Here is a 57,671-nt window from a genome sequence, read left to right on the forward strand (position 1 = left end):
CGTTTCGCTGAAACGGTCATAGACGGATGGATCGACTTTGAATGTTTCATCCGGGTCGAAGCCATAGTATTCGAAGGCTGCCCTGCGCTCTTCTTCACCGAGCGGCGCGCCATGGGAATCACTTTTGCCCTGCTTGTTCGGGGCACCGTAGCCGATGATCGTCTTCACTTCGATCATCGTCGGCTTGTCTGAAGACTTCGCCTCCTCTATCGCCTTGTCCACCGCTTCCACGTCATTACCGTCCGCCACTTTTATATAGTGCCAGTTGTAACCTTCAAAACGCTTCTTGATATCTTCCGAGAAACTCTTATCCAGGTCCCCGTCCAATGAAATGTCATTGGAGTCATACAGGACGATGAGTTTGTCGAGCGCAAGGTGGCCGGCGAGGGACGCCGCTTCATGGGAAATACCTTCCATCAGGTCGCCATCGCTTGCCACGACATACGTGTAGTGGTCCACAACGTTGTAGTTGTTGCGGTTGAAGCGTGCGGCCAGATGCTTTTCAGCCATGGCCATGCCGACGCTCATCGCGAAGCCTTGGCCAAGAGGGCCGGTAGTGATCTCGACACCCTCAGTGTGCTTGAATTCAGGATGTCCGGGTGTTTTTGATTCATACTGCCTGAAATTCTTCAGCTCCTCCATCTCCAGCGCACCGCTCAGGTGGAGCAGGCTGTAGACGAGCATTGAACCATGGCCGGCACTGAGTACGAAACGGTCCCGGTTGAACCAATCCATGGAATTCGGGTTGAAGTTCAAGTGACGGCTCCAAAGCGTGTACGCCATCGGTGCGGCCCCCATCGGGAGTCCCGGGTGCCCGGAATTCGCTTTTTCAACCGCATCGATTGAAAGTGTTCTGATTGTGTTGATCGCAAGCTGATCGGTTTTATCGAATGTCATAGTCATGCTCCTTTATTCTCTGATATTTTTTTCCTGTTGAATGCGTTTAAGTTTTTCAGGTGTTACATCATTGCCTTCTGGATCGACCACCTTGGTGTTCTCCACCTGTTTTCTGAAGGAGGATCGGAAATTCTCAAGATACTCTTCCCTGAGCCCCTTCAACTCTTCAAGTTCTTCCTTATTGATGCTGTCCGCCTTCTTTTTGGCGGCCAGTGCATTGATACGTTGCAGTTTTTCCTTTTCAAGCATTGCGAAACCTCCTGTCCACTCACATATAATTTAACACAAAAAAAAGTATGAGACCATTCCCATACTTGATAATCACTTTATAAAGCCGATCATTTCCATCAGCTGGTCCATATGCGTCCGTTCGGCGTACTGTTCGTCCGGAACAGGCGTTTCATCATCAGGCTCCATGATATCCATCTCCGTCACTACTTCATACTCATCTATATATACGATATCGGAATGTGCGTTCTCTGTATTATGGGAATCGAACATGAATATAAGACCGGCAACCAGGGCAAATGCAAAAATGGCACTCAACAGCTTGAATTCTTTCACTTTCATAGCGTCCCCCTCCAGAACATGTGTTTGTATCCACATGGTAACAGAACATCTGTTCCGGGTCAACAAGATTACGAACAAACGTTTGTAACACCACCATATATATGGTAAAATTGAATCAATAATGAGCCGGAGGTATATATATGAAGCCGCTAACAGATAGACAGAAGCAGATATATCAGTTTATAAAGACTACCGTACATGAGAAGGGCTATCCGCCAAGTGTCAGGGAAATAGGCAATGCGGTCGGCCTGCAGTCAAGCTCCACCGTCCATGGACACCTCGCCAAACTGCAGGAGAAGGGATATATAAAGCGGGATCCGACGAAGCCGCGGGCCATCGAAGTCATTACGGAGGAAAACGAACAGTATGGTCCCGTCATACATGTTCCTGTACTCGGCAAGGTCACTGCCGGTCTGCCGATCACTGCAGTCGAGAACATCGACGAATACTTCCCGCTGCCGGAACACTTCACGGCAAACCATAACAGTGAAATCTTCCTGCTGAATGTCGTCGGCGACAGCATGGTCGAAGCCGGCATACACGACGGTGACCGTGTCATCGTACGCAAGCAGAATATTGCGCATAACGGTGACATCATCGTTGCGATGACTGAAGAGGATGAAGCGACTGTCAAGCGCTTCTATAAGGAGAACGGCTACTACAGGCTCCAGCCTGAGAACTCCGCCATGGAACCGATCATACTGGACAGCGTGACCGTACTCGGCAAGGTCGTAGGACTCTTCCGGTCCTTCTGATGATTCCAGACAATAAAGGGCGCCTACCATTTTGGTAGGCGCCCTTTCTATTATCGCTTTTCCCATGCCACCCTGTCCATTCCAATCTCTTTCGATCGGCTATCTGCCAAGTATTATTCTTACCTGCTCCAAAATATCTTTCGCATCTTTCGTATCATTCTCATGTGTTTTACTGATCAACTGCATCCCCTCGTTCTACTTTTTCTATCAGGATGGGCCTTCAGGAAAAGATATAATCTTTAAAAAAGCATTTTAACGCTTTCTTTCCACTTCCCCTTGGAAACGTTTTCAAACACTTTTATTTGTATAATATTATACCATAAGAAAAATATTCCATCTACTTCTGGATATAATTTTCTGTGTAATATGGAATATCTTCATCATTGTATGCTGTACCTGTCCCAAGATGCGTGAATTCAGGCTTCAACGTGTTCACCCGGTGCTCCATCGAATTCATCAGGCTATGGTGCGAGAAGATCGGTGATGTATGGCCCATGGCGATGTTCTCGCCAGCCATGCGGTAATCCACTCCGGCTGCATCGACACGGTCCTTCAATGTTTCCCCATCGGGCGAATCATGGTTGAAGTAGTCGTTTTCCGCCATGTCCTCACTGTGTCCCTGTGCTGCCATGCCTGCTGCCTCATAGGCTTCGAGCGGCTGCACTCCATACTCGTGCCGGGTCGCATTCACAAGCAGATGGTTCATCCTTGAATTGTCCACGGCCTCCGGGTGGTTGTACAGTTCCTTGCCTGCTTCGACCTCCTCCTTCATCACTACAAGTGTTCCATTGACCTTGTCGTCTTCATGGAGGTCATAGAAAAAATAGACGTACCTGTCCTTCAGGTCATATACCGCATATTCGTTGCTGTCGACCCTGAGCCGCTTCCATCCCTTTTTGATCGATTCTTCAGGTTCACCGTAGGCCTCCCTGACACTTTCGCGGTCCATACCCTCGATGTTAATGTTGTCGATCGACACATCATCACTGTTGGTATAGGCCCCTGTGACCAATCCGTCATTGACGAGCACCATCCTGAACCTGCCGTAGTCTTCCTCGACGACGAAATCCCCTGCATATTCACTTCCGAGCACTTCCTGGCCATCGATATCATATTCACCCTCCATGGCCACTTCGATCTCTTGGGTCTGTGCACTATTGATCTCGTGTATGGTGCTCATATCATAGGTCGGATACACATACGTCTCCAGCCATTCCACAGCATATTCCCTGTTCAGACCATCCTTGAAATCGTAGGAATGGACTGCTGGGGCGAGGATCGTGGAAACGATATAGATGATGATGATGAAGAAGAGTTTCCCTGGCATGGCTGCACCTCCTTTTTTAAAGTTTAAAAAGAGTAATTAAACGGATGTCTAATTACTCATTGATGTGTATATTCGGTTTGTCTTTTTTCAATATACCCCGGGTCGACGATATTGTTGTCCTGATCGACGATTACCACTTTTGGCTCATAACCATCCAATTCACGCTCATCGACCTGGACATAGCTGATGATGATGATGACATCACCAACCTGCACCTTTCTTGCGGCGGCACCGTTCAGGCATATTTCACCAGAGCCGCGCTCCCCTTCGATGACATATGTTTCAAGGCGTTCGCCGTTATTGTTGTTGACGATCTGCACCAATTCATTCGGCAGGATGTTCGCCGCTTCAAGCAGTACCGGATCGATTGTAATGCTGCCTACATAGTTGAGGTTGGCCTCTGTGACGACCGCCCGGTGTATTTTACCGTTCATCATTGTCCTGATCATTTTTTATCACCATCATATTATCTATTAACCGTGTTCTTTCGAACTTAACAGCAATGAATATTATAACATCACCGTCAATGTTTTGAACAGGATTTAGATCGGGATGGGTGAATATCTGAAGGTCATCTATCATGCCGGAAGTGTGATCTTCTACATGAGCTTCGATGCGTTCCTTGACTTCCCCGGCATCAGAGACACCCTCCTGTATCATATCACGACCCATTTCAAGTGCCCGATTGATCTCCGGCGCCTCGGCACGTTCCGTCTCGGACAGGTTGACGTTCCTGCTGCTTTTGGCAAGCCCATCCGCTTCCCTTTCGGTCGGCACCCCCACGATGTCGATGTCGTGGTTGAAATCCGCCACCATTCTCCTGATGATCATCAGCTGCTGGCGGTCCTTTTCACCGAACACTGCAAAATCGGGCCGGATGATGTTGAACAGCTTGTTCACGACTGTCACGACACCTTCGAAATGACCCGGGCGCCTCACGCCGTCGAGGATTGAGGCCATCGTGCGGAGGTGGAGTTCAAGCTCCGGCGTCTTCGGATACATCTCCGCCTCTGAGGGGTGGAAAACGACATCCACCCCATGCGCCCTGCAGATTTCAAGATCGCGTTCAAGGTTCCTCGGGTAGCTGTCCAGATCCTCATCCGGGCCGAACTGGAGCGGGTTGACGAATATGCTCACCGCCACGATGTCCCCCTTTTTTTTGGCTGCCTCCACCAGTGCCATATGCCCTTCGTGGAGGGCGCCCATCGTCGGTACCAGTGCGACGCTTTTCCCGCGATGCCCATCCAGTATATTGCGTACTTCCTTTATTGTATCCGCTGTCTTCATCATTCCTCAAAAACCTTTCTCTTGTATGTTGTATCCTCATCCGGGAACCGGGCAGCCTTGACCGCTTCGGCGTATGCCCTGAGCCCGTCCACGCCGGCCGTATTGAAATCTGCGTACGGCTTGACGAATTTCGGCAGCCGATCGGTCCCGTACTGCAGCACATCATGGTAGACGAGCACCTGGCCGTCCACATCCACACCCGCACCGATTCCGATGGTCGGAATGGAGAGGGTGCTCGTGATTTTGCCGGCGAGGTCGGAAGGGATGGCTTCAAGCACCACCATGCATGCACCGGCCGTTTCCACTGCCTTGGCGTCCTCGATCAGCTGCATCGCGGCATCATGTGTGCCGGCCTGCATCCTGAAGCCCGTGACACCGACAGACTGCGGGGTGAGTCCAAGATGGCCGACGATCGGTACACCGGCAGCCACGGAGCGGCGGATGATATCGAGGCATCCTACGCCCTCCAGTTTGATGGCGTTTGCCCCTGTCTGCTGATAGAGCTTCAGTACATTGCCGACGCTGTCGTCATCATTTCCATGATAGGATCCGAATGGCATATCCACAACGACGTATGTATCCGGTGCTCCGCGTCTGACCGCCTTCGCATGATGGATCATATCATCCATCGTCACCTGCACCGTACTGTCGTAGCCGAGGACTGTCATCCCGAGCGAGTCGCCGACGAGCAGGGTGTCCAGTCCGGCCGCTTCACTCTGCTTCGCACTCGGATAGTCGTAGGCTGTGACCATCGTGATCCGCTCTCCCTCCATTTTCATCCGTTTCCAATCACTTGTAGCTTTCATGATGCTGCCCCTTTCCATTCGAAAGTAATATATTATAATCAGTTTACCATATATTTTATTAGTGCTACATCCAACCAGGAGGGAAATAAATGAAAGTTGCAGTCATCGGCATCGGTGCCGTCGGCAGCGTCATCGCACGTGAAATGATGATGTTGCCACATGATATTACACTCTTCGGCAGGTCACGAAAGGAAGGATTCACCATACAGGAAGACGGTGAACGCCGGCATTACCCCTACACCATCGAGGATATCTCAGCATATGAAGGGGACGCCTTCGACATCATCTTCATCGCCACGAAAGCTACAGCACTCAAGTCCATAAGCGGAATCATCCCTGCAATGGCCCACCGGGATACTGAAGTCATCCTTTGTGAAAATGGCATGGGATTCGACGAATACTTTGATGCACCGGTGCCCGCAGTCGTCTATATCAGCGGCCAGAAGCGTGAGGACCGGATCGAGCACTTCCAGGATGCACGCCTGCTCATCGGGGACAGACCCCTTCCATACACCGACCGCATCATAGATGATCTTGAAAACACGACCGGTGTGGAACTTGAAATCAAGAAGACTGAGGATTTCCGCCGCATCCGCTATGAGAAGCTGCTGATCAATCTCGGCATCAATTCCCTGACCGCCCTGTCGAGCAACACCGCTAAAATATTCGACCTCGAAAATGTTGCCGACCTTACCCGGCGCCTGCTCAGGGAAGGCCTCGACATCATCAACCGGAAGGGGGAGATCATCGATCCATCCTTCATCGACAAGGCGCTGTCGATCTACCAAAGCTACAACCGTGAGATGGGCACAAGCATGTACTATGACGTCATGGCCGAAGCCCGCACCGAATACATGTACATCCAGAAGTACTTCCAGCAGCATAAGGGCGACCTTGATACACCAGTCCTGGACATCATTGTGACCCTGCTCGATGCCTATCAGTATGAGAGGTAGGAATTTGAACGTATTGTGACACTTCTGAATCATCCGTACATCCGGACATGCCGGGTGTTACAATAAAAGAAAAATCAGGAGGTAATCATGAAGAGACTGCTGCTGCCCTTCATCCTTATAAGCATCATACTCGCTGGTTGCGGTTCAGAGGATGCGACCGGTGACATCAAAGCGCTCGTCGACGACTACAGCGCCAACAAGGAAGCGGAAGCCGCTTCGATCACGGGAACTGAACTCCTCATCGGCGAAGATCAGAGCGAGAGGCATTCGTTGCCGCAAGATGAATTCTTCGTCTCCATCGCCCCCTTCATCAACTATACACACCCTTGCGAGTTCCACAGCCTGACCGGCTGTCAGGGTGAACTCTCCTCAACGGAGATGGATGTCCGCATCACTGATGAAACAGGAAAGGTCCATGTCGACGAAACGATGACGACGCTTGAAAACGGCTTCCTTGATTTCTGGCTGCCGCGGGACAGGGAATACAACATCACCATCACCCATGAAGGCCTTTCAACTGAAGGGACGTTCACCACCTTTGAAGACGACTCCACATGCCTGACCGATTTCCAATTGAAATAGCACAGTAAAGAGAGCATACCGCCTGGTATGCTCTCTTCCTATTCAGTACCGTATCTCAGCCATCCCCATGCTTTCGGTACAAAAACGAACATCAAATGATTTTAAAATTCTTTTCACACTAAAATATGAACTTTAATTGAAAATGTTGTTGAATAGTTCGTTTATTATGTTATTATTATATCCATCTTAAATATTGAAGCACTCATATAATCGCAGGGATATGGCCTGCAAGTTTCTACCGGGATACCGTAAATGTCCCGACTATGAGTGGGTAACTTTCGTGGATTGCCGCGAAGCTGCTCATCTCATTGATGTGTGCTTCGGGCTTTTTTGTTTCAAAATAATATTTTGGGGTGTTATTCATGAAGTTGCTCAAAGAAAAGATTCTGGAGGAAGGTGTGGCGCTTTCCGATACGGTGCTCAAGGTCGACCACTTCCTGAACCATCAGATCGATCCGGTACTGATGGTCGAAATCGGCAAGGCATTCAAAGAAAGGTTTGCATCGGAAAAGATAACGAAGATACTGACGCTGGAGTCCTCAGGCATCGCTCCATCCGTCATGGCAGGCCTGGAATTCGGCGTACCGGTCGTATTCGCAAGAAAGAGGAAGTCCCTAACCCTGAGCGAGGGACTGCTCACTTCAAACGTCTACTCCTATACGAAACAGGAGACGAATACCATCGCAGTTGCCGACAAGTTCCTATCCGATGAGGATTCCGTGCTCATCATCGATGATTTCCTCGCCAACGGGGAAGCTGCAAATGCACTTGTCGACATCGTGCAGCAGGCAGGATCAGACATTGCCGGCATCGGCATCGTCATTGAGAAGTCCTTCCAGCCGGGTGGCGGAAAAATGCGCAATGCCGGACACCGTGTGGAATCGCTGGCAAGCATCTCCTCCCTCGAGGATGGAAAAATAGAATTCCTGTCCGAGGTGCAGGTGTGATGCAGATGTCCAAACCAAAACAGCTGTCACTCGGTTTTCAGCATGTACTTGCAATGTATGCGGGTGCCGTCGTCGTACCACTCATCGTCGGTGGCGCCATCGGCCTCACACCCGCGCAGCTCACCTACCTGATCGCCATCGACATCATGATGTGCGGCATCGCGACCATCCTCCAGGTCTGGAAAAACAAATTCACCGGCATCGGGCTTCCTGTAGTGCTCGGTTGCACGTTTACAGCCGTCGGCCCGATGATCGCCATCGGCAATACATATGGCATCCCGTCGATCTATGGCGCCATTCTTGTGACCGGATTGTTCGTACTCCTCATCGGCAAGTACTTCAGCAAGATGATCCGCTTCTTCCCGCCTGTCGTTACAGGTACTGTGGTCACCACGATAGGCATCACACTCGTTCCCGTGGCCATGCATGACATTTCCGGCGGACAGGGCAGCGCGGATTATGGTTCCGGCCTCAATCTGACACTCGGATTCGGTACGCTGGCTGTAATCTTGATCCTGTTCAGGTTCGGCAGGGGGTTCCTCAAATCCATCGCCATCCTGAGCGGCATCGTCATAGTCACACTGGTCAGTTCATTCTTCGGCATGGTCGACCTCACACCGGTAAGGGACGCTTCATGGTTCCACCTGCCGCGGCTCTTCTTCTTCGGCATGCCGGAATTCAACATCATTCCGATACTGACGATGATGCTCGTGGCCGTCGTCAGCCTTGTCGAAGCCACCGGCGTCTACTTCGCACTCGGTGATATATGCGAAGATGACCTCGATGACACGGACTTGAAGCGCGGCTACCGTGCCGAAGGCCTCGCCATCATACTGGGCGGCCTGTTCAACGCCTTCCCCTACACGACCTATTCACAGAATGTCGGCCTCGTCCAGCTGTCCGGCGTTAAGAGCAGGCAGATCATCTACATCGCCGGCGTCATGTTGATTCTGCTCGGCCTCGTTCCAAAGATCGGCGCCGTCACGATGGCCATCCCGACGCCCGTCCTTGGGGGCGCCATGCTTGCCATGTTCGGCATGGTCATATCGTATGGCATCAAGATGCTGTCACGTGTCGATTTCGAAAATCAGAACAACCTGATGATCGTCGCCATCTCCATCGGCATGGGGCTCGGTGTCACAGCCGTCCCGGACCTTTTCGCCATCGTACCCGGAAGTCTCGCCGTCATTGCGGAAAGCGGCATCGTCCTCGGCAGCCTGACGGCGATTGTCCTGAACTTGATATTGAACACCAGAATGGACAAGAGTAGACAGCAGGTTCTGAAGGAAGGTCATGCTGCGAACTGATAATCCAAAAAAATCTTTTTATGGTCTCCCCCCACCAGAACACTTTGCTGATGGGGGGCATTTCTTGAGTTTGTATATTTTTGCATGACACCGCTCCACAAAGATCACATTGTTGACCTTATCAAAATGAACGTGGTTTTTTCCATTCCAACAGGGTAATGTACTGTAAAAGTACTTAGGGGGGCTGCATGTGAGTGAGGATAAAGATAACAGGATCGACAGGAATGAAATGAAGGAGCGGAAGGATGGGTATCAGCGGGACCCTGAAGAAATGTCGGATCCCGCTGAAAGGAATGCCGTTGAGAGCCAGAAGGGGCCTGAGGAACAGCATGGTGAGGAAGTCGAAAACGCGGCTCCCGGCAAGGAGCGCGCAGAAGCGCTTCGGGAGGAACGCAGAAGTGAGGGCGCAGAACAGCAGTATGAAACGAATAAGAAAATCGGAATCAGCGGGTGTCTGGTATTGACCGTCACCTTCCTTGCACTGCTGATCATACTCGGTTCATGTACCGGCCTCTTCTTTGGGGATGAGCAGGATGAGGAGATTACAGAAGATGAAGCACCCGGAAATCCGGAAGAGGATGATGTCGGTGACGATTCATCAAGTATTACGCCGGAAATGGAACTTGAAAAGGAATTCGGAATCGTATTCCATAAAAAAAGCCACCCTTCGGGTGGCTTTTACAGTATACATATGTCTATCCTTCCAGACTGACGCCCACCCCCGGTCCGAATGGAATGCCGAATATGAAGAAGACGGCAAGCAGTACGATCCAGATGCCGAAGAAGGCGATGCTGTATGGCAGCATCAGGGAAATGAGGGTGCCAAGCCCGGCTTTCTTATCGTAATCCTTCATGACGGCAAGTACCAGCATGATATATGGATTCAGTGGTGTAATGATGTTTGTCGAAGAATCGGCGATACGGTAGGCGGCCTGGATAAAGGCGGGATGATAATCCAGCAGCATGAACATCGGTATGAACACCGGTGCCATCAGTGCCCATTGCGCAGAACCACTGAAGATGATCATATTGAGGAGTGCCGTCAATACTGAAAAACCGAGTATCAGTGGCAGGCCGGTCATATCGATGCTTGTGAAGAAGTCTGCGCTGTTTACAGCAAGCAATGTTCCAAGGTTGCTCCAGTTGAAGTATGCGATGAACTGGGCAGCGGCGAAAATCAGTACGATGTATCCAGCCATATCCTTCATCGCATCCGTCATGAACCTCGGGATATCATCCATTTTTTCTATTGTACCTACAGTTCTGCCATAGACGACACCGATCGTCACAAAGAAGAGCAGCACAATTGGAACGATATTGCCGAGGAGTGGTGAAGGCACCAATCCGCCCTCTTCATTCCGTAATGTAGACCCTGGGAAGAACACCAGTCCGGCAATCACCGCCAGAAAGATTACGCCGGCAATCACTGCATTCCTGAGCCCTTTCGTTTCAATATCACTCACTTCTTCCAGCTGCCTGTCTTCTTCCGTCTCATCCTTGTATGTACCAAGGCGCGGCTCTATGATCTTATCTGTAATCAGCCCACCTGCAACGGCAATGAAGATTACTGAAGTCAGCATGAAATAGTAGTTGTCCACCGGGGTTACTATGACGGCATCGTCAAGCATGGCAGCTGCTTCTGTCGTAATGCCGGCAAGTGTCGCGTCCGTACCTGCAATGATGAGGTTCGCGGTGAATCCTGCTCCCGTGCCGGCAAACCCGGCTGAAAGCCCGGCCAGGGGGTGTCTCCCTATGGTATAGAATACCATTGCCGCAAGCGGGGGAATGATGACGAATGCTGCATCCGCAGCCAGGTTGCCTGTAATGCCGACAACGATGATGGCATAGGTGACAACGGATTTCGGCGCCTTGAGTATCGACTTCCTGATGGCAGTGGAGAGCAGTCCCGTCTTTTCCGCTACACCGATACCCAGCATGATACCGAGCACAAGGCCCAAAGGTGCGAAGCCTGTAAAATTATCAAGCATGGAGGACAGCATGTAGGCAAGCCCTTCAAAGGAAATGAGGCTCCTGATTTCAAGCGTTTCCCCCGTTCCCGGGTGATCTACCGTCGCACCTGTGAGATTGAAGATCATGGAAAGAACCATGACGACCGCTGCAAGTATCACAAAGATGAAGAACGGATCGGGGAGCCTGTTTCCCAGCCGTTCGATTTTTCCCAGAATACCATTCTGACTCTCTTCTTTCGCTTCACTCATAGGGTATATCTCCTTTTCAAGATGAATATCTGCAATATGCAGTATGATGCATTTTAATTTTCTCCCATATTTTCCAAAGTATAGCTTCACATAAAAATAATGGATTTATCCTATAATAATATCAGAATTGTTTAAATATTCAATTACTGATGACTTTTAAACTTATGGTGGTGCAGATACCTTTTCTCCAATGAGCGGCCCCCTCCCTCAGGGGAGGACGCCGGTATAATAAATGGCGCAATCAGCTTCCCCATGCCCGAATGCACAAAAAATGGCACAGCTCATCTGAGCTGTGCCAACTGAAGCCTATTCTTCCCTGTCTGATTGACGGGAAGAGTCAAGGGCATCGGGGGTGCTTTTGTATACTTCTGCATCATATTTGATTTTGTAGAGGCAGATGCTTCATTGCGGACTGGAATGGCGTTTCACTTTCCTCGGCAGTTCGAAGAACGGCTGGATATCCTGGACGTACTCCAGAATCCCCATGAAATCACCTGTTTCATCAAAAACTGCCTTGTACGTGACGTGGACATACTTGTCCTTCTTCCTGAACCACATCGTCTCGGACTCCTTCTTCCTCTTCTTCAGGTCATGGATGATATGCATCACCTTCTTGGTGCTCTTCGGCGGATGGCAGTTGGCGACATTCCTGCCGATGGATAGTGGTGTACGTATGAACATCATCTCTTCGGCTCCCCCGATTTCATTGAAGTACTTGAACAGCCCATTACGATCGACGAATGTGATTTCCACAGGGAGATGGTTCAGGATCAGATTCGCTTCCTTAGCGGTCAGATAACCTCCGCCAAACTGCATATGTACTGTATCATCGAGCGGGGCAGGCTGCTTACCGGAGCAGCTGTTTCCTTTACGGTACTTGCCGACGTACTCTATCGCATAGCCGAAGGCACTGCTCTCGGCTGCAATCGCCGACCAATCCTCTTCTTTGAAGAGGGACTGGGTCAGCGGTATGAAGAGATAGGACTCCTCAAGCATCATTTCACCGCATGCATCCCTCAAATCTTCGAATGATTTCTGTACATGACGGAATTCGATGTCGCCGATCTTCTCCACCCGTTTCCTCAAGGCCCGGAGCAGAAGGCGTATCGTGTCATGCTGCGCCCACATCTTCCGTGGAAGCGTGTAGATGCCGCGGCGCTCGAGAATCGGGAAATAAAGCTTCTCCTTCCTGTTGAAGTGGCAGGTGATGTCTTCAAATCGCACCACTTCCGCGATGAGCGTCTCCACCATCGTCTCATCCCCCGCCTCATAACACTCGAGGAGATGTCCGATGATCTCGAGGGAACCGGAAAGCAGCCTGTTCTCCTTTTCCAGCACATGCAGTGGATGGCAGTCATCTTTTGATATATGGATATCAGTAATCGACTTATGATAGAGATGCTCATGAATGTCCAGAAACTCCTTGATGTCATGTATGGTGATATCCTTCTCGACATATTTCACTTCTATAATCGCACCAAACATTTCACCCGGCTTCATTTCCTTGAGTGCCGTATTGAAGTCCTCCATTAAACTCTCCACCGGCTCTCCTTCATTCATCCTTTGCAGCAGCGGCCTTACCTTGCTGACATCTGTTGCCATTATGGACATGCAAATCACCTCTTCGAATAATTTTCCCGTTAAACATGTATATCTAATACATCTATTATATGACAGTTTGCCCTCCGGGTACCGTACTCTGGACATCGTTAACAATTTTTTCGCTATTATGAGATATTTCGGACACAAAAAAAAGCCCTCCAAGGCAGGCACATCTACTGTGTCCACTTTGAAAGGCGTTCATCTATATTGCATCATACCTTCTACTACAGGGATGAAAGTACTGTCGTCGCTTGATTCTGGCTCTCAGCATATGCTCCATATGAGATGTCGACAAAAATGATAAAGTTCGGTTATCCTGTTCCCCTCAAAGTATATCCCTGTCCGCATCGAATTCTTCTATTTCTTTCTTCAACCGTGCGTACATTTTCTTAAATACATCCACCTTTTTGAGGGTTATATGGTGCAGGATGCCGACGACCAGATATTGGACGACCAACATCAACTTCATGGTGCTTCTTTCGACTATCTGCATCTTTCATCCCTCCTTTAAATGCATAGTAGAACGCAATGTCCATCCGGGTGCGCCTAAAGCATAATCATGCCCTTCTCCCGCATCTCGAGAAGTGCCATTTCGAGCGCATGGACGACATGCTCGAATACGAGGCCGCCCTGGACGAATACGGTATAGGGCGCCCTGACCGGTCCGTCTGCACTGAGTTCGAGGGATGCCCCCTGCACAAAAGTGCCGGCGGCCATGATGACCGGATCCTCGTATCCCGGTATATCGCTCGGCACGGGAAGGAACTGGGAATTGACGGGCGATGCCTTCTGTATCATCTGGGTGAAGGTGATCATCTCCGCCTCCGTATTGAACGACACACTCTGGATCAGATCTGTCCGTTCTGCATCAGGCGCCGGATCTGTTGCCAGTCCCGCCTTCGACAGCAGGTGGCTCGTCAGTACGGCTCCGTTCAGGCTCTCCACTACCGCATGGGGGGCCATGAAAAAGCCCTGGTACATGTCAGTGTTCGCATTCAGGCTTGCTCCCATCTCCTTGCCGATGCCGGGCACGGTGAGCCGGTAGCTGATCCGTGTGATCAGATCTGCATTTCCCGCAATATAGCCGCCCATTTTGGCAAGCCCGCCGCCTGGGTTCTTGATCAGGCTGCCGGCGATGACATCCGCACCGGCCTCAATCGGTTCACGGGTCTCCACAAACTCCCCGTAGCAGTTGTCTACGAAGACAATGATGTCCGGATACTCCGCTTTTATCCTGCTGATCATCTCCTCCATCTCCCTGATGGTCAGCGACTTGCGCATGCTGTAGCCACGGGAGCGCTGGATGGCGATCATCTTCGTCCGGTCTGTTATGGACTCCATGACCGCCGCTTCATCGAACCGGTCATCCACTAGGTCGATGGACCGGTAGTGGACGCCCTTCTCACGTAGGCTGCCGATATCCTTGTCGGAACTTCCGATGACCTTGGCGAGCGTATCATAGGGTTCCCCGCTGATATAGATGAGTTCATCCCCCGCCTCGAGCAGTGCGAGCAGCACCAGGCTGATCGCGTGGGTACCTGAGATGATCTGGCTTCGGACGAGGGCATCTTCACTCCTGAAGACCATGCGGTAGATCTCTTCAAGCTTGTCACGCCCGACATCATCATATCCATAGCCTGTGGTGCCCGAGAAGTCGCTTTCGGCCACCCCATTTTCATGGAATGCCTGCATGACCTTCCTGAAATTTCTCCTTGCAATCTTTTTGTTCTCCCTGATGGTCGGATCGATCTCCTCGATCGCCTCCTCGACCAGCTGGTTGATATCTGTTTCTGTATACTCCACGCAGTTATGCCTCGTTTCTTTCTGAAATTCTCCGGCTCCATGAGCCGGGTGGTTCGTAGCCTTTGAGCCTGTATGTCCCCGCCTCTTCATCGATTTCCTGCTCATCGACGATGGTATACCGCTTGAGGTCATAGATCTTCTGCGGTTCCGACATCGGCAGCTCGGCCTCATACTCCTCCATGTACGTCTTCATGAAGTCTTCCAGCACTTCGAGTATATCCTGGGGCAGCATATCCTTGTTGACGTACGCATGCGCCTCACCCGGTGTGTAGTAGCGCCCGTCATCGATATCCGTCTTGTTGAAGAAGACGATTGAAGGGATATGCTCCATATTGAGCTGGGAGATGAGCTGCTTCACAGTGTCGTAGTGGGTTTCCAGGTTGTCTGAACTATTGTCGATGACATGGATCAGGAAGTCACTGTCGGCCGCTTCCTCAAGGGTGGACTTGAAGCTTTCGACGAGTGTCGTCGGCAGATTCTGGATGAAGCCGACGGTGTCGGACAGGATGCATTCGAACCCGGATGGAAGCGTGACCTGCCTCGTCTTCGGATCGAGCGTGGCGAAGAGCGCGTTCTCTTCATAGGTATCACTTTTCGCCATCGTATTGAACAGCGAGGATTTCCCTGCATTCGTATAGCCGATCAGCGAAACCTTCACGACCTGGTTGCGGTTCCTCTTTTCCCGGTACCTCTCACGATGGGCCTCCACGACTTTGAGCTGCTTCTTTATCTCCTTTATCCGCTGGTTGATGTGCCTGCGGTCGGTTTCGAGCTTCGTTTCCCCAGGTCCCCGCGTCCCGATGCCGGCACCGAGACGGGACAGATTGATGCCCTGGCCCTTCAGCCTTGGAACAAGATACTGCAGCTGGGCCAGCTCGACCTGCAGCTGACCGGCCTTCGACTGTGCCCGCATGCTGAATATATCCAGTATGACCTGTGTGCGGTCAATGACCTTCGTGTCCATGACAGCCTCTATCGCCCGGTTCTGGCTGGCTGTGATCTCGTCATTGACGATCGTATAGTCTATCTCTTCATCTGCATCATAGCTCTCGGATGCCTCTGCGAGGAAGCCTGTACCGACGTAGGATTTCGGATCCTTGGTCGTCCTGTTCTGGATGTGGACGCCGATGATTTCTATGCCGACCGATTCAGCCAGGCTCCGGAGTTCTTCCACTTCTGTATGAATGTCTTTTCTTTTCGGCGTATTCACTGCAATGATGACGCCGGTGTATGTGTTTGACACTTGAGCACCTCCTGCGTTACTTTAATATACCATACCCTTTCTGCTGAACAGATAGAGATATTTTTGTTTAGCATGGGTCTGTTTTGTCTAAATAAGTTATATATTTGTGTTTTTCGCTTTTAGAAAGGGGTCCAGAATCATGAAGACGCATCTATATGATATAGAAGTTCATGATGCTACCGGTACAAGGCTGCGTATGGAGGATTTTGCAGGCAAGGTCGTCCTCATCGTCAATACGGCCAGCGAATGCAGTTTCCGCAACCAGCTTTCCGAACTTGAATTCCTCTATCAGAAATACAGGGACGAAGGGCTCGAGATTCTCGTGTTCCCTTCAGATGATTTCATGAATTCCGAACCGCTTGATGCCCAGGCCGCCAAAACCCATTACCGCAATGAATACGGCGTGACGTTCAGGGTCATGGAAAAGGTACAGGTCAAAGGGGACGGCATCCATCCCCTATTCAAATATCTGACCGAGGGCAGAAGCGGCCTGTTCACCAATACAGTAAAATGGAATTTCACGAAGTTCCTCATTTCAAGGGAAGGCCGGATCGTAAACCGGTTTCCACCGCAGAAATCACCCATGTCATTGGAAGAGGATGTAAAGAATGTCCTCAGAGGTTAAAAAAGCATCCCACGGTGGGATGCTTTTTGCTATTTTGTGAATGTGCTGATGGCATGCTTATAGATCAGGTGGTTCTTGCCGCCGGAGTGGAGCTGGATGACGAATTTATCAAAATCGATGACGGTACCCCTCATCTGAAAACCGTTCACCAGAAATACGGTAACCTCGACTTCGGACTCCTTGAATTCGCTGAGAAACTTATCCTGTAGATCGCCATTAGTCATTTTTCTTTCTCTCCTTCGCCTGTAGGAATTGATATATATCCTCAAATATTATATCTGTGTTCACTGAATCAAGATCATACCATTTGACGGGAAGCTGGTTTCTGAAGAAAGTCAGCTGCCGCTTTGCGTACTGCCGGGTATGCTGCTTGATGGATTCCTTCACATCATTGAGGGATGCCTCCCCTTCGAAGTAAGGGAGGAATTCCTTGTAGCCGATTGCTGCACCCGCTGTTTTCGACAATGAACGGTGTTGGTATAGATTCCTCACTTCATCCTCGAGGCCCATCTCGAACATTTTATCGACGCGTGCATCGATGTTGCTGTGTATCAGCTTCCTGTCACGCGTCAATCCTACTATAAATGTATCATATTTCATTTCATCTGTGTAGCCGGGGCCGATCCTGTTGCTGATCCTGTCGCTCAGTTCATGCTTGACCAAGGCACGGATGACACGCTTGCGGTTATTCGCATGGATCTCCTCGGCAAGCTTCGGATCAATGGACTTGAGACGGTTGTGGAGGATCGGCGTCCCCATCCTTTCAAACCGCTCCGTCAGCGCCCGCTTCTCCTCGTCGTCCTCATCATCAAACTCATAGCCATAGATCAGCGCCCGGATATAGTGGCCGGTGCCGCCCACGATGAACGGCACGCGGCCGTCCTCGTGGAATTCATCTATGATTTCGTCTACATGCTTCTGGAACTGATGCACTGAAAATGTGGTGTCCGGTGGCATGACGTCTATCATGTAGTGCTGCACCCCGTCCATCTCTTCATCCGTTATCTTTCCTGTACCGATATCCATCCCCTGGTACACCTGCATCGAATCACCACTGATGACCTCCAGGTTGAACCGCTTTGCGATTTCAACACCGAGCTGTGATTTTCCTATGGCGGTCGGACCTACGAGTATAAGCAGTTTCTTCTTTTCAGACATGTCTCATCACCCATTCCAGTAATCTGTTATAGACCTGTTCACGATTTTTTTCAAACAGCACTTCATGGCGGCTCGTATCATAGAGCTGCACGGTCACTGAATCTGCATACCGGCGGTAGCGCCGCGCGAGCTTCCGTATATCCTTCCCCCTGTTGGAGAATGGATCCTCTCTGCCACCGATCAGGAGTATGGGGACCTCGGGATCCAGCCGCTTCAAGTTTCCCTGCTTCATGCTCATCCTGATGTGGCGCACGATTTCGGACAGCGCCCGGTTGCTCATCAGGAAGCCGCAGTATGGATCCCCGTTGTATTGTTTGACGTTCGTGTCATCTGCGGACAGCCACCTGTTCTTCCGGTCCCCTTCAAAAGCTGCATCATAGCCCAGGAAGGCCAGCCTGTTGATGGTTTTGGAACGCACTTTTGGTGCGGCTGCGGCCACAGTTCCCAGCAGTTTCGATGCAATGCCGTCAAGGAGGCCATCCTTGTTCCCTGTGCCGACGATGATGCCGCCATCATATACGCCATATTCAAGGAGCCTCCTGGCTGCGATGGAGCCCATGGAATGTCCGAGGATGAATTTCGGCAGGCCGCTGGGGATCACTGCCGACACTGCCAGGGCATCATCGATCAGCAGGTTGAAGTCGTCGAAGTGTCCTTCGTCTCCGGTGGCCCTGCCATGACCGCGATGGTCATGCATGACCACCATGCAGTCGTTCATCGCAAGCCATGTCATCATCTCGGTATAGCGCTCCTTATGCTCGGCCATGCCGTGAAGGAGCTGGATCGCGCAGAGGGGTCTTTCGGGCGAGAAGACGGTCGCCTCTATTTCCCTGCCTCCATTGTATATCATCTGTTCGCTGATCTTCATCTTTTGCCTCCCTATTTCATGATGCGGTTGAACATGCGCTCGATCTCATAAGTGCTCATATGGATGATGACCGGCCGGCCGTGCGGACAGGTATAGGGTGATCTGCAGGCCCTGAGGGATTCGAGCAGCGCTTCGATCTGCGGCCTGTCGAGATAATGATTGGCCTTGATCGACCGCTTGCAGCTCATCATGATCGCCATCTCCTCCTTATACTGGTTGACCGAGAAGTCCTCCTTCGATGAAACGAAATGGATCAGTTCCTCTATGTCCGCTTCCGGATTCCTTTCATCGATCCAGTTCGGATAGCGCGTCACTGAGTACTGCCTGATCCCCGTCTTTTCAATTTCAAAGCCGAGGGAACGGAGCCGCTTCAGCCTGTCATCTATTGCTATTATATCATTCATCGGGAATTCGAATGTGTATGGGATGAGGAGCGGGATGCCGTCGCCTTCCCCCTGGACGATATTCTCCGAATAGTATTCGTACTTGATCCGCTCCTGGGCGGCGTGCTGGTCCATCATATACATTCCGGTGTCGTTCTGCAGGATGATGTAGGTGCCATGCAGCTGTCCGACGATCTCGAGATAGGGCAGCTTTTCCCGCTCCTTCTCTCCAGGATGCGTATGCGGAACACTCGCCGGCGTATCCCGCCGTTTTGGCGGCGCAGACAATTCCGGCTTGCGGGCCCGCGTCTCCTTAAGTACTGTGCGCTCGGGTACTACCCTGTAGTCCAATTGTGTGCTCTGGTCTTCCCGGGTTCTCGGGGCCTCCTGTACTGGTGGTCCTGCTTTAGGCGGTGCCGACCGCTCTGCAGTGAAGTCCAGCGTCTCCTGGGTAGGTTTCTCCTGCCGCCGCGGCTTCTCCCGTGAGACATCCGGAATCAGCATCTCGTCCTTAATGTGCCTGCTGATTGCCGTCTCGAGCAGTTTGTTCAGCTCACGCTCCTTCGAGAAGCGCACTTCTATCTTCGATGGATGGACATTCACATCGACCAGTTTCGGATCCATTTTGATGTCGATGACCACGATGGGATACTTGTCCTTCGAAAGCAAAGTATGGTAGGCGTTCACGATGGACTGTGACAGCATGAAATTCTTGATGAACCTGCGGTTGACGGAAATGTTGAGGTAATTCCTGTTGCTGCGGTTGATCTCCGGCCGGATGGCATAGCCACGGATGGCAAAGTCGGCATCATTGGCCTCGATTTCTACCGCATGGCGGGCGACGTTCAGGCCGTATATATCACTGATGACCTCCTTAAGGTTGCCATTGCCCTTCGTCATGATCTTCTCCTGGCCGTCCAGGACGAGCCGGAAGCTGATGCCGGGATTCGCAAGTGCCATGCGCTGGATGATGTCGATGATCTTGCCGCTTTCCGTGCGCATGGAACGCATGTACTTCAGCCGCGCTGGTGTGTTGAAGAAGAGGTCCGTTATGGTGATGTCCGTCCCCTGCCGCTCCTTGCCCGGAATCTGCTCGACCAGGTTTCCGCCTTCGAAGCGGATGAATACCGGATTCCCAGTAGTGTGCTTCGTCTCAACCGTGACTTTCGCCACGGCGCCGATGCTGGCGAGCGCTTCCCCGCGGAAGCCGAGGGAACGGATCTGGAAGAGGTCATAGTCGGTATCGATCTTGCTGGTCGCATGCCGCTGGAACAGCAACGGTCCATCCGTATGATGGATGCCGTCCCCGTTGTCGACGATGCGGATCTGCTTCATCCCTGATTCCTCTATGAACACTTCCACCTGTGTCGCATGGGCATCGATGGAGTTTTCGGCCAGCTCCTTGACGACGGAGCTCGGACGCTCCACCACTTCACCCGCGGCTATCTTGTTCTGTATCGCACTGTCCAGTACTTTGATCGGACTCATATCATCACTCGCCTTCAAGCTCGTTTTTTAGTTCCTGCAGCTTCATCATCGCATCAAGCGGCGTCATCTGGTTGATGTCGAGCGACTTCAGCTGATTGATGACCGGATGCGCTTCAAATGCCTCCGTGTCATCAAGGGGAAGTGAAAGCTGTTCGTTGCCCATCACCCGTCCGTCCTGTTCGAATGTCTTCAGGAGGGCATTCGCCCGGCTTGTGACTTCATCCGGCAGTTCGGCAAGCTTCGCCACATGGATTCCGTAGCTCCGCTCCACCGGTCCCGGCTTCACTTTGTGCAGGAAAATCAGTTTGCCGTCGTACTCCGTCGCCTTCACATGCACATTCTTCAGATGGTCAAGCTCTGTGCTGAGCCGGGTCATTTCATGGTAGTGGGTGGAGAACAGCGTCTTCGCCCCGATATGATGGTGGATGTATTCAAGCATCGCCTGGGCCAGGGACATGCCGTCATAGGTCGAAGTGCCCCGCCCGATTTCATCGAAGATGAGGAGGCTGTCCTCCGTCGCATTCTGGAGGGCGTCATTCGCCTCCATCATTTCGATCATGAAGGTCGATTTCCCGCTGGCCAGGTCATCACTCGCACCGATGCGGGTGAATATCTGGTCGAATATCGGCAGCACTGCCGCTTCCGCCGGAACATACATGCCCATCTGAGCCATGATGCTGATGATGGCAACCTGCCGCATATAGGTACTCTTGCCGGACATGTTCGGTCCTGTAATCAGATAGATGAATGTATCCTGGTCCATGCTGAGGGAGTTCGGTACATAGGTGCTCTCGCCGATCACCTTCTCCACCACGGGGTGGCGCCCTTCAGTAATCGACAGTTCGCCTTCGCTGAACTCAGGGCGCACAAGACGATATTCATTTGCCACCGTCGCAAACGATACGAGGCAGTCCAATGTGCTGATGATGTCCGCCGTCGTCTGCAGCCGTGGGATGAACTGCTCCATATGTTCACGGAGCGCTACGAACAGCTCGTACTCGAGTATGACACTCTCATCCTGTGCACTGAGCAGTTTCGACTCCATCTCCTTGAGTTCCGGTGTGATGAAGCGTTCTGCATTCGTCAGCGTCTGCTTGCGCTGGTAATCGAACTTTTCGGCATCGAAATTCACCGCATTGCCTTTGGAGATTTCAATGTAGTATCCGAACACCTTGTTGAATCCAACCTTCAGGTTCTTGATGCCGGTACGCTCCCTTTCGCGTTCGATGTAGTCATTGAGCCACACCCTACCGTTGTTTGAGATGTACCGGTATTCATCGAGCCTGCTGCTGTAGCCCTCCCTGAAGATGCCGCCCTCGCGGATGGTCTTCGGCGGCGAATCATTGAGGCTATCCGCAAGCAGACTGTGGACATCATCGAGAATGTCGAAGGACCGGAACAGCGGCGTACCAAGCAGTCCGATCCGTTCGAGCATTTCCGCGATGGCTGGGAGCCCCTGGAGGGAATCCCTCAGCTGTACAAAGTCCTTTGCATCGATGTTGCCGAAACTCAGCCGGCCGACGAGCCGCTCGATATCATATACATTGTTGAGCAGGCTGCGCATGTCCTCACGCTCGATGAAGTGGTCGAGGAGGACCGTCACGGCCTCATGCCGCTCTTCTATTGCCTTCCGGCGGAGCAGCGGGCGCTCGATCCATTTCCTCAGTTTGCGCTTGCCCATCGGGGTCTCCGTCCGGTTGAGGTACCAGAACAGGGAGCCCTTCGTCTTTTTCGTCTGCAGGCTCTCAAGGAGCTCCAGATTGGAAAGTGCCGCATAGTTCAGCTGCATCGTCTCCTTGATGCGGTGCTTCTCCACGGTCCTGAAATGCTTCAGGTCCTTCATGTTGTGGGCGCGGATATAGGCCACGAGCAGATCGAGCGTCTCCCGTTCCCCTTCCGTGATATCCGTTCCGTATTCGAGCGGGAAATGCACCTCATTCGAAAACGGTGTATTCACCGGCGGGTCGGCATAAAGCTCGGACAGCAGGCCCTCGATGCCCTCCTCGACCACGATCTCCCTTGGCCGGATGCGGTCGATTTCACTCTTTAGCACACCAAGATCCCCGGTCGAAAATGCAAATATCTCGCCGGTCGAAATATCCGAATAGGCGGCGGTGAAAAGTCCGGATTCTTCATCCAGTGCAAGAATGTAGTTGCTCCTGCCGTCATCCATGCCGAAGTCATCGATCAGTGTACCCGGCGTGATGATGCGCACCACTTCCCGCTTCACCATGCCTTTCGTCTTTTTCGGGTCCTCCATCTGTTCGCAGATGGCAACCTTGTATCCCTGGTCGATCAGCCGCTCGATATAGCCCTTTGCAGAATGGTACGGCACGCCGCACATCGGGATGGGATCCTTCTTCTTGTCCCGTGATGTCAGGGTGATTTCAAGCACCTTGCTCGCTGTAATCGCATCATCGTAGAACAGCTCGTAGAAATCACCCAGTCTATAGAAGAGCAGCACGCCAGGGTGCTCCTCCTTGATATTCAGATATTGTTGCATCATCGGTGTTACTGTAGCCATCTAAACACTTCCATTACTAAAATATATCTGCATTATATCATGCACCCCTTCAAATGTTGAACTGCTTTAGGACCCCTTTTTCATCCAGCTGTCTGAGCAGAAGCCATGAGACCACCGAGCCGATCACGGTGCTGATGAGAAATGCCGGTGCCAGCACCCAGAAGAAATCCCTGTCCAGGCCGAGTATCATGATCAGCGGAAACGTTGCGAGTGACCCGATTATCCCCGTCCCGAGCACTTCTCCGACGGCAGAGAAACCAAGCTTTCTGAATCTCCTGTACAGTATGAATGCGAGGAGCGCCCCGAGCATGCTGCCGGGATAGGCGAATGGGGAGCCCGTTCCCATCATGATCCGTATCGTGGATGACAGGAATGCCTGGACGATGGCCCAAGGACCTGTAAATACGACCGAGAGGACATTGATGAGATGCTGTACGGGTGCTGCCCTGATGGGCCCTATGGGGATGATGATGAACATGCTGAGCACGACGTTAAGCGCAACAAGCACACTAGTGATGGTCATTTTTCTGGTCATTCCAATACCCCTCCTTCAAAAAAAGGACCACGCATCCCTATACGGATGCGCAGCCCTTAAATTAAATATTTATTTATCTTCTTGGTTCGGCATGTTCCTCATCGCCGCACCGGTTTCCCCCTGGAGCAGATCTCCGCCCGTGGACGTGATGATGTCATTCGTCACCGTCTGGCTGATGGCATGGGAGACCATCTGGAGCAGTTCGTTGACCTGACCCTGGGATTCCTTGAACTGGTTGACGATCGGCATTTCGTCGAGTTCCGCCTCGACTTTCTTTATTTTCTCTTCCGTCATCTGATAGGCGCGTTCCTTGCCGTAGTTCTGGAAGTTGACCGCCTGCTTCTGCAGACTTTTCAGGCTTGCCATCTTTTCCCTGACATCCTTGTTTTCATGGATCTTGGCTTCGGCCTTCTTGAAGAAGTCCACCTGTTCCGTCTGGGCGATCATGTTGCCGAGTTCCTTCGCTTCTTTCACAATATCATCTTTCGTATACATTGTACTGCCACCTTTTCCCTATTTTAAAACCATCCACCGGATGATCCACTATATTTTCATCCATCGTCCGCAATCTGATGCGGCTGTTGAAATCTCCTATCAGTATATATGTTTTTCTCCCATATTTCAAAACTATTCGACCCCCGGATTTCATCTCGCATCCACAGTGTCAAATGGGCTGAACCACTCCCCAAGGAAAGCGGAGATGATGACACCGGATACGATGAGCAGGACGAAGTGAAGGTCATGGATGGAATAAGTGGTGCGGTGGTAGTAGGTCCTCGGTCCGTCGTCAAATCCTTTCGATTCCATGGCGACCCCAAGGCGCCAGGCACGTCTGATGCTCTGGCTGAGGAGTGTGACAATCGCTGATATGAAGCCCTTCAGTCCAGTAATGTACTTGCGGTGGATCAGCGCCCGCCTCACTTTGCGCGCCCGTCTGAGTGCCATGTATTCACCGGCAATGATCGGGACCATACGGACTGCAGCCATGAACGAATAGGCATATTTCGGCTTCAGCCTCCCCTGCTGCATCAGGCTGTAGAAGACATCGGTGATCCGCGTGGTGAAGACGATGAGTGCACCGAAGAAGGACAGTGTGATGCCGCGCATCATGATGTGGATGCCGCGTACCGCACTTTCTTCGGTGACATGGATGATGCCGAACCGGAAGATCGTCGTCGTCCCTTCGCCGTAGAAAATCATATACAGGCTTGAAATGAAGCCGAAAAACAGGATGACGCCCGTCAGGAGTGCAATATAGATGTACTTCACACCACTCAATATGAAAAGCAGAATGAACATAATGACCGCCAGATGGAAAAGGTGGTTCGGGTTATGGATGAGGATGACGGTCAGGAACAGCGCGATGGCCACAAGGATCTTGACGAGGGGATTGACCTGGTCGGCGAATGTGCTGTACCGCTTCACCGCTTCAGGCATATCCATCCCCCCTTTCCACAAGTCGTCCGGCTTCAATCTTGAGGCGTCTCGAGGGATAACGCTTCATGATCTCCGCATCGTGGGTGATCATGATGACGCTCGTCCCCCGCTTCACCAGTTCGTGGATCATTATGAGCAGATTGAAGGCATGATGCTGATCCAGACCGAAAGTCGGTTCATCGAAAATGAGGACTTCCGGTACCCCGCCTGCTGCCGTTGCAACACTCAGGCGACGCTTCTGCCCGGTGGATATTTCGAGCGGATGCAGATGCGCCACATGCGAAAGTCCGAAGCGTTGAAGCAGCGCGCCGGTTTCCCGGCGTGCCGTCCTGTCATCATGGTGCATCTCCAGATTGATGAATACTTCATCGAACACACGATTTGTAATGAACTGAAGTTCCGGATTCTGGAAGACCGGATAGACCCTGCCGCGGAGATGGCGCGTCCGTCCGATCCGGTCGCCTCCAAAAAGCACCTTTCCTCCCGAAGGGATGAGCTTCATCAACGCGAGCAGCAGGCTCGACTTGCCCGACCCATTATCCCCTTCAAGTGTGATCCACTCGCCTTTTCCGATCCTCAGGATGTCTACCGTCAGAAGGTGCCTGCCTCCTCTCTTGATGGAGAGATTTTTTGCTTCCATCAATGTACTCGATTGAGGCGCAATTTTAGGGAGGCGCGGGGCCGCATCCCAAGAATGTGGATGCCATACGCCATATTGGTCAAGCAGCCGGCGGTGCACCTCCAACATCTCCGCAGGAGATGCAGAACATGCGATTCCGCCCGTGTCATCCATCAGTATCACCCGGTCGACCCTGTGCCATAGTGCTTCGACACGATGTTCGATGATGACGACCGTCAGCTCATCCCACATCGCCCTGACGGTGTCCCAGAGATGGCACGCCGATATGCCGTCCAACATGCTTGTCGGCTCATCGAGGAACAATGTGTCCGCCTGCTGGAGCAGTGCCGAGGCGATGGCGAGCTTCTGCTTCATTCCTCCGGAGAGTGTCTGTATGGCACGCTCAGGCGCCACATCAAGTCCGACCATGTCGAGCGCCTCCATGAACAGGGGCTTCATCTCTTCCTTTGCCACCTGTCTGTTCTCGAGTACAAAGGCGAGTTCCTCAGCAACCGTCGGCATCGTGAACTGGGAATCCGGGTCCTGGAAGGCGTACGCACTGGATTCGGGCAGTTCAAGTCTATCGGCCTTCATCGGTATCGTGATCGTATCCGGTATGAGCCCTCCGAGCACATTGAGCAACGTGCTCTTGCCGGAGCCGCTCGGCCCCACGATGAGCACCTTCTCACCTTTACCTATCTTCAGGTCGAGGCCGGTGAAGAGGGGTGACTCCGATTCCGGAAACTTCAGACGCAGCTTTTCCACTTCGATGCACATGGTCAAAGTCCTTCTTCAGCAGCATGTTTATTGCCGACGAGTTTCAGTACACCTGTCTCCTTCAGTGCACGATACAACAGGTGCGCGAGCCAGCCGGCGATGAGTGCACCACTCAGCACTCGGAAGCCGAACATCAGCAGCAGATTCCATGTCTCAAGCTGGCCGAGGTAGCCGTAGTACCAGTCGAGCGGGAATGTCGCAAGTGCAGCCGAAATGCCGGCTGTGACCGCCACCATAAGGGATGTGCTTTTGTATTTCACGAGGGCGAATATGATTTCGCATGCAAGGCCCTGGATGAGCCCATATACGATCAGCATGACATCGAACTGCAGCATGACGATCGTTTCTCCGGATGCCGCAGCAAATTCCGCAATCAGCGCCACGCCGGGCTTCCTTATGACGAGATAGGCGACCACTGCTGCGATGAACCACATGCCGTAAAGCAGCTGGTTCAGATGCAATCCAAGCGGTTCAAGCGCCGTATAGACGCCGCCCCATATCGAATAGACGAACGAGAATACGAGGGCGATGACGACCGTGATCAGCACATCGGTCAAGGTCAGCCCTTTTCTTTTTACCATTATAAAAGCCTCCATATAATATATTCCAAACTAAAAACACACCACTAGCGGAGTGGTGTGCATATTATATGTAAAATATGCCACTTCCCTACGCTAGTATGATCTAGATCAGGTGATAAGGGTAATTCTCAGTCCTTGCGGACACCCCTAGTGGTGGTTATTTATTCGGTTGGCTCCATCATAGTACACTTTCTGAATTTTGTGAAGTCATTTATTGTCGTCGACCATCTGATAATAGCGGCCGCGCTGTCTGACGAGTTCCTCTTCAGAACCGCTTTCGACCAGTTCACCGAGCTCCATGACGAAGATGCGATCCACGGCCTTTATCGTATTCAGCCTATGGGCGATGATGATGCTTGTCCGGTCCTTCATCAGCCGCTCGAGCGCCTCCTGAATCTTAAGCTCCGTCACCGTATCGATGCTGCTCGTCGCCTCGTCCAGGAGCAGTATCGCCGGATCCGTGATCAGGGCGCGGGCGATTGATATCAGCTGCTTCTGCCCCTGGGAGATGAAGCCTTCGTCGGCTTCCAGAACCGTGTCATAGCCCTCTTCCAGTGCAACGATGAAGTCGTGGGCGTTGGCAAGCTTCGCCGCCTCGACCACTTCCTCATCCGTCGCATCAAGTTTGCCGTAGCGGATGTTCTCGCGGATCGTCGATTCGAACAGGTAGGGATCCTGCAGGACGAACGCCGTCTGCGAACGGACGGTCGAACGGCTGTAGTCGAGGATGTTCTCCCCATCGATCCGGACCTCCCCGGAATCCGTTTCATAGAACCTGGCCAGCAGCTGCATGACGGTCGTCTTGCCGGCACCGGTCGCACCGATCAGGGCGACCGATTCGCCCGCATCGATCCTGAAGCTCAAGTTTCTGATGGTCGGGGTCTTCTGCGTCGGGTCATAGGAGAATGAGACATCATCGAATTCGATCTCACCCGCTATGGTCCTGCCGGTGATCTTCCCTTCATCCTTCTCCGGCTCGGAATCGATGATGCCGAATACGCGCTCCGCTCCGGCGATGGCCGAAAGCACCTGGTTGAACTGGTTGGAAAGATCGGCGAGCGGCCGGGTGAACTGACGTGCATATTCTGCAAACACGACGATGGTACCGATCGTGACGATACCGTCCGTATAGAAGACGAGCAGACCGCCGGCACCGGCCACAATCGTGAAGCTGACATTGTTCAGCATGTTCATCACTTTCGGGATGAAGCCGGCGTACAGGAATGCCCAGAAGGTGATGTCCCTGAGATTTCCCGCCTTTTCATTGAAGTTGCGGATCGCCGTCTCCTCCTGCGAGAAGACCTTGACGATCTCCTGCCCGGATACCATCTCTTCGATATATCCATTCAGTTCACCGGTCGCCCGCTGACGCTTTTTGTAGAGCGGTCCGGTGCGCCTGGTGATGAAGCCGACAGCGAATATCAGCACCGGGATGATCAGCACGGTGAGGAGTGTGAGCAGTGGACTCAGATAAAGCATGACGCTGATCGTACCGATCAGGGTGACGATGCTTGTCGTGAACTGGATGAATGATGTATTGAGCGTCTGTGAAATCGTTTCGATGTCATTGGTCATGCGGCTCATCAGCTCGCCGTGCTGCCGCTTGTCGTAGAATGATACCGGCAGCTTCTGCATGTGTGAAAACAGCCGGCTCCGCAGCTTATAGACCGTCCGCTGGGACAGCCCCACCATGAAGAAGGCTGCGGTATACTGCGTCGATGACAGCAGGATATAGACGACGAGCAGGAAGAGCAGTATGGTGGACAGTCCGTCCATCTCCCCGGGTATGAAGTAGTTGTCCACGATATACCCGACGAGGAAGGGGCCTGTGATGCTCAGCAGGCTGGTCAGTGTCACGAGGAAGATGATGCCGTACAGAAGCGCCCGCTCCTCCGAGATGAACTGCCACATCCGCTTCAAGGTGCCGATGATGTCGTTCGCCCGCTGGTCCTCCTTCTTTTTCTTTCGGCCGATCTCCTCCTTTTTGAGGACCGGTTCATGCCCGAATGGCCTTCTGATGAAATCAATCATCCAATTGACCCCCTTCCATTTGGGATTCGACGATGGAACGGTAGAGTTCGGATTGTTCCATCAGCTCTTCGTGGCTTCCGAGCGCACTGATCTCCCCATTGTCGAGGAGCAGGATGCGGTCGGCCATCCTTGCTGTAATGACCTTCTGCGTGACGATGACGCGTGTCGTATTCTCATCCTTGATGGACTCCCATAGTGCCGATTCCGTACGTATGTCGAGTGCGGAAGTGCTGTCATCGAGGATGAGGATGCCCGGTTTCCTGACAAGGGCGCGTGCGATCGACAGGCGCTGCTTCTGTCCGCCGGAAAGTGTGACGCCCCGCTGTCCGACGCGCGTATCGTAGCGGTGGTCGAACGATTCTATCGAGCGGTGGATCTGAGCCTTCTGAGTCGAGGTGAAGATTTCGGATTCGCCGGCTTCAAGGTCCCCCCACAACAGATTTTCAAAAATGCTGCCGGAGAAGAGGACTGCGGACTGCGGCACATATCCGATGGTCTGCCGCAGGTCTTCCTCGTTCCAGTCCTTCACATTGATGTCGTTGACATAGACATCGCCTTCCTTTACATCATACATTTTCGGTATGAGGCCGAGCAGTGTGCTCTTGCCGGAGCCCGTACCACCCATGATGACGAATTTTTCATTCTCTTTGATGTCGAATGTGATATCCCGAAGCACATAGCGTGTAGACCCTGGATATTTGAAGGACACATTCTCGAATCTCACGGTCCCCGCCCGATCCACCTTCTTTATTTCATCGTTGTCATTCACACTGACCGGTGTGTTCAGGACTTCCGCCATCCGTTCACTGGAAGCCTTGGACCGGCTGAATGCGATGATGATGAAGGCAAACATCGAGAATCCACCCTGCATCCTCAGGGCATAGTTGATGACTGCGACGACTTCCCCGACCTGGACGGTATTGTTCTGCAGCAGGTCGGAAGCCATCCACAGGACGATAAGCAGGCTACCGTTGATGACGAGCAATAGGACCGGCATGATGGACTCCATCAGCCGGAGTGCATAGATCGTATCGTCCCTGAGCCTGCCGGCCACTTTACTGAACTTGCTGATTTCAAACTTTTCCCGGTCATTCGCCTTGATCAGCCTCACAGCCTCCAGGTTCTGCTGGATGAAGCGGTTGATCTTATCCAGACGCTTCTGCACGCGCAGGAAGACCTCCCCGCCCTTGCGGGCAGTGAAGATGAGGAAGATCAGCAGCAGCGGTGTCAGGAACGACAGGTAGAACCCGAGTGTCGGGTTGACGACGAACGACATGATGAGCGACCCGACTACGAGCAGCGGGGCGCGGAGTATGATGCGCAATGACATGTAGAGGAGCATCTCCGTCTGCAGCACATCCTGCGTCATGCGGGTGATCAGGCTGGATGTTGGGAACTTGGACAGGGTGGCCAGTGTAAAGTACTGGACCTTCCTGAACAGTGCCGTCCTCAAGTCATAGCTGAAGCTGTTGGCGACATGGCTCGAAAAATAGGAATTGATGATACCGCTGATGAACGCGGCCATGCTGATGGCGAACATGACGGCCAAATAGAACCATACCGTATCGATGTCCTGGGCGACGATGCCGTCATCAATCACCTTCGAGATGAGGTACGGCTGCAGCAGCTCCACACCAAGTTCGATGAACATGAAGAACAGGGCCACTGCGATGAACCATTTATATTTCAGAGCGTATTTATAGACTGTCAGCAATTCTTTCCACCCATTTCTTTCGGTTACCGAAGTATTAAGTCAATTATGACATAATTCTGTCTTTTTTTACAGGCAAAATAAAAAATACACCTGAAGCTTCTTTACTTCAGGTGTATCGTACCGCATTCTATCTGAATTCGGCCATCAGTTCATCGAATGTATCGTTTTCGATCGTCATTTCCTTCTTGACCAGTGGCTGGTCGAGGTAGCCGTCGATGTTCTCCTGATAGGATTTCGCTTCCTCGTCATGGTAGATGATGCCTTTCAGCATCCCTTCATGCGCCATGATGTTCTGCATCGCCGATTGTGCATCGGTATGGTCATAGTCGGCAATGTCCTCGACTGGTATGAGGTTCTCCTTGAACCAGTCGTACGTATTCACCTTATTGTACGTGACACACGGACTGAATACATTGATGAAGCTGAAGCCCTTGTGGTCCATCGCCTGCTGGATGATGGCGGTCAGCTGCTTGATGTCTGAACTGACGCTCTGGGCGATGAATGTCGCTCCACTCGCCATGGCCGTCTTGATCGGCTGGATCGGCGTCTCCTTGGAACCGTCAGGCGTCGTCTTCGTGACGAAGCCCTTATCGGATGACGGGGAGGTCTGCCCTTTCGTCAGGCCGTACACCTGGTTGTCCATGACGATGTAGGTGATGTCGATGTTCCGCTTCAGTGCATGGACGGTATGCCCCATGCCGATTGCGAAGCCGTCGCCGTCGCCGCCGGAGGCGATGACGGTCAGATCATCATTCGCCATCTTGACCCCTTGGGCTACAGGAAGACTGCGTCCGTGCGTGGCGTGGAAGCCGTATGATTTGATGTAGCCGCTCAGACGGCCGCTACAGCCGATGCCGGTGATGACTGCGAGCTCATCCGGCTCCAGTCCATTTGCCGCACATGCTTTCTGTATGGCTGCCTGGACACTGAAGTCTCCACAGCCGGGACACCAGTTCGGTTTGATATTGTTTCTGAAATCCTTGAATGTCGCCATTACATAACTTCCTTTATTTTAAGAATTGAATTGATATGCGCTTCAATTTCATTGGGTTTGAAAGGCGTGCCATCGTATTTGACATGGGAACGGATTCTGTCGTGTCCATGATAGTTCATCTTGAGTACGCTCTGTAGCTGTGCGCTGTAGTTCTGCTCGATCACGAGTATTTCCTTCGCACCGTCCAGATATGGCCTCAGTGCATCTATCGGGAATGGGTGGATCTGCTTGAGGTTGATGGTCGTAATGTCCGCATCGATGCGTTCAGCCGCCTCATTAGCGACACCATTGACGCTCAGGAAACTCAGGATGAGCAGTTCGCTGTCCACACCGCCCCTGGCTTTGAATGGTTCGTCCATAGTAAAGTCCTTCAGCTTCCTCATGCGCTTATCCATCTGCAGCTGACGGTTCTCGGGCCCTTCGTTCGGGGTGCCGACCGTGCTGTGCTCCACGCCTGTGACATGGTGGATGCCGCCCTTGGTGCCCGGGATCGGCCGTGGTGATATGCCGTCCTCTTCGTCGCTGTAGCGCTCGAAGTAGTCATCCTCCTGCCCCTCGATGTCTTCGGTGATCGTCTTGCCGCGGTTGATCTCCACGCGGGACATGTCGAATGGTGCAGAGGACTGCTTGCCGAGGGACATCTGCAGGTCAGACAGCAGTATGACCGGCACCTGGTAGTATTCCGCCAGGTTGAACGCCTCTATCGTCGTATAGAATGCATCCTCCACATCCGACGGGGCAAGGACGATTTTCGGGATGTCACCGTGTGTACCGTAGATCATCTGCATCAGGTCGGACTGCTCCTGCTTGGTCGGCAGTCCGGTCGATGGGCCACCCCGCATCGTATCGACGATGACGAGCGGTGTTTCCGTCATTCCTGAGAGCCCGATCGATTCCATCATGAGCGACAGGCCCGGTCCGGCTGAAGAAGTGAAGCTTCTGGCACCGGCGTAGTTCGAACCGATCGCCATCGTCACCGCAGCGATCTCGTCCTCAGTCTGGATGACCGTACCGCCAACCTTCGGCAGATGCGAGATCATGTATTCCATGATTTCACTCGCCGGTGTGATCGGGTATGCCGCCATGAACCGTACGCCTGCGTTCAGTGCACCGAAGCTGATGGCGTCATTGCCGATCAGGAAGAGGCGCGGGTCGCTATCGGAAGGAAGCATTTCGAAATCTCCCCTGAGCGTGTCCATTTCATCATCCATCAGCTGATAGCCCTGGATCAGCGCCTCGTGGTTGGAATCGACGATCTCCTGGCCCTTTTTGATGAACATGGTATAGATCATATCCTTGAACGGTTGAAGTTCCAGATTCATCAGCCTGGCACTTGCACCGATCGCCACCATATTCTTCATGAGCTGGCTGCCGAGTTCCTTCGCCGTAGCGGTGAATGGGATGGATATCAGCTGTACATCCAGATCCTCATCCTTCTCGGGATTGAATTTGCTGTCGGCAAGAATGATGCCCCCCTCAACAAGCTCATGGCTGTTGAGATCTATCGTCTGCTGGTCGAACGCGACGAGAATATTGATGTTGTCGCTGACCGCCCTGACTTCTTTAGTTGAAATCCTTACATTATTGTTGGTATGGCCACCCTTGATGCGGCTCGAGAAATGCCGATAGCTGTAGAGGTGATAACCCATGCGGTTCAGCGTCGTCGAAAAGATCTCTCCAGTCGATTCAATGCCTTCACCCTGTTGGCCGCCGACTTTCCATGACAATTGTTCATTCATACACATTGCCTCCTTATCCTTATCTAATATACCAAAATTCGGGGCAATTTTCGATGTTCATCCTACGTATTCAGCGAAAATCAGCCTATTGGATGACCGCTATTCCCTGATGCGGATCGTATCTATCTTATTGGTCTTCGTGTCGATGATCACTCCGGAAAGTATACCCGGCCCCTCCTCGGGTACGTTGTGCCTTACGGGCATCTGATGGAGGAACCGTTCGATGACCTCCTCCTTGCGGATGCCGAGTATGCCATCCCTGAAGCCAGTCATGCCCACATCGGTTATATACTTCGTCCCTTCCGGCAGGACCTGCTCATCATTCGTCTGGACATGTGTATGGGTGCCTACGACGGCGTCGACCCGTCCGTCGAGGTAATGTCCCATCGCCAGGCTCTCGCTTGTCGTCTCACTGTGGAAATCGACGAATATCTCATCGGCTTCCACTTCTTCAAGAATACCGTCCGCCTTTCTGAACGGACAATCGATGGCATTCATGAAGCTGCGGCCCTGCAGATTCATGATCAGCAGTTTCACCCCGTTGACATTCACAACACCATGGCCACGGCCCGGAGCGCCTTCCGGGAAGTTTGCAGGACGGATCATGCGTATGTCCTCATCAAGGAATTCATACACATCACGCTTTGCGAATGCATGATTGCCGAGCGTGATGAAATCCGCCCCCGCAGTCAGCAGCTCCTTGTAGATCTTCTCGGTGATGCCCTTGCCATGGGCGGCATTCTCTCCATTGACGATCGCCACCTGTGCCCCGTGCTGGCGCTTCAATTCAAGCAGATGCTCCTTCAGCATCCGCCTGCCGATCTTTCCAACGATATCTCCGATAAATAAAATGCGCATTCATTCTCATCCTTTGATTTTCAATTTGATGTTTATTATACATGTTTTGGGGAATCTATAATCTATAAAATATCTAGGAGTGAATAATGTGACATTATCCATTGATCCCAAAGAATTTGCGAAGCTGACCCTCTTGGCCAATCCTTCAACGAGCGAATCCGCCGAAGACAAGGCGAAGGACAGCCTCGAACTCTACCTGAGCGCCTACAAGCTCGCCGAGAAATACGAGCGGTTTTCCAACAGCGCCCAGGAGACGAGCGAAGCCTTCAAGAACATACGTGACATCGACCTCAACCTCTAGCATATAAAATGAGAAAAACCAGCAGGGCTACCTGCTGGTTTTTCTATTTGGCATATTCCACTGCCCGCATTTCTCGGACGACTGTCACTTTGATATGGCCAGGGTACTGAAGTTCCTCTTCGATCTGCTTCTTGATGTCCCGTGCCAGACGGTGCGCCTTCAGGTCATCCAGTTCATCCGGCTTGACCATCACGCGTATTTCCCGGCCTGCCTGGATGGCGAATGTCTTCTCGACGCCATCATATCCTTCGGCGATCGATTCAAGGCGCTCGAGACGTTTCACATAGTTTTCAAGCGTCTCCCTGCGTGCGCCCGGCCGTGCTGCACTCAGCGCGTCGGCTGCTGCAACGAGTATCGAAATGATACTTGTCGGTTCAACATCACCGTGATGGGAATGGATGGCGTTGACCACCGTTTCATGTTCCTTATAGCGCTTTGCGAGTTCAACCCCGATTTCGACATGGCTGCCGTCGACCTCATGGTCGATCGCCTTTCCGATGTCGTGCAGGAGGCCTGCACGCCTTGCCAGCTGGACATCCTCACCGAGCTCACTTGCAAGCATGCCTGCAAGGTAGCCCACTTCGACGGAGTGCTTCAGCACATTCTGTCCATAGCTGAGTCGATATTTCATTTTACCAAGATGTTTGATGAGTTCAGGATGCAAGTTGTGGATATCAAGTTCAAACGCAGCTGCTTCCCCTGCATCACGGATATTCGTTTCCATGTTGCGCTTCGCCTTGTCGACCATCTCTTCTATGCGTCCCGGATGGATCCTTCCATCCTGTACGAGCGCTTCAAGCGCATTCTTGGCGATGGATCGGCGGATCGGGTCGAAACCGGAAAGGATGACCGCTTCAGGTGTATCATCGATGATCAGGTCTATTCCGGTCAGGGTTTCAAGGGTGCGGATGTTCCGCCCCTCCCTGCCGATGATGCGCCCTTTCATCTCATCGTTCGGCAATGTGACGACTGATACTGTGGATTCACTTGTATATTCCGCTGCATAGCGTTGTGCAGTAACAGCAAGCAGTTCTTTAGCTTTCTTGTCCACTTCCAACTTCATCTGATTCTCTTTCTCTTTGACCATTACAGCCATATCGTGTGACAGTTCCCGCTCTACTTCAGCGAAAATTTCCTCCCGCGCCTCTTCGCGCGTAAGTCCGGAGATGCGATTGAGTTCTTCTTCTTGCCGACTGATAATTTCTTTAATCTTCTGATCCTCGGCATCAACCATTTGCTGTTTTTCTTCAATTTTGGCTTCCTTCTGATCCAGCGCTTCATCTTTCTTATCAAGGACTTCGCTCTTTCTATCAAGAACTTGTTCCCTGTTCAGCAATCTGGATTCCTGTGCCTTGAGTTCATCTCTTTTCTCATTGGATTCACGTTGGAATGTATCCTTGAGATTTTGATTTTCCTCTTTTGCCTCGAGCAGCTTTTCCTTCTTGAGGCTCTCCCCCTGCTTCTTCGCTTCATTGATGATATGCTCTGCAGAAGTCCGCGCCTCTTGCTGCCGTTTAGTCAAAGTGTTTCTGACGATAAAATATCCGATAACAACACCTAGAATAATGCCAAGCAAGATTAAGAAAATGTCTATCATGTCCACAATAAACACCTCCCTAACAGGCTCTAGCTATTGTTTTATATAATATCATTCGAATTCAATATTATATACACCCAATTCTAAAGATAATCACATAAATATGCAAGCACCAGAATCCAATAAAGGCATTCTGGTGCTTGAAAGGTATTCATGCTATCCTGTTAGATTTCATCCTCGTCGAACAGCTGATCCGACGCTGATTCGTCTTTGACATCTTCTTCCTTCTGCTCTCCGCCGAAACCGAGTGCAGTACGCAGTTTGCCCTCAATTTCCTCAAGCAGCGCCGGGTTGTTGGCAAGATGCTCTTTTACATTCTCCTTGCCCTGTCCCAGACGTTCGCCTTCATAGGAGTACCAGGCACCGCTCTTCTCGACGATGTCGTACTCCACACCAAGGTCGACCATCTCTCCGGTCTTGGAAATGCCCTTACCGTACATGATATCCACTTCCGCAACACGGAATGGTGGTGCCACCTTGTTCTTGACGACCTTGATCTTCGTACGGTTGCCGACGATCTCCTGGCCGAGCTTCAACTGTTCGGCACGTCTGACTTCAAGACGCACGGAGCTGTAGAACTTCAGTGCACGCCCGCCGGAAGTCGTTTCCGGGTTCCCGAACATGACGCCGACCTTCTCACGGATCTGGTTGATGAACATCGCTGTCGTATTGCTTTTTGAAATCGCACCTGAGAGCTTCCTCAGCGCCTGAGACATGAGTCTGGCCTGGAGGCCGACGTGGGCGTCGCCCATCTCCCCTTCGATTTCCGCCTTCGGCGTCAGGGCCGCCACCGAGTCGACGACCACAATATCCACTGCGCCGCTTCTCACGAATGCCTCGGTGATTTCCAGTGCCTGTTCACCCGTATCCGGCTGGGAAAGGTACAGGTTCTCTATATCCACGCCAAGGTTCTTCGCATAGTCGGGATCCAGGGCATGCTCTGCATCGATGAAGGCTGCAATGCCACCGTTCCTCTGTGCTTCCGCAATCGCATGCAGTGCCACGGTCGTCTTACCTGAAGATTCCGGACCGTAGATTTCTATTATGCGGCCTTTCGGATATCCGCCTACACCAAGCGCCTTATCCAGGGTGATGGACCCCGAGGAAACTGTCGACACCTTCCGTCCAGCGTCGTCGCCAAGCTTCATGACTGCGCCTTTTCCGAATGACTTCTCCATGTTCTTTATCACTGTATCTATCGCTTTTTGTCTTTCGTCCATAATTACCCTCCATTAATTCGCTTCGTAATATATTATAGCATAATCAACACCAAAAAGCGAATATATGTTCGCTTTTGAACGCTGTTTTCAGACTGCTGTCCGCAGCTTTACGAATACTGTATGCGCATGCATCCAATTACGGCCTAATCAACTGGATCGGCTGCAGAAATCATTTGCTGCCATCCGCTTTGAAGACGGCCCGCCCCTTATAGAAGTACTCTATGCCGGACAGGATTGTAAAGAATACGGCAATGTACATCGTGATGATTCCTGGTGAAAAAGGCAGATACTGTGTAAACATATCGCCGAACAGGAGAAGCACGAGTGCAATCATCTGGAAGACCGTCTTGATCTTGCCAAGCTGGCCTGCAGCACTTACATACCCCTGTTCTATCTGCAAGAGACGCAGACCGGTCACGGCGAACTCGCGGGCGATGATGACCACTGCAATCCATGATGATATCACCTGAAGCTCGACGAGGACGATCAGGCCGGAAGTCACAAGGAGCTTGTCGGCGAGCGGATCGAGGAATTTCCCCATATTCGTGATCAGATTCCATTTCCTTGCCAGGTACCCATCGAGGAAGTCGGTCAATGCCGCCACCACAAAGATGATGGCACCGATCAACTGGCTCACGGTCATCGGTTCACTGCCGAGGAAGGAAACCGTCCCCCAGCCGAAATCGACGAGTATGAATACAAGGAAGACTGGAATCAGGATCACTCTGAAAACAGTCAGCTGATTTGGTATATTCATGTCCCTACTCCTTTATCAAATTGAATTCGTAATAGACTGTGACCGAATCACCCTGCCTCGGATTCTCCAGTGGTTCGCCATCGATCGACACTTCAAAGTCGGTTGCATCCCCCAGTGTCAGATAGAGGATATCCGCGTCCGGTGAAATTTCATACTCGCCTTCAGTCAGGCTTTCATAGGCGTAGGTGTTATCTGCATCATCAGTCAGCGACACCCAGGAAGGGCTGTCACCGGACAATGATATCGTAAGCGGCGGCTCGACACGGAGGTCATAGTAGAATGTACTGCCATCCGCACCGCTGAATGCATAGTCCGTCACCGGTTCTTCCGTCGGTTCCTCGGTGGGTTCCTCCGTAGGTTCCTCCACCGTTTCAGCAGGCGCTTCCTCTTCTTCACTGTCCTCACTTGAAGCGACTGCATCCTCGTCCACTTCATATATCGGCTTCTCCTCGAACATGTCGGTTTCGGAACCGATCTGGAGCAGTACCATCCATCCTGCAAAAAGCACGCCCACCATGACCAGGAAACCGACGAGCACCTTTTTGAAGTACTGGTAGTCCCCATCTACCGACTGCTGCCTTTTCCTCTCATTCGGACTCTCTTCGGGTATCTCATCTGAGAACCGCTCCGACAGTCCATCATAGTCCAGGCCGACCGCTTCCGTATACTGCCGCAGGAGGAACGGCGCATGGCGGGGCTCGGGGAGGGCCTTCAGATCACCGGCTTCGATCATCCTGATGATGTCTTTTCTGAGGCCCGACTTCTCCTGCATTTCCTTAAGCGTAATTCCTGATTGTTCTCTTTTGTTTTTCAAATAAGCACCGAGTTTCATGGGACCTCCTACATTCCACCAAAGAAGTTCATATCTTCATCTTCGAACCAGTGCTGCTTCCTATGCTTTTCATAGGTGATCTCCTGGTTCTCGTCTTCCCGCAGTTCAATGATGTAATCAAAATCCGACAGGCTGTAGTCCATGCCTTCAATGAAAAGGTCAGGGTGTTCGACGACCTTGATTGCAGGGAAGCTCATGATTTCACGGATCAGCTGCCTGTGCGACTCATCCATAGATTTGCTTGTTACCGCCCCATCGATGATGAAGACGTTGTTCTGGTCATATTCACCCTTGAGCAGGCTGGTACGCTCCGTCTGCTTGATCAGTGTGGAGGAGAGGAAGAGCCATTTCTTCTTTGCCGTGACGCTGCCGGCGACGATCGACTCCGTCTTCCCTACACGGGGCATGCCCCGGATCCCTATGAGCATATGCCCTTCTTCCTGGAATATTTCCGCCAGGAAGTCGACCAGAATACCGATTTCCTGCCGGGTGAACCGGAAGAGCTTCTTGTCCTCCTCATCCCTTTTGATGAACCGCCCATGCCTGACGGCAAGACGGTCCCTCACCTGGGGTTTCCGGACCTTCAGTATATTGATGTCATCGATATACTTGCTCATGTATTCGAAGCGCTTCAGCTTGTTCAGTTCATCGGTCCTGAGAAGCAGTCCCCGCCTTCTGTTCTCTACCCCATTTATCGTGTCGATACTGATGCCGAGGTTGCCGAGCAGTGAGGAGATATCCCCCAGGAGCCCGGGACGGTTGTTCAATATTTCGTATTCCATATACTGTTCGATGTTCCGCTCCGGATACATCGGCTTTTTATTCTCTGTCGTACTCATGTATACCATCCCCCATTGATATTCATTATTTCACCTGTAACGGACTGCGCTTCGGCGGCGAGCAGGTATTTGACCGCATGGAGAACCTCCTCCGGCCGGATGAACCTTGACTGGGGCAGGTCTTCGAGCAGGTAGGCCTGCTCTTCTTGTGGAAGCTCTTCTGTCATCTCCCCTTCCACGACACCCGGTGCGATGCCATTGACCGTAACACCGGTACTTGCGAATTCCTTCGCAAGCGATTTGATGAGTGATTCCTGTGCCCCTTTCATGGAGGCATAGACACTTTCATAACTTGCTCCATTGCGTCCCCATACGGAAGTGATGACGATGATGCGGCCCGTTGTGCTCCGCTTGAGCTTCGGCAGGAGGATGTTGATGAAAGTGATCAATGAACGTATGGATATATTATACTGTGCATCAACCTTCTCTATGGGTGTTTCCTGCAGCAGCCCGAAGAGTGTCTCCCCGGGACACCATATCAGCGCATCGACACTATCGATTCCGCTGAAGATATCTGCCACCCCAGCCTCATCGAGGGGACGCGAGAGGTCGAGGAAATGATGGTCGCCTTCATGGACCGGGACCCGTGTCCTGGAAAATGAAATGATCTCGGCATTGTCCTGCAACCCGCCATGGATGGCGCTGCCGATATCTCCGGTGCTTCCTGCGATGACATACCTATTCATGTGGTTTCAATATACACTCTACCATGTATCTGCTGTCCATCACATCGATAAAGTGCTTCTCCACATCCTTAATTGTGATTTCATCGATGATTTCAGGAAGACGGTAGAGGTCATAGCCATCCAGGTAATATTTTGTATATTGATTGGCGATGTATTCGGGGGAATTCAGACTAGAGAGGTAATCCCCTATGATTTCCCTTTTCTGGACCCTCAGTTTCTCCTCTGTGAAGAAGCCGCTGTCCTTGACCGCATCACTTATACGTCTGATTTCCCCGGCGAAGGCTTCAGTCTCCTCCGTGTTGGCGGCAAAGAGCACATGGGAAAATGCAGCCTCTTCAATATGGCTGAAGCTGAAGGAATCATCGATCAGTCCTTTTTCCATGAGCTCATAATAGTATTCGGACTGCTCGCCGAAAACCATGTCGAGCGCAAACATCATGGACAGGTCGCGCCTGAGCCGTTCTGATGCATCCGTGCTGTCCTGGTTGTGCTTGAAGCCGAGCATCACCCGCGTCTCCTCAACATCCATCTCGAGCACACTGCGCTGCTTCACGATGTCCCTCGGCTCCTCGGGGAGGATCCTTTCTATCTCCGGCCGCCCATCGACATTGCGTTCCCTCTGATGCCCATCGATATACTCGATCAGCGGATCGACATCGAAGTCTCCGACGAGGATCAGCACCATATTGGAAGGATGATAGAATGTGCGGTGGCACAGGAACAGGTGGTCGCTTGTAATCTGGCTTATCGAGTCTTCCGTGCCTGCGATGTCACTCTTTACAGGCAGGTTGTGGTACATCTGGTTGAGGGTCTCGAAATAGAGCTTGTACCCGGGATTGTCCTGGTACATCTTTATTTCCTCATTGATGATGCCGACTTCCCTCGCAACGGTCTCCTCCGTGAAATAGGGCTGTTCCACCATATTCATCAGCAGGGCCAGGTTCTTCTCGAAGGATTCCGTCGTACTGAACAGATATGATGTACGGTCATATGAAGTGAACGCATTCGCACTGGCGCCATGCTTTGAAAACAGGTTGAATACATCCCCCTCCTCCTTCTCGAACATCTTATGCTCCAGAAAGTGTGCGATGCCGTCAGGCACGTTGAACGCTTCCCCATCCACCCTGAAATGGTCGTCCATCGAACCATACTTCGTCGTATAGGTGACGAACTTCTTGCTGTAGCCGGGCTTTTGTATGATGAAGACATCAAGGCCATTATCACATTGGTGCCGGTATACGCTTTCGTCTATCTCAGGATAATCAATTCTATTCATCTTCACCACTCCTTGTAAGGACATATACGGTGTCCAATGCTGTTTTGCGGCTGATCTCCATGATCATCTCCCTGTCCACCGCTTCGAGGCGCTCCTCCCAGGAGAGTGGATGCGCCTCCTGGAGCATACGGTTGTACTCCAGCGTCAGGAGGCCTTTCGGCTTATCCATGACTTCCTGCCTGTTCACCTTCATCATGCGCTTCACTTCTTCGACGAACGCCGTGTCGAATTTCCCTTTCCGCAGTACTTCCAGCTCTGCGAGTATGGCCTGCTCTGCAGTCTCTACATTGCCGGGATCGACACCGCCCATGACGAACATATAGCCGTTCCGCACATCGACCTGGGAATGGATCTGATATGCCAGGCTCAGCTTCTCCCTGATGTTCATGAACAGGAGGGATGAGGCGGAGCCGCCGTACATCTGGTTCATGACATTGAAGGCCATCTGTTCCTGCAGATCACTCACATCGGCCCTGAAGCCCATGTTCAGCTTGGCCTGTTCTATCTGCTGTGTATCGCTGCTTCTTGTGACATCTTCGGATGCCCTGAAAGGATAGGCTTTGTGAGGATTTTCCACCTTGGCGCTGCGCGCCGTGATCTTCTCCAGGTCCTCCCTGATGGATTCATCCACAGCACCGACGACGAGGATGGCCACATCGTCATCCTTCATCATCCGTGCGTGCTCCTCCTTTATCTCGTCGAGGGTGGTGCCTTCGACATCTTCCAACACCCCGTGCGGGAGATATTTATAGTCCTCGTCCCGGAACATGACATCGAGCATCGCCTGGAAACTCGCCTGCGCCTTGTTGTCCTTCATGCTTTTGAGACGGTTCCTGTAGAGGCGCTTCTCCTTGTTGAAGAAGTCCTGGTAGGCATCATCATAATGCGCGGGTGTGTCGAGGACATCGTGGAGCAGCCGGCACATTTCACCGATGACATCGAGTTCCTCCCGGATGAAGCGGTCATTCACGAATTCCATGCTGAAACTCACGATATGGTCCTGCCCCTTGCGGCCGACATTCGATGTCAGATGGGCACCATAGTAGTGGGCCAGATGTTTGAGAAGGTCCGCCTCCTCCTGGAAGGCGGCCGTCCTTTTGATCATCATCTTGGACAGGATGTTCCGCTTCGTCACACGTTCCCGTTCCATCCTGCTTCTGAATTGGAGCTGTACCGTCACCGTCTTGAATTTATCTGTCTCTATGATTGCTGTCGGAATATGATTGATTTCACTGCTTTTCACTTTATACATATAGGACTCCTTATTCTTCATTCTCTACAAGCACGCTTCTCGGCTTGCTTCCGCTGCTCGGCCCGATGACACCATTCGCCTCGAGGTCATCGACCAGCCGTGCAGCACGGTTGTATCCGATCCGGAACTGGCGCTGCAGCAGGGAGGCGCTGGCACGCTGCTCCTCTATGACGAACCATTTTGCATCCGGGTAGAGTTCATCCTCTGATTCCTTCTGCTCCTTCTGGACCGGTTTGTTCATGATCGACTTTTCATAGTTCGCCTTCATCTGGCTTGTAATGTGGTGCACGACATCGCTGACTTCATTATCCGAGAGGAACGCCCCCTGGACACGGATCGGCTTGGATTTGCCCGATGGCAGGAACAGCATGTCCCCGCGTCCCAGCAGCTTTTCCGCCCCCTGTCCATCGAGGATGGTTCTGGAGTCTGTCTGGGAGCTGACGCTGAATGCGATTCTGGATGGAATGTTCGCCTTGATGATGCCGGTGATGACATCGACGGATGGCCTTTGTGTGGCGATGATCAGGTGTATGCCTGCAGCACGCGCCATCTGTGCAATCCGTGTGATCGATGCTTCGACATCCTTCGAGGCAACCATCATCAGGTCGGCGAGCTCATCGATGATCACGACGATGTATGGCAGTTTCTGCACCTTCTCCGGCTCTTCACTTTCACGCTCCAGGTATTGGTTGTAGGCCTCTATATTACGTGTATTCGAATGGGAGAACAGATCATATCTGCGCTCCATCTCGCTGACGATGCGGTTCAGTGCATCACTTGCCTTCTGTGGATTGGTGACGACCGGACTCAGGAGGTGCGGAATGCCGTTGTAGACATTCAGCTCCACCATCTTCGGATCGATCATCATCAGCTTGACTTCATGCGGCTTGGCCTTCATCAGCAGGCTGATGATGATGCCGTTGATGCAGACCGACTTCCCGCTGCCGGTGGAACCTGCCACAAGCAGGTGGGGCATCTTGTTGAGCTCTGCAGTGATAGGGCTGCCTGAAATGTCCTTTCCAAGCGCCACTTCGAGCGGGTTGTCCGAAGTTTTGCGCTTGAGCACTTCACGCAGGGTGACCATGCTGATCACCGAATTCGGCACTTCGATGCCGACCGCTGATTTGCCCGGTATCGGCGCCTCTATACGGATGTCCTTCGCAGCCAGGCTGAGCGCAATGTCATTCTGGAGATTGATGATTTTGCTCACTTTCACGCCGATGTCCGGCTGGATTTCGAACTGGGTGACGGCAGGGCCGATGCGGATCTTGGACACTTTCGCATTGACGCCGAAATTTTTGAGTGTCTCTTCCAGTATTTTGCCCTGCTTCAGCACTTCCTTATTACTGACCGACTCCGTCACTTCTGCATCCTTCAGCATCGTGATCGGCGGCAGTTCATACTGCTTCAGCTGGTTGATCTCCTCATCATCGAACGTCTCCAGTTCTCCGCCCTCTTCCGAAGTTCCGACCGGCACATCCGTTTCATTTCCGAATTCATCCGTTTCATATTCTATCTCTGTCGCTTCGCTGCTTCCCGTTTCAATCTTCGCTGTGCTGTCCATATCACTTTCTTCTTTCGGCATGGATGCCGTTTCTGTCTCATTTTCGGCACGGTCATATTCATGCATCGTCTCGATGATGGATTCGTCCGCTTCGAAGTCTGCAAGCTGTTTCGGTTTTGGCTGTTCTTCTTTACGGCTCTCAAGTTCAGCCGGTGCCTTCTTAGCAGGTTTTGCCGAAGCCGCCGGTCTGCTGCGGTCGGAAACTTTCGCCGATATCATCGAGAACAGCTTTGCCAGCTGGCTGCCGGCTTCCTTCAACCCCTTGATCAGCGCATTGCCAAGCTGCTTCATCAGCTCAGAAGCTTTGATGAGGTCGTGTGAAATCGACTGCTCGATGTCCTTCGATGTGATCAGCAGATAGCTGAAATAAAGGAAGATCAGTCCGAGCAGCAGCGTCCCCACCATGGAGATGCCGGTGGAAGAGAAGGAAAACAGTGCCTGGCCGATGATGCCGCCCCCGAAGAATACCATGATCCCACTTGCCTCTATCGCCTCGACCGTCTCACTGAACGTATAGAAGTCCTCTATGCGTGTGCGGTTCAATAGATAGAGCAGCGTGTGGAAGAGGAACAGCATGCCGAACTGCAGCAGTATATAGCCGCCCATCCTGCGCGTAAATGGTATTTTCTGTTCACCTGCCAGGTAGATGCTCATCAGGAACAGCATGAGATATGTAAAGTATCTGCTCGTACCAAAGAGGTAGGCAAAAAATGCATCAATATATGTCCCGATGACTCCGAGCTGGAAAATGGTGATGAACAGGATGACGATGAGGACGAAGGCGGATATGGAATAATATGACCGGTTATCCTTCTTTTTCTTCTTTGTCTTCCTCTGCTTCTTGGCCATCGTATGCTTCCCTCCTATTTACAATGAGACTGCCAGAACTGGCAGTCTCATTGCTGTTTTATATTTCGGATATGATCGGGATAATCATTGGGCGGCGCTTCGTATTATCGTACAGATATTTGCCGAGGTCATCACGGATGCTCTGCTTGAGTGTGCTCCACTCAAGTTTCTTCTCATCCATGGACTCGAGCACGATATTGTATACGCGCTGCTCCGCCTCTTTCAGAAGATCTTCGCTTTCCTTTACATAGACGAATCCCCTTGACTGGATTTCAGGTCCTGCCATGATCCTGCGTTTTTTCGGATCGATCGTCACCACTGCGATGAAGATGCCGTCTTCACTGAGCAGCCTGCGGTCCCTGAGGACGATGTTTCCTACATCCCCGACACCGCTGCCGTCTATCAGCACATTGCCGGCAGTCACTTTATCCGCGCTGATCATCTTGTCCCCATCATAGGAGACGATGTCCCCCTTCTCCAGAAGGAAGATGTTTTCAGGTGCTACACCCGTCTCTGCTGCAAGCTTCGCATGGGCAATCTGCATCTTGAACTCGCCCTGTACAGGGATGAAGTACTTCGGCTTCATGACATTGAGCATCGTCTTGAGCTCTTCACTCATGCCGTGGCCGGATGCGTGGATGTTCTGCTCCGGTGTAACGACATGGGCACCCGCCTTGACGAGTTCATTCATCGTACTGTAGAGGATGACTTCCATGCTTGAGGATGGTGTCGTCAGGATATAGACGTTGTCGCCCTCCTTGATGTTGGTCACTTCATGCTGTCCACGTGACATACTGCCGAGTGCTTCGATCGGTTCCCCCTGGGACCCTGTGGCGATGATCACCACTTCGTTGTTCGGGTAGTCGCCGATTTCGTGGCTCGGCACGAGCAGGCCTTCTGGAATATCGAAGTATCCCATATTGCGGGCAACCTTGAAGGAACTCTCCAGCGTGCGTCCGAGGAAAGATACCTTCCTGCGCGTTTTTGCAGCATTCGTCAGCACCTGCTGGATGCGGACGAAGTTCGATGCATAGCACGATACGATGATCCTGCCACGTGTTCTGGCAAATCCGTCCAGGATATGCTCTTCAATGATGTTTTCAGGTGTATTATAGCCCCTTCTCTCCGCTTCAGTGGAATCACTGATGAGCGCCAGGACATCCTTCTTAGCAACATCATACATCTTGGCCATGTTGTAGCCATATTCGCCCGTCAGGCTCTGGTCGAACTTGAACTCTCCCGTGTAGACGATGGAGCCGTATTTGGTTTCAAGACTCACACCATATGAATCAGGGATGCTGTGGCTCGTTTCGAAGAACACCATTTCCGCATTTTTGAACTTCATGCGCGACTGGCTGTTGATCGTATAGAACTTCACCTTCTTGTTGACGCCTTTCGCCTTGAGGCGGTCCTTGACAAGTGCGAGTGTCAGTTTCGAACCGTAGATCGGTACATTCAGTGATTCGATGATATAGGGAATCGCACCGATGGAGTCTTCATGGCCATGGGAGAGGAAGATGCCTTTCAGCTTCTGCTTGTTCTCCTGGACATAGGTTATATCCGGAATGACGATATCGACACCGAGCATCTCATCCTCGGGGAACATCAATCCCGCATCAAGGATGAACATCTCATCATCGACTTCGACGACATACATGTTCTTTGCTATCTCGCCTACGCCGCCCAGCGGTATGATCTTTACTTTCGCTTCTTTTTTTGCTTCGTTCAAAATATTTCCTCCTAGAGCCTACTTGAAAGTGGCATGGTAGAACTTCCCATCAATCGTGATATGGGATACTTTTACATTTTTTGTATCGTATCTTGTCTCATCACTATTCTTGAGTACAAGGTGATCGATGTTTGCTTCTTTAGTATGCAGATCCTTAAGGTTGTTGCCGAACATGATGTCTTCAAAAATGATTTTTGCTTCGTTATCTTCCTTGATCCTTAGCTGGCCGTCAATGTCATAGGTCGTACCATTAAGTTCAACTTTGTTAAAAATCAATTTTATTACTCTCCTTTTTCATCCTCCAGCAATACTTTGCGTGAGGCATTTACTCTGCCCTGGTTGTCGATGTTCGTCACCTTCACCAGGAACTTGTCCCCGATCTTCACGACATCCTCCACTTTCCCTACCCTGGACGTATCCAGCTGTGAAATGTGGACGAGGGCATCCTTGCCTGGGAACAGCTGGACGAATGCACCGAACTTTTCGATGCGTCTTACTTCCGCCATGTAGATCTCCCCGACTTCTGCGACACGTGTCAGGTCCTTGATGATCTCCTTGGCCCTCTCTATCATGGAAGCGTCGCTATGGCCGATGAATACTGTGCCATCCTGTTCGATATCGAGCTTGACGCCCGTTTCATCAATGATCTCATTAATCTTCTTGCCACCGGGTCCGATGACATCACGGATCTTATCCGGTTTGATGTGCATGATTTCAACCTTCGGCGCATACTTGCTGAGCTCTGCACGGGGTTCGCTGATCGTCGCAAGCATGTTGTCGAGGATTTCCTGACGGCCGCCCCTTGCCTGTGCGAGGGCTTCCCTCAGGATGTCTTCGCTCAGCCCCTCGATTTTGATGTCCATCTGTATGGCAGTGATGCCGTTTTCTGTACCGGCAACCTTGAAGTCCATGTCTCCGAGTGCATCCTCCATGCCCTGGATATCCGAGAGGATCGTGTACTGGTCCCCCTTCATGACGAGGCCCATAGCGATTCCGGCGACTGGCGCCTTGATCGGCACACCGGCGTCCATAAGAGCCAGGGTGGAGCCGCAGATGGATGCCTGGGAGCTCGATCCATTGGATTCCAGCACTTCTGATACGAGACGGATCGTATATGGAAATTCCGTTTCGTTCGGAATGACCTGATAGAGTGCCCGCTCACCGAGCGCACCATGACCGATTTCACGGCGCCCCGGCCCTCTGATCGGGCCGGTTTCACCCACCGAGAAGTTCGGGAAGTTGTAGTGGTGCATGAACCGCTTGTTCTCCTCTACACCAAGGCCGTCGATGATCTGGTGTTCACCGAGTGCGCCCAGTGTACAGATCGAGAGCGCCTGTGTCTGCCCCCTTGTGAACAGGCCTGAACCATGCGCCCTCGGCAGGATGCCTGCCTGGGAGTTCAATGGTCTGATCTCGGCAGGTTCACGGCCGTCCGGACGTACCTTCTCCTCCGTGATGAGACGACGGACTTCCTCTTTAAGCAGCCCTTCCACGATTGCGGAAGCCTCGGCATGGATTTCTTCATAGTTCTCATCCGTTTCGTCCAGCGTCTCGAGGATGCGCTTCTTCGCTTCACTGATCGCATCTTCACGCGATTTCTTGTCCGGATCCTGGATGGCATCGTAGAGGCCCAATGACTGTGCCTTCTCCTCCATATCCCGTTTCAGGTCCGCATCCGTCTCCGGCTGCTCGAATACACGTTTCTCAACGTGCAGTTCATCAAGGATCTCCTGCTGGAACTCCACCATCTTCCTGATGCTCTCATGCCCGAACATGATTGCTTTGAGCATCGTCTCCTCAGACACTTCCTTCGCACCGGCTTCAACCATGTTGACGGCATCCTTCGTGCCTGCCACCTGGAGCTCGATCTCGGAGTGTTCAAGTTCATCTGTAGACGGATTGATGATGAATTCCCCATCGATGAGTCCGACGGTCACACCTGCAATCGGCCCGTCGAAAGGAATATCACTCACGCCGAGTGCCAGGGAGGAACCGAGCATCGCCGCCATCTGCGGGGATGCATTCGGGTCGACCGACAGCACGATGGACATGACCTGTACATCATTCCTGTAGCCATCGGGGAACAGCGGGCGGATCGGACGGTCGATCAGACGGCTTGTAAGGGTCGCTTCCTCACTTGGCCTGCCTTCCCGCTTGTTGAAGCCGCCGGGGATCTTCCCAGCTGCATAGAGCTTCTCTTCATAGGCTACTGTCAATGGGAAGAATGGCAGATCCCTCGGCTCTTTTGATGCTGTGGCTGTACTCAGTACTACAGTCTCCCCGTAGCGGACGAGTACGGCACCGTTCGCCTGTTTCGCCATTTCTCCATACTCGACAGTAAGCTTATGCCTACCCCATTCTGTTTCGTACACTTTTTTTGCTGATTCTATCATAATTTGTCTACTCTCCTTAGTAAGGCTACTTGATTCAATCATATCACTTTTGTAAAAAAATATACATAAAAAAAGGCATATCCGGAGGATATGCCTTGCCATTTCTTATCGACGGAGACCGAGTCTTTTGATCAGTTCACGGTATCTCTGAATATCTTTGTTACGCAGGTAAGTCAGCAGGTGTTTTCTGCGTCCGACCATTTTGAGAAGACCTCTTCTGGAGTGGTGGTCTTTCTTGTGGGTGCGCAGGTGATCGTTGAGTGCTGTGATTTCAGCAGTCAGTACAGCGATCTGCACCTCTGGTGATCCTGTATCGGATTCATGCGTACGGTATTCCTGAATCAGTTCATTTTTGCGTTCTTGTGTAATTGCCATGTATAAACGCCTCCTTGTTTATTGTTCACCACTATCCGAGCAGATGTCGGAGATTCGCTCTGCCAAGAGTAGGGCACTTGATTCATTATACTGGATGACTCATATGTTTTCAAGTAGTTCAACGGCTTTTTGCTTATCTTTCGCAATCTGCCCCGTCAGCTCATCTATGCCGGAGAACTTCTGCTCCCTGCGTATGAAATGGTGCCAGTAGACGGTCACATTCTCCCCGTAGATGCTGCGGTCGAAGTCGAACAGGTGCACTTCAATCGACACGCGTTCCAGGTTGTCATGGAAGGTCGGTTTGACCCCGACATTGCATACACCGCTGTAGACCCTGTCTTCATTATCGAGTCGCAGGGTCACTGCATAGACGCCCTTCGCCGGAAGATGGTACCGGTATTCGGGTTCTATATTGGCAGTCGGGAATCCGATTGTACGCCCGCGCTTCTCACCCTGGACGACGACGCCCTTCACTTCATAGGGGCGTCCGAGAATCAGGTTGGCGTGCTCCAGCTCGTTCTTGGCCAGAGCCTCACGGATGCGTGTCGTTGATATCTTCTCTTCGCCCTCTGTAATCTTTTCGACACCGGTCGTGTTGAATTCGTCATGGGCCTTCAGTGTATCGATGGTGCCCCTACCATACCTGCCGTATGTAAAGTCGAATCCGGCCACCACTTCCCTGACATTCATCCGCACGATGTACTGATCGACGAAGAAGTCGGGCTCAAGCCCGGCCAGGGCACTTGAGAAGTTGATGACGAAGCAGTAGTCGATCCTCTTCTCCTCAAGCATCTCAAGCTTGATGTCAAGCGGCGTCAAATATGTCGTACGCTGTTTCTTCGGACTCAGGACGACCGACGGATGCGGATCGAAGGTCATCACCGCCTTCTTCAGGCCTTCCGCTTCCGCGATATCCTCCATTCTGCCGATGACATCCTCATGGCCCCTGTGGAGACCGTCGAAGAAGCCCACCGCGACTGCAGAAGGTTCCAGATTGAGTTCTTGCTGATCATGTGGATAGTGGAGTCTGTAAATTTTCATCTCATCGCCTCTTATATATTGAACATTTTGTATGGTTTCATTATATCCGTGTGTTCAGGATGATCATAGTATATGCCGACGGGTACGCCTTCGCTTGTAAAGGCGACCATATCTGCATCATCTTTCCCTACTTTTTCAATGATATCAGATTTATCCATCTTCTGCCCATTACGAATTTTGAAAAAGAAGGATTCGTCGGTGATTTCGACCGATGGAAGGTCTTCGATGAGTTCCGATATCGGCACGATGAAGCCCCGCGGCTCCCCTTCCTGGAGTGCTTCGAGCGTCACTGCCCTATCCAGTGTCAGACCGCATGATTCCGTCCTGACAAGGGCGGACATGTGGGCCTCGACCCCAAGTTGCCTTCCGATATCCACAGCAAGCGTACGTATGTACGTCCCCTTCGAACATGACACATCCAGACTGAACCGTACGAGTCCCGCTTCCCTTTCCACCCTGCCTGTCCGTTCTATCTCATGGATGAAGACCTCCCTGACGGGGCGTTCGACTTCAATGCCCTTCCGCGCATATTCATACAGCTTCCGTCCATCCACCCTGACGGACGCATACTTCGGCACCATCTGATGGTAGCTCCCCGGGAAGGAGCCGATCGCCTGATCGATCGCTTCATCGGAGATGCCCGTGACACCCTCGCTTCTCCCGGTGACTTCACCTGTCTGGTCTTCCGTATCCGTCGAGAATCCGAGTGTCACCTCGGCGTGATAACGCTTCTTCTTCGTCTGCAGATATTCGGTGAGCTTGGTCCCCTCCCCGATGCAGATTGGCAGGACGCCTGTAACTTCCGGATCCAGAGTGCCGGTATGTCCCACCTTCTTCATATGTAGTATCCTGCGCATGCGCATGACCACATCATGGCTGGTCAGTCCTTTTGGTTTATTGACAGGTATTACCCCATGCATATCTGTACGCCTCCATATAAAAATAAAAACCTGGGGGGAGTCCCCTCAGGTTTATTTGTCTTTGATTTCATTCAGAAGATTTTCGATCTTATGGCCGTACTCAATGGAAGTATCATACTTGAACTGCAGTTCCGGCGCTTTTCTTATCCTGATTTCCTTTGCCACTTCGGAGCGGACCAGACCTTTCGCCCGGTCGAGCCCCGCTTCCACTTCCTCCCTATTGTCGTTCAGGGAAGTGTAGTAGATCGTCGCAATCTCCATCTCCTTAGTCAGCTCGACATCCGTCACTGTAACCATCCCGATATCGGGATCTGATACTTTTGTGCGGAGTGCCTCACTCACCACTTTTTTTATTTCTTCGGCAACTCTTTCATGTCTGTTGCTCATAGTCATCACCTTTCAATTTCAACCATGATATAAGGTTCGATCTGGTCCCCCTCTTTAAGGTCATTGAAGTTCTTGATCGTCAGACCGCATTCGTAGCCCGCGGTCACTTCCTTGGCGTCGTCTTTGAAACGCTTGAGGGTATCCAGTTCACCTTCGTAGATTACTATACCCTCTCTGATGACTCTTACACCTGAATCCCTGGTGATTTTACCGTCAGTGACATAGGCGCCGGCGATTGTGCCCACCTTGGAGACTTTGAATGTCTGGCGGACTTCCACGTTGCCGATGACCTTCTCTTCATACTCGGGATCGAGCATGCCCTTCATCGCAGATTCTATCTCTTCGATGACGTTGTAGATGATGCGGTGGAGCCTCATATCGACTTTCTCACGTTCTGCCGCCTTCTTGGCATTGACATCCGGACGGACGTTGAAGCCGATGATGATCGCTTCGGATGCGGAGGCGAGTGTAACGTCGGATTCGTTGATTGCACCGACGCCCGTGTGGATGATGCGTACATTGACGCCTTCCACATCGATTTTCATCAGGGAGGCGCTCAATGCTTCGACAGAGCCTTGCACGTCCCCTTTGATGATGAGGTTGAGGTCCTTCGTTTCGCCTTCCTTCATCTGTTCGAAAAGGTTGTCCAGTGTGACTGCAGATGTCTGCTCACGATCCTTCATGACCTGCTCTTCGCTTCTCGCTTCACCGATGCTGCGTGCTGTCTTGTCATCCTTGAAGACGACGAAACGGTCGCCTGCATGCGGCACGGCGTTCAGCCCTGTGATTTCGACAGGCGTGGATGGACCAGCCTCCTGGATGCGACGTCCAAGATCATCGACCATTGCCCTGACCTTGCCGAATGTATTCCCGACAACAATCGAGTCGCCGACCTTCAGCGTGCCGTGCTGGACGAGCAGTGATGCGGCAGGGCCCCTTGACTTGTCGAGCTCCGCCTCGATGACTGTGCCGACTGCCGGCCTGTCACTCTTCGTCTTCAGTTCTGCAACTTCGCCGACGAGTGTGATCATTTCAAGGAGATCTTCAATGCCCTCTCCACTCAGTGCAGAAAGGGAAACGAAGATCGTGTCTCCACCCCAGTCTTCCGGATAGAGGCCATGTTCGCCGAGTTCCGTCATGACGCGCTCAGGATTCGCCGTCGGCTTGTCCATCTTGTTGACGGCGACGATGATCGGCACTTCCGCCGCTTTCGCGTGGTTGATCGCTTCAATCGTCTGAGGCATTACACCATCATCGGCAGCAACGACGAGCACTGTGATGTCCGTCACCTGCGCACCGCGTGCACGCATCGTTGTGAATGCAGCGTGTCCCGGTGTGTCGAGGAACGTGATCTTCTTGCCGCCCGACTCGATCTGGTAGGCACCGATGTGCTGCGTGATGCCGCCCGCTTCCCCTGCCGTCACTTTCGTATGGCGGATGGAATCGAGCAGTGTCGTCTTACCGTGGTCGACGTGGCCCATGATGGTAACGACGCTTGGACGCTCTTCATTCATGTCGTCACCGAGCTCGAAATAGTTTTCAAGGTCCGTATCGTCCACCACGACTTCGAGTTCGGCAGTGAAGCCATGGTCGCTGGCGATCAGTTCCACTGAATCATTGTCCAACGCCTGGTTGATATTGGCTACGATGCCCACCATAAAGAGGTCTTTGATGATCTTCGAGGAATCCACGCCAATCTTCTCGGCCAGTTCACCGACTGTGATGCCTTCCTGATAGGTGAAGTTCTTAGGAAGTTCGACCTCTTTTTTGACCGGCTCAGGCTTCTGGTTCTGGTTCTTCTGCTTGTTTCCAGGTTTCTGGTTGCGGCTGTTCTTGTTCCTGTTGCCTGCACCAGGCTTATGGTTCCTGTTGTTCCTCTGTGGCCCCTGGCCGCCCCTCTGCTGGCCGCCCTTCTGCTGGTTGCCTTGGCCGCCTTTTTGGGTGTTCTGACCACCTTGGCTGCCTTTTTGGGTATTCTGGCTTTTCGACTGTCCGCTGTTGCTGGAGCTGCTGTCTGAAGTGCCGGATTTCTTGAATTCCTTGTTGAGGAGGTTGACCTCGCTGTCTTCGAGTGATTTCATGTGGCTCTTCACTTCGATATTCCTCGCCTGCAGGAACTCAATCACCTTTTTGCTTGGTACTCCACATTCTTTTGCATATTCGTAGATTCTGATTTTACTCATTGAATCACTTTCCTTTCTCTTTAAGCTGCAGCATCTTCCGGCTGAAACCTGGATCTGTAACTGACAATACAACCCGGTTCGGAGCGCCTGTAGCGGAGCTCAGCGCCTCGTTGGTGTAATCATCAATCAACGGTATTTCATAGTAGTTGCATTTATCTCTGACTTTCTTTGCTGTACTGCCACCTGCATCGCTGGCCAGGAATACGGCCTTGGCCCTGTTGCGCTGGATGGATTCTATCGTCTTTTCTTCCCCGGTCGTCAACATGCCGGCGCGCTTGGCCAGTCCCAAAAGATTCAATACCCTGTCGGTCATCTTTTCGGTATGTCCTCGCGGTAGATCAGGCGGATGATTTCATCGTATACCGGGGAAAGCGTATCACTGTCGAAACCGAGCCTGCCTTCAAGCTTCCTGCCTTTGCGTGCAGCTTCGACCTTTTCGAGATCTTTGACCACGTAGCTGCCGCGTCCGTTCTTCTTGCCCGTCGGATCGACGAAGACCTCTCGCTCTTTCGTCACGACAATACGGAGCAGATCTTTCTTCGGATGCATTTCATTGGTAAGGATACATTTTCTGAGCGGTACTTTCTTCTTCATGCTACATCACCCACAAGTATTATTCGATGACGCCTTCTTCACGGGCGTCTGATTCACTTTTGATATCGATTTTCCAACCGGTCAGCTTCGCAGCAAGACGGGCATTCTGCCCTCTTTTGCCGATGGCAAGCGAGAGCTGGTTGTCCGGCACGATCACCATGGTGGACTGGTTGTCCTCATCCACGATGACTTCCACTACCTGCGAAGGGCTTAGGGCATTCTTGACGAACACCCTCGGATCTTCGTTCCACAGGACGATGTCGATCTTCTCGCCCGAGAGCTCATTGACGATCGCTTCCACACGGGCACCCCTTGCACCGACGCAGGAACCTACCGCATCGACATCTGGATTTTGTGCATGGACGCTGATCTTGGAACGCTCACCGGCTTCCCTCGCAACACTCATGACCTCCACAGTCCCATCAAAGATTTCAGGCACTTCCTTTTCGAACAGGCGCTTCAGCAGATTCGGATGTGTCCGTGACACGAATATTTGTGGACCCTTCGTCGTCTGCTCGACCTTGTTGACATAGACCTTGATCCTGTCATTCGGACGGTACACCTCGTTCGGCATCCTCTCGGATTCGCTCAATACGGCGTCCGTCCGGCCCAGCTGGATATGGACGAAACGATGGTCGACACGGTCGATCAGCCCCGTCATGATCTCGTCCTCCTTATCGATGAACTCGTTGTACAGGATGCCCCGTTCTGCATCACGGAGACGCTGCATCACTGCCTGTTTGGCGGCCTGGGCACCCACCCGGTTGAAGTCCTTCGGCGTGACATCCTCGTCGTAGGGGTCTCCGATTTCATATGCCGGATTGACCGTACGGGCGGTTTCAAGGTCGATTTCCGCAGTGGGATCCTCGACCTCCTCGACCACATCCTTCCGGGAAACGACACGGTATGAGCCGTTTTCCATATTCAGGTCCACCTTGACGTTCTTATGCTGTGAGTAGTTCTTTTTATAGGCTGTAAGAAGTGCCGCCTCTATCGTTTCGACAAGCACTTCGTTTGGAATGCTCTTTTCCTTTTCAAGGTATTCAATTGCATTCAGTAGTTCCTGGTTCACTAATAAGCGCCTCCAATCATAATATTACCGCTTTGCGTATGGTCGCAATCCTGTCCCGGCCAATCGTAACCGTCTTTGTTCGGGTTTTTTCCCTGTAGTCGATTGTCACTGTATCAGAATCGTAGTCCTTTAAGATGCCTGTCCATTCCTTGTTGCCGTCGATCTGCTGATACGTTTTGACATATATCCCCTGGTTCAATGTCATTTCCAGGTCGTCGTCATCTTTGATCGGACGTTCGGCGCCGGGAGAAGAGACATCGAGGAAGTAGCCTCCCTTGATGATATCCCACTCATCGAGCTTTTCACCCAGTACTTCACTTGCCTGAGCACAGTCTTCGAGTGTGATGCCACCCTTTTTGTCAAGATACAGCCTCAAATAGTAGTCAGGACCCTCTTTCACATATTCCACTTCGATGAGCTTATACCCCAACTCCTCGATCAGCGGCTGTGCATGTGTCATGACATCCTGTTCTGTACGATTCACTGTCCATTCCCCTCCTTCAAAACTAAGAGAAGAACGGGCTAGCCCGTTCTTCTCCTTGTGACTGGGTATTTAATATCACAATTATTATATCACAGAGCAAACGTGCCTGCAACTACGCACTACATGTCGAAGATCGACAGCTGGGCCTTGTCCGGCAGGTGGTTCAGGCTGCCGAGTTCGGTCAGGTAGTCCACGATCTTCGGAGAGACGCCTGCACGCTTGTTCAAGTCCTCCTTGGAGATGAACGGCTCCTCTTCACGCGCCTCGACGATGCGCCTTGCGACGCTTGCCCCGAGACCCGGTACAGCGAGGAACGGCGGTATGAGCGCGTCCCCTTCGATCTTGAATTCGGTGCTGTCCGACTTCTCGACATCCACCGGGCGGATCTTATAGCCGCGCTGCGCCATTTCATTCGCCAGTTCCAGTACGATGAGCGTATCCTTCTCCTTTTTGGTCAGCTCCTGGAACCGCTGGTTCATCTCCTTCACCTTATGCTTGATCGTCGTGCTGTCCTTGACCATCGTCAACAGGTCGAAGTCCGAGGCGCGTACGGTGAAATAGCTTGCATAGTAGTAGAGCGGATAATGCACCTTGAAATATGCGATCCGCACGGCCATGAGTACATAGGCCGCCGCGTGGGCTTTCGGGAACATGTATTTGATCTTCTTGCATGAATCGATGTACCAGC

General features: G+C 52.0%; 57 protein-coding genes and 2 riboswitches (2 of these 59 only partly in view). Of the genes, 8 read left to right on the forward strand and 49 right to left on the reverse strand.

Annotated features, from left to right (window positions below):
- The 3 genes from tkt to LLU09_RS03135 all read right to left on the reverse strand — a co-directional run.
- A protein-coding gene (gene tkt / locus LLU09_RS03125; RefSeq protein WP_228310422.1) for a transketolase crosses the window boundary here: on the reverse strand, positions 1–897 show its beginning. 1,089 nt of this gene lie to the left of the window's left edge; only the first 897 of its 1,986 coding nucleotides appear in the window; the start codon lies at positions 895–897; the stop codon falls past the left edge of the window.
- Positions 898–909: 12 nt separating this feature from the next.
- Complete coding sequence (locus LLU09_RS03130) at positions 910–1,146, reverse strand: DUF896 domain-containing protein (RefSeq protein WP_228310423.1); 237 nt, start codon at positions 1,144–1,146, stop codon at positions 910–912.
- Positions 1,147–1,218: 72 nt separating this feature from the next.
- A complete protein-coding gene (locus LLU09_RS03135) occupies positions 1,219–1,467 on the reverse strand; it encodes a hypothetical protein (RefSeq protein ID WP_094905749.1) in 249 nt (82 codons plus the stop codon).
- 140 nt (positions 1,468–1,607) lie between these two features.
- Between LLU09_RS03135 and lexA the strand changes: the two genes are divergently transcribed.
- Positions 1,608–2,222 carry a transcriptional repressor LexA gene (gene lexA / locus LLU09_RS03140; RefSeq protein WP_040105577.1) on the forward strand — a complete coding sequence of 205 codons (615 nt, stop codon included), beginning with the start codon at positions 1,608–1,610 and terminating at the stop codon, positions 2,220–2,222.
- 337 nt (positions 2,223–2,559) lie between these two features.
- Here lexA and LLU09_RS03145 read toward each other — a convergent pair whose 3' ends face one another.
- From LLU09_RS03145 to panB, 4 genes are read right to left on the reverse strand one after another with little or no spacing between them, the layout of a single operon-like run.
- Complete coding sequence (locus LLU09_RS03145) at positions 2,560–3,549, reverse strand: CAP domain-containing protein (protein WP_228310424.1); 990 nt, start codon at positions 3,547–3,549, stop codon at positions 2,560–2,562.
- Positions 3,550–3,605: 56 nt separating this feature from the next.
- A complete protein-coding gene (gene panD / locus LLU09_RS03150; protein ID WP_228310425.1) occupies positions 3,606–3,998 on the reverse strand; it encodes an aspartate 1-decarboxylase in 393 nt (130 codons plus the stop codon).
- The gene (panC, locus tag LLU09_RS03155; RefSeq protein WP_228310426.1) at positions 3,973–4,836 is read right to left on the reverse strand and encodes a pantoate--beta-alanine ligase; all 864 of its coding nucleotides are present in this window, start codon (positions 4,834–4,836) and stop codon (positions 3,973–3,975) included. The genes panD and panC overlap by 26 nt, the downstream gene beginning before the upstream one ends.
- Positions 4,836–5,642 (reverse strand): 3-methyl-2-oxobutanoate hydroxymethyltransferase, encoded by an 807-nt coding sequence (panB, locus tag LLU09_RS03160; RefSeq protein WP_228310427.1) that lies wholly within the window; start codon positions 5,640–5,642, stop codon positions 4,836–4,838. Before panB ends, panC begins: the two co-directional genes overlap by 1 nt.
- 89 nt (positions 5,643–5,731) lie before the next feature.
- Between panB and LLU09_RS03165 the strand changes: the two genes are divergently transcribed.
- The 5 genes from LLU09_RS03165 (at position 5,732) to LLU09_RS03185 (ending at position 10,146) form a co-directional block, all read left to right on the forward strand.
- Positions 5,732–6,598 (forward strand): ketopantoate reductase C-terminal domain-containing protein, encoded by an 867-nt coding sequence (locus LLU09_RS03165; RefSeq protein ID WP_228310428.1) that lies wholly within the window; start codon positions 5,732–5,734, stop codon positions 6,596–6,598.
- An 87-nt stretch (positions 6,599–6,685) separates the two neighbouring features.
- On the forward strand, positions 6,686–7,180 hold the full coding sequence (locus tag LLU09_RS03170; RefSeq protein ID WP_228310429.1) for a CueP family metal-binding protein: 495 nt from the start codon (positions 6,686–6,688) through the stop codon (positions 7,178–7,180).
- 182 nt (positions 7,181–7,362) lie between these two features.
- Positions 7,363–7,464: riboswitch (purine riboswitch) on the forward strand.
- A gap of 78 nt (positions 7,465–7,542) precedes the next feature.
- Positions 7,543–8,127 carry a xanthine phosphoribosyltransferase gene (locus LLU09_RS03175; protein ID WP_228310430.1) on the forward strand — a complete coding sequence of 195 codons (585 nt, stop codon included), beginning with the start codon at positions 7,543–7,545 and terminating at the stop codon, positions 8,125–8,127.
- On the forward strand, positions 8,127–9,434 hold the full coding sequence (locus LLU09_RS03180; RefSeq protein ID WP_228310431.1) for a nucleobase:cation symporter-2 family protein: 1,308 nt from the start codon (positions 8,127–8,129) through the stop codon (positions 9,432–9,434). Before LLU09_RS03175 ends, LLU09_RS03180 begins: the two co-directional genes overlap by 1 nt.
- Positions 9,435–9,624: 190 nt before the next feature.
- Entirely contained in the window at positions 9,625–10,146 is a 522-nt protein-coding gene (locus LLU09_RS03185) for a hypothetical protein (RefSeq protein ID WP_228310432.1), read from the forward strand.
- Here the strand turns inward: LLU09_RS03185 and LLU09_RS03190 are convergent.
- The 5 genes from LLU09_RS03190 to hflX form a co-directional block, all read right to left on the reverse strand.
- Positions 10,130–11,653, reverse strand: coding sequence for an AbgT family transporter (locus LLU09_RS03190; protein ID WP_228310433.1), 1,524 nt, complete (start codon positions 11,651–11,653; stop codon positions 10,130–10,132). The two genes, LLU09_RS03185 and LLU09_RS03190, sit on opposite strands and share 17 nt — an antisense overlap.
- A 402-nt stretch (positions 11,654–12,055) precedes the next feature.
- Positions 12,056–13,264, reverse strand: a complete 1,209-nt coding sequence (locus LLU09_RS03195) for a DUF438 domain-containing protein (RefSeq protein WP_228310434.1) — start codon at positions 13,262–13,264, stop codon at positions 12,056–12,058.
- Positions 13,265–13,580: 316 nt separating this feature from the next.
- Positions 13,581–13,748, reverse strand: a complete 168-nt coding sequence (locus tag LLU09_RS03200) for a hypothetical protein (protein ID WP_228310435.1) — start codon at positions 13,746–13,748, stop codon at positions 13,581–13,583.
- Between the two features lie 53 nt (positions 13,749–13,801).
- Positions 13,802–15,058 carry a methionine gamma-lyase family protein gene (locus LLU09_RS03205; protein WP_228310436.1) on the reverse strand — a complete coding sequence of 419 codons (1,257 nt, stop codon included), beginning with the start codon at positions 15,056–15,058 and terminating at the stop codon, positions 13,802–13,804.
- Between the two features lie 4 nt (positions 15,059–15,062).
- Positions 15,063–16,301, reverse strand: a complete 1,239-nt coding sequence (gene hflX, locus LLU09_RS03210; RefSeq protein ID WP_228310437.1) for a GTPase HflX — start codon at positions 16,299–16,301, stop codon at positions 15,063–15,065.
- A gap of 139 nt (positions 16,302–16,440) precedes the next feature.
- Between hflX and LLU09_RS03215 the strand changes: the two genes are divergently transcribed.
- The gene (locus LLU09_RS03215) at positions 16,441–16,926 is read left to right on the forward strand and encodes a glutathione peroxidase (protein WP_228310438.1); all 486 of its coding nucleotides are present in this window, start codon (positions 16,441–16,443) and stop codon (positions 16,924–16,926) included.
- Positions 16,927–16,955: 29 nt separating this feature from the next.
- On the opposite strand, the gene hfq is transcribed toward LLU09_RS03215, so the two are convergent.
- The 15 genes from hfq to LLU09_RS03290 all read right to left on the reverse strand — a co-directional run bounded on the left by hfq (position 16,956) and on the right by LLU09_RS03290 (position 34,632).
- On the reverse strand, positions 16,956–17,150 hold the full coding sequence (gene hfq, locus LLU09_RS03220) for an RNA chaperone Hfq (RefSeq protein WP_031548660.1): 195 nt from the start codon (positions 17,148–17,150) through the stop codon (positions 16,956–16,958).
- The gene (gene miaA, locus LLU09_RS03225; protein ID WP_228310439.1) at positions 17,143–18,084 is read right to left on the reverse strand and encodes a tRNA (adenosine(37)-N6)-dimethylallyltransferase MiaA; all 942 of its coding nucleotides are present in this window, start codon (positions 18,082–18,084) and stop codon (positions 17,143–17,145) included. Before miaA ends, hfq begins: the two co-directional genes overlap by 8 nt.
- Complete coding sequence (locus LLU09_RS03230) at positions 18,077–18,952, reverse strand: alpha/beta fold hydrolase (RefSeq protein WP_228310440.1); 876 nt, start codon at positions 18,950–18,952, stop codon at positions 18,077–18,079. Before LLU09_RS03230 ends, miaA begins: the two co-directional genes overlap by 8 nt.
- An 11-nt stretch (positions 18,953–18,963) precedes the next feature.
- Positions 18,964–20,823 (reverse strand): DNA mismatch repair endonuclease MutL, encoded by a 1,860-nt coding sequence (gene mutL / locus LLU09_RS03235; RefSeq protein WP_228310441.1) that lies wholly within the window; start codon positions 20,821–20,823, stop codon positions 18,964–18,966.
- A gap of 4 nt (positions 20,824–20,827) precedes the next feature.
- The gene (gene mutS, locus LLU09_RS03240; protein ID WP_228310442.1) at positions 20,828–23,347 is read right to left on the reverse strand and encodes a DNA mismatch repair protein MutS; all 2,520 of its coding nucleotides are present in this window, start codon (positions 23,345–23,347) and stop codon (positions 20,828–20,830) included.
- Positions 23,348–23,396: 49 nt separating this feature from the next.
- On the reverse strand, positions 23,397–23,882 hold the full coding sequence (gene thiW / locus LLU09_RS03245) for an energy coupling factor transporter S component ThiW (RefSeq protein WP_228310443.1): 486 nt from the start codon (positions 23,880–23,882) through the stop codon (positions 23,397–23,399).
- Between the two features lie 69 nt (positions 23,883–23,951).
- Positions 23,952–24,377 (reverse strand): YlbF/YmcA family competence regulator, encoded by a 426-nt coding sequence (locus LLU09_RS03250; RefSeq protein ID WP_040105599.1) that lies wholly within the window; start codon positions 24,375–24,377, stop codon positions 23,952–23,954.
- A 150-nt stretch (positions 24,378–24,527) separates the two neighbouring features.
- Entirely contained in the window at positions 24,528–25,319 is a 792-nt protein-coding gene (locus tag LLU09_RS03255; protein ID WP_228310444.1) for an energy-coupling factor transporter transmembrane component T family protein, read from the reverse strand.
- Complete coding sequence (locus tag LLU09_RS03260) at positions 25,312–26,715, reverse strand: ABC transporter ATP-binding protein (RefSeq protein ID WP_228310445.1); 1,404 nt, start codon at positions 26,713–26,715, stop codon at positions 25,312–25,314. The genes LLU09_RS03255 and LLU09_RS03260 overlap by 8 nt, the downstream gene beginning before the upstream one ends.
- 2 nt (positions 26,716–26,717) lie before the next feature.
- Positions 26,718–27,296, reverse strand: coding sequence for an ECF transporter S component (locus LLU09_RS03265; protein ID WP_228310446.1), 579 nt, complete (start codon positions 27,294–27,296; stop codon positions 26,718–26,720).
- 68 nt (positions 27,297–27,364) lie between these two features.
- A riboswitch (TPP riboswitch) is annotated at positions 27,365–27,455 on the reverse strand.
- Positions 27,456–27,503: 48 nt separating this feature from the next.
- Positions 27,504–29,327 (reverse strand): ABC transporter ATP-binding protein, encoded by a 1,824-nt coding sequence (locus tag LLU09_RS03270; protein ID WP_228310447.1) that lies wholly within the window; start codon positions 29,325–29,327, stop codon positions 27,504–27,506.
- On the reverse strand, positions 29,320–31,041 hold the full coding sequence (locus tag LLU09_RS03275; RefSeq protein WP_228310448.1) for an ABC transporter ATP-binding protein: 1,722 nt from the start codon (positions 31,039–31,041) through the stop codon (positions 29,320–29,322). Before LLU09_RS03275 ends, LLU09_RS03270 begins: the two co-directional genes overlap by 8 nt.
- 127 nt (positions 31,042–31,168) lie before the next feature.
- Positions 31,169–32,035, reverse strand: a complete 867-nt coding sequence (locus tag LLU09_RS03280) for a 2-oxoacid:ferredoxin oxidoreductase subunit beta (RefSeq protein ID WP_040105605.1) — start codon at positions 32,033–32,035, stop codon at positions 31,169–31,171.
- Positions 32,035–33,774 carry a 2-oxoacid:acceptor oxidoreductase subunit alpha gene (locus tag LLU09_RS03285; protein ID WP_228310449.1) on the reverse strand — a complete coding sequence of 580 codons (1,740 nt, stop codon included), beginning with the start codon at positions 33,772–33,774 and terminating at the stop codon, positions 32,035–32,037. The genes LLU09_RS03280 and LLU09_RS03285 overlap by 1 nt, the downstream gene beginning before the upstream one ends.
- Positions 33,775–33,873: 99 nt before the next feature.
- Entirely contained in the window at positions 33,874–34,632 is a 759-nt protein-coding gene (locus LLU09_RS03290) for a TIGR00282 family metallophosphoesterase (RefSeq protein WP_228310450.1), read from the reverse strand.
- 88 nt (positions 34,633–34,720) lie between these two features.
- Here LLU09_RS03290 and LLU09_RS03295 point away from each other — a divergent pair, with 88 nt between their 5' ends.
- On the forward strand, positions 34,721–34,933 hold the full coding sequence (locus LLU09_RS03295) for a hypothetical protein (protein WP_228310451.1): 213 nt from the start codon (positions 34,721–34,723) through the stop codon (positions 34,931–34,933).
- 43 nt (positions 34,934–34,976) lie between these two features.
- Here LLU09_RS03295 and rny read toward each other — a convergent pair whose 3' ends face one another.
- The 22 genes from rny to LLU09_RS03405 form a co-directional block, all read right to left on the reverse strand.
- A complete protein-coding gene (gene rny, locus LLU09_RS03300) occupies positions 34,977–36,530 on the reverse strand; it encodes a ribonuclease Y (RefSeq protein WP_207187086.1) in 1,554 nt (517 codons plus the stop codon).
- Positions 36,531–36,694: 164 nt separating this feature from the next.
- Positions 36,695–37,750: a recombinase RecA gene (gene recA / locus LLU09_RS03305; RefSeq protein WP_040105610.1), complete on the reverse strand. Its 1,056-nt coding sequence runs from the start codon at positions 37,748–37,750 to the stop codon at positions 36,695–36,697.
- A gap of 169 nt (positions 37,751–37,919) precedes the next feature.
- The gene (gene pgsA / locus LLU09_RS03310; RefSeq protein WP_228310452.1) at positions 37,920–38,507 is read right to left on the reverse strand and encodes a CDP-diacylglycerol--glycerol-3-phosphate 3-phosphatidyltransferase; all 588 of its coding nucleotides are present in this window, start codon (positions 38,505–38,507) and stop codon (positions 37,920–37,922) included.
- A 4-nt stretch (positions 38,508–38,511) separates the two neighbouring features.
- Positions 38,512–39,321: a helix-turn-helix domain-containing protein gene (locus LLU09_RS03315; protein ID WP_255620620.1), complete on the reverse strand. Its 810-nt coding sequence runs from the start codon at positions 39,319–39,321 to the stop codon at positions 38,512–38,514.
- 26 nt (positions 39,322–39,347) lie between these two features.
- On the reverse strand, positions 39,348–40,151 hold the full coding sequence (locus LLU09_RS03320; protein WP_228311114.1) for a DUF3388 domain-containing protein: 804 nt from the start codon (positions 40,149–40,151) through the stop codon (positions 39,348–39,350).
- 23 nt (positions 40,152–40,174) lie between these two features.
- Positions 40,175–40,864 carry an SDR family NAD(P)-dependent oxidoreductase gene (locus tag LLU09_RS03325; protein ID WP_228310454.1) on the reverse strand — a complete coding sequence of 230 codons (690 nt, stop codon included), beginning with the start codon at positions 40,862–40,864 and terminating at the stop codon, positions 40,175–40,177.
- Positions 40,857–42,140, reverse strand: coding sequence for an EF-P 5-aminopentanol modification-associated protein YfmH (gene yfmH, locus LLU09_RS03330; protein WP_228310455.1), 1,284 nt, complete (start codon positions 42,138–42,140; stop codon positions 40,857–40,859). The genes LLU09_RS03325 and yfmH overlap by 8 nt, the downstream gene beginning before the upstream one ends.
- On the reverse strand, positions 42,133–43,392 hold the full coding sequence (gene yfmF, locus LLU09_RS03335) for an EF-P 5-aminopentanol modification-associated protein YfmF (protein ID WP_228310456.1): 1,260 nt from the start codon (positions 43,390–43,392) through the stop codon (positions 42,133–42,135). The genes yfmH and yfmF overlap by 8 nt, the downstream gene beginning before the upstream one ends.
- A gap of 10 nt (positions 43,393–43,402) precedes the next feature.
- Entirely contained in the window at positions 43,403–45,805 is a 2,403-nt protein-coding gene (locus LLU09_RS03340; protein ID WP_228310457.1) for an FtsK/SpoIIIE family DNA translocase, read from the reverse strand.
- 58 nt (positions 45,806–45,863) lie between these two features.
- Positions 45,864–47,534 carry a ribonuclease J gene (locus LLU09_RS03345; RefSeq protein ID WP_228310458.1) on the reverse strand — a complete coding sequence of 557 codons (1,671 nt, stop codon included), beginning with the start codon at positions 47,532–47,534 and terminating at the stop codon, positions 45,864–45,866.
- Between the two features lie 18 nt (positions 47,535–47,552).
- Positions 47,553–47,810 carry a hypothetical protein gene (locus LLU09_RS03350; protein WP_228310459.1) on the reverse strand — a complete coding sequence of 86 codons (258 nt, stop codon included), beginning with the start codon at positions 47,808–47,810 and terminating at the stop codon, positions 47,553–47,555.
- Between the two features lie 5 nt (positions 47,811–47,815).
- Positions 47,816–49,924, reverse strand: coding sequence for a polyribonucleotide nucleotidyltransferase (gene pnp / locus LLU09_RS03355; RefSeq protein WP_228311115.1), 2,109 nt, complete (start codon positions 49,922–49,924; stop codon positions 47,816–47,818).
- Between the two features lie 108 nt (positions 49,925–50,032).
- A complete protein-coding gene (gene rpsO, locus LLU09_RS03360; protein ID WP_228310460.1) occupies positions 50,033–50,302 on the reverse strand; it encodes a 30S ribosomal protein S15 in 270 nt (89 codons plus the stop codon).
- Positions 50,303–50,401: 99 nt separating this feature from the next.
- Entirely contained in the window at positions 50,402–51,343 is a 942-nt protein-coding gene (gene ribF / locus LLU09_RS03365) for a riboflavin biosynthesis protein RibF (protein ID WP_228310461.1), read from the reverse strand.
- 11 nt (positions 51,344–51,354) lie between these two features.
- The gene (gene truB / locus LLU09_RS03370; protein ID WP_228310462.1) at positions 51,355–52,263 is read right to left on the reverse strand and encodes a tRNA pseudouridine(55) synthase TruB; all 909 of its coding nucleotides are present in this window, start codon (positions 52,261–52,263) and stop codon (positions 51,355–51,357) included.
- A 51-nt stretch (positions 52,264–52,314) separates the two neighbouring features.
- Positions 52,315–52,650 (reverse strand): 30S ribosome-binding factor RbfA, encoded by a 336-nt coding sequence (gene rbfA / locus LLU09_RS03375; RefSeq protein WP_040105623.1) that lies wholly within the window; start codon positions 52,648–52,650, stop codon positions 52,315–52,317.
- A gap of 5 nt (positions 52,651–52,655) precedes the next feature.
- Positions 52,656–54,833 (reverse strand): translation initiation factor IF-2, encoded by a 2,178-nt coding sequence (gene infB, locus LLU09_RS03380; protein ID WP_094905786.1) that lies wholly within the window; start codon positions 54,831–54,833, stop codon positions 52,656–52,658.
- 4 nt (positions 54,834–54,837) lie between these two features.
- Positions 54,838–55,146, reverse strand: a complete 309-nt coding sequence (locus LLU09_RS03385; protein WP_228310463.1) for a L7Ae/L30e/S12e/Gadd45 family ribosomal protein — start codon at positions 55,144–55,146, stop codon at positions 54,838–54,840.
- Entirely contained in the window at positions 55,143–55,427 is a 285-nt protein-coding gene (gene rnpM, locus LLU09_RS03390; RefSeq protein WP_031548621.1) for an RNase P modulator RnpM, read from the reverse strand. Before rnpM ends, LLU09_RS03385 begins: the two co-directional genes overlap by 4 nt.
- Positions 55,428–55,446: 19 nt before the next feature.
- Entirely contained in the window at positions 55,447–56,499 is a 1,053-nt protein-coding gene (nusA, locus tag LLU09_RS03395) for a transcription termination factor NusA (RefSeq protein WP_228310464.1), read from the reverse strand.
- 16 nt (positions 56,500–56,515) lie between these two features.
- Positions 56,516–56,983 (reverse strand): ribosome maturation factor RimP, encoded by a 468-nt coding sequence (rimP, locus tag LLU09_RS03400; protein WP_228310465.1) that lies wholly within the window; start codon positions 56,981–56,983, stop codon positions 56,516–56,518.
- A gap of 119 nt (positions 56,984–57,102) precedes the next feature.
- A protein-coding gene (locus LLU09_RS03405; RefSeq protein WP_228310466.1) for a PolC-type DNA polymerase III crosses the window boundary here: on the reverse strand, positions 57,103–57,671 show its final stretch. Its footprint extends 3,715 nt past the window's final position; 569 of the gene's 4,284 nt are visible here — the last part of the coding sequence; the start codon falls outside the window, past its right edge; its stop codon occupies positions 57,103–57,105.

The sequence above is a fragment of the Salinicoccus sp. RF5 genome (genome assembly GCF_020786625.1).
GTDB lineage: Bacteria > Bacillota > Bacilli > Staphylococcales > Salinicoccaceae > Salinicoccus.

Bases quoted from the DNA above. Each gene is read 5' to 3' on its own strand.
- LLU09_RS03130 (WP_228310423.1), bottom strand. From the start codon at position 1,146: ATGCTTGAAAAGGAAAAACTGCAACGTATCAATGCACTGGCCGCCAAA.
- LLU09_RS03135 (WP_094905749.1), bottom strand. From the start codon at position 1,467: ATGAAAGTGAAAGAATTCAAGCTGTTGAGTGCCATTTTTGCATTTGCC.
- lexA (WP_040105577.1), top strand. From the start codon at position 1,608: ATGAAGCCGCTAACAGATAGACAGAAGCAGATATATCAGTTTATAAAG.
- LLU09_RS03145 (WP_228310424.1), bottom strand. From the start codon at position 3,549: ATGCCAGGGAAACTCTTCTTCATCATCATCATCTATATCGTTTCCACG.
- panD (WP_228310425.1), bottom strand. From the start codon at position 3,998: ATGATCAGGACAATGATGAACGGTAAAATACACCGGGCGGTCGTCACA.
- panC (WP_228310426.1), bottom strand. From the start codon at position 4,836: ATGAAGACAGCGGATACAATAAAGGAAGTACGCAATATACTGGATGGG.
- panB (WP_228310427.1), bottom strand. From the start codon at position 5,642: ATGAAAGCTACAAGTGATTGGAAACGGATGAAAATGGAGGGAGAGCGG.
- LLU09_RS03165 (WP_228310428.1), top strand. From the start codon at position 5,732: ATGAAAGTTGCAGTCATCGGCATCGGTGCCGTCGGCAGCGTCATCGCA.
- LLU09_RS03170 (WP_228310429.1), top strand. From the start codon at position 6,686: ATGAAGAGACTGCTGCTGCCCTTCATCCTTATAAGCATCATACTCGCT.
- LLU09_RS03175 (WP_228310430.1), top strand. From the start codon at position 7,543: ATGAAGTTGCTCAAAGAAAAGATTCTGGAGGAAGGTGTGGCGCTTTCC.
- LLU09_RS03180 (WP_228310431.1), top strand. From the start codon at position 8,127: ATGCAGATGTCCAAACCAAAACAGCTGTCACTCGGTTTTCAGCATGTA.
- LLU09_RS03190 (WP_228310433.1), bottom strand. From the start codon at position 11,653: ATGAGTGAAGCGAAAGAAGAGAGTCAGAATGGTATTCTGGGAAAAATC.
- LLU09_RS03195 (WP_228310434.1), bottom strand. From the start codon at position 13,264: ATGTCCATAATGGCAACAGATGTCAGCAAGGTAAGGCCGCTGCTGCAA.
- LLU09_RS03200 (WP_228310435.1), bottom strand. From the start codon at position 13,748: ATGCAGATAGTCGAAAGAAGCACCATGAAGTTGATGTTGGTCGTCCAA.
- LLU09_RS03215 (WP_228310438.1), top strand. From the start codon at position 16,441: ATGAAGACGCATCTATATGATATAGAAGTTCATGATGCTACCGGTACA.
- hfq (WP_031548660.1), bottom strand. From the start codon at position 17,150: ATGACTAATGGCGATCTACAGGATAAGTTTCTCAGCGAATTCAAGGAG.
- miaA (WP_228310439.1), bottom strand. From the start codon at position 18,084: ATGTCTGAAAAGAAGAAACTGCTTATACTCGTAGGTCCGACCGCCATA.
- LLU09_RS03230 (WP_228310440.1), bottom strand. From the start codon at position 18,952: ATGAAGATCAGCGAACAGATGATATACAATGGAGGCAGGGAAATAGAG.
- mutL (WP_228310441.1), bottom strand. From the start codon at position 20,823: ATGAGTCCGATCAAAGTACTGGACAGTGCGATACAGAACAAGATAGCC.
- mutS (WP_228310442.1), bottom strand. From the start codon at position 23,347: ATGGCTACAGTAACACCGATGATGCAACAATATCTGAATATCAAGGAG.
- thiW (WP_228310443.1), bottom strand. From the start codon at position 23,882: ATGACCAGAAAAATGACCATCACTAGTGTGCTTGTTGCGCTTAACGTC.
- LLU09_RS03250 (WP_040105599.1), bottom strand. From the start codon at position 24,377: ATGTATACGAAAGATGATATTGTGAAAGAAGCGAAGGAACTCGGCAAC.
- LLU09_RS03255 (WP_228310444.1), bottom strand. From the start codon at position 25,319: ATGCCTGAAGCGGTGAAGCGGTACAGCACATTCGCCGACCAGGTCAAT.
- LLU09_RS03260 (WP_228310445.1), bottom strand. From the start codon at position 26,715: ATGTGCATCGAAGTGGAAAAGCTGCGTCTGAAGTTTCCGGAATCGGAG.
- LLU09_RS03265 (WP_228310446.1), bottom strand. From the start codon at position 27,296: ATGGTAAAAAGAAAAGGGCTGACCTTGACCGATGTGCTGATCACGGTC.
- LLU09_RS03270 (WP_228310447.1), bottom strand. From the start codon at position 29,327: ATGATTGATTTCATCAGAAGGCCATTCGGGCATGAACCGGTCCTCAAA.
- LLU09_RS03280 (WP_040105605.1), bottom strand. From the start codon at position 32,035: ATGGCGACATTCAAGGATTTCAGAAACAATATCAAACCGAACTGGTGT.
- LLU09_RS03285 (WP_228310449.1), bottom strand. From the start codon at position 33,774: ATGAATGAACAATTGTCATGGAAAGTCGGCGGCCAACAGGGTGAAGGC.
- LLU09_RS03290 (WP_228310450.1), bottom strand. From the start codon at position 34,632: ATGCGCATTTTATTTATCGGAGATATCGTTGGAAAGATCGGCAGGCGG.
- rny (WP_207187086.1), bottom strand. From the start codon at position 36,530: ATGATAGACATTTTCTTAATCTTGCTTGGCATTATTCTAGGTGTTGTT.
- recA (WP_040105610.1), bottom strand. From the start codon at position 37,750: ATGGACGAAAGACAAAAAGCGATAGATACAGTGATAAAGAACATGGAG.
- pgsA (WP_228310452.1), bottom strand. From the start codon at position 38,507: ATGAATATACCAAATCAGCTGACTGTTTTCAGAGTGATCCTGATTCCA.
- LLU09_RS03320 (WP_228311114.1), bottom strand. From the start codon at position 40,151: ATGTATCCGGAGCGGAACATCGAACAGTATATGGAATACGAAATATTG.
- LLU09_RS03325 (WP_228310454.1), bottom strand. From the start codon at position 40,864: ATGAATAGGTATGTCATCGCAGGAAGCACCGGAGATATCGGCAGCGCC.
- yfmH (WP_228310455.1), bottom strand. From the start codon at position 42,140: ATGAATAGAATTGATTATCCTGAGATAGACGAAAGCGTATACCGGCAC.
- yfmF (WP_228310456.1), bottom strand. From the start codon at position 43,392: ATGTATAAAGTGAAAAGCAGTGAAATCAATCATATTCCGACAGCAATC.
- LLU09_RS03340 (WP_228310457.1), bottom strand. From the start codon at position 45,805: ATGGCCAAGAAGCAGAGGAAGACAAAGAAGAAAAAGAAGGATAACCGG.
- rpsO (WP_228310460.1), bottom strand. From the start codon at position 50,302: ATGGCAATTACACAAGAACGCAAAAATGAACTGATTCAGGAATACCGT.
- ribF (WP_228310461.1), bottom strand. From the start codon at position 51,343: ATGAAAATTTACAGACTCCACTATCCACATGATCAGCAAGAACTCAAT.
- truB (WP_228310462.1), bottom strand. From the start codon at position 52,263: ATGCATGGGGTAATACCTGTCAATAAACCAAAAGGACTGACCAGCCAT.
- rbfA (WP_040105623.1), bottom strand. From the start codon at position 52,650: ATGAGCAACAGACATGAAAGAGTTGCCGAAGAAATAAAAAAAGTGGTG.
- infB (WP_094905786.1), bottom strand. From the start codon at position 54,833: ATGAGTAAAATCAGAATCTACGAATATGCAAAAGAATGTGGAGTACCA.
- LLU09_RS03385 (WP_228310463.1), bottom strand. From the start codon at position 55,146: ATGACCGACAGGGTATTGAATCTTTTGGGACTGGCCAAGCGCGCCGGC.
- rnpM (WP_031548621.1), bottom strand. From the start codon at position 55,427: ATGAAGAAGAAAGTACCGCTCAGAAAATGTATCCTTACCAATGAAATG.